The sequence below is a fragment of the Pseudomonas sp. 8(2025) genome (genome assembly GCF_052665325.1).
Map to the genome: position 1 here is coordinate 1 of NZ_JBQOIE010000014.1, position 55,929 is coordinate 55,929.

Genomic DNA, 55,929 nt, shown 5'->3' on the forward strand with positions numbered 1-55,929 from the left:
TTGGGGGAGGGGGGGCGGGGGTTTTCACGACGCGCGTTGCTCCCGGGAGTGAAGGGGGTGATGGCGCTGTAATGGCACTTGCTGCGGGGGGTTCAGGGCATTGCCGATTCCCTCGCAAATTCCTTTTTCGGCAATTGTGCAACAGGCGCCAAGTCGCTAATCTGCGGCCTTTCCAACGCCCTTTGTTGCCGGGCACTCTTTCTGAATATTTGCAGCCGCGCCGAGGATCTGGCGCCAGGGTTTTCCCATGCATGGCAGGACGCATTACATGCGCGCTCTATCCTCCCTTCTGCTGACCTTGCTGCTGGCCGGGCCGGCATTCGCCGAGCCTTCTGCCGAGCTGCAGGAACCCCTGGCCGGCTGGCGTTATTCCGGCCTGCTGGACCGCACCGAGCAGGATCGCGTGGCCTATCCGACGCCGCCCATCGACCGCGGCATCCAGCGCAACCGCACCCTGATCGAAGGCCAGCTCAAGGCCATTGGCCATTTGCGCCAGCCCCACAGCCTGTCGGTCAACGGCAACCCGTTGAATCTCTATACCGACGAGCAGGGCCGTTTTTCCCGGCCCTATGCGTTCGGTGCCGGCTCCAACAGCGTCGAAGTGCGCAGCTCCGAGGGCAAGTCCCTCAAGCGCGTGCAGTTCTATGAAGCCAACCTGAACAAGACTCCACCGCGCATTCGCGTAGTGCTGGGCTGGGACGATCCCAAGGCCGAGCTGGACATGCACATCATTACCCCGGACGGTCAGCACGCCTTCTTCGGCCACCCCGGCCTGACCAATGGCGGCGGCCTGGACCCGGACGGCGTCGATGGCCCGGGCCCGGAAATGTTCACCATGACCGCACCGCTGCGGGGCACCTACCTGATCTACGTGAACTACTGGGGCAACTTCGGCAGCGGCGGATACAACTTCGACGAAGGCAGCAATCAGAACGAGGTGATCACCTCGCAGATCAACCTGATCCTTAACGAAAACACCGTCGATGAGAAACGCGAGACCTTTATCGTGCCCATGCGGGCCATCGGCGACCTGTTGCTGGTCAAGTCTTTCAACTATTGAACATCCCGCACCACGGATGAATTGGGCTTTGTGAATCATGAGCGAAAACACAGCATCCCCGGCAGCCGGCGTGCCCGGTACTGAACAACCCGCCAGCAAGCGGCGCTGGCCGGTCCTGGTCATGGGCCTGTGCCTGGTGGCGGCTGCAGTCACCGGCGTGGGCTGCAAGCCCAAGACTCCGGTGGCGGAGCTGGCCGGCGACAAGCTGGGCCTGAGCCGCCCCGATGGGCTGCTGGAAACCCATTCCCTGGCGCAGTTGCCCAAGGACCTGCTGGCGGTGCCTTTCCTCAAGGAAACCCTGACCGAGGATTTCGTCTTCTATTACCAGACCCACGCCGACCGCCTGGGCCTGATCGGTAGCCTGCGGCGGATCATCTACGAGCATGACCTGAAGCTGCAGGACAACCTGATCGAGCAGTTGTTCGACCAGCCGGCCGACGTGGCGCTGTGGCGCGGCGCCGACGGGCGTCTCAAGGACTTCCTGCTGGTGATGGACCGCGGCGGCCTGGCCAAGCTGCTGGAGCCCCTGGCCAAGGTGGCCCTGGATGACACCCAGTTGAGCAAGCTGGCGGACCTGAAGGTCGGTGGCGATGCGGTGACCCTGTACCAGTTGAATTACAACGCCAGCCGGTCCCTGGCATTCGCCTCCCACGGCGACAAGCTGGTGGTGCTGTCCAACCCCGCCAAGCTGTACGACCCCGCCACCGGCGCCGACGACGAGCATGGTGCGGTGTCCACCACCGCCCTGGAGGCCCTGCTCAACGGCGACAAACTGTTCCCCGAGGCCTTTGGCCTGGAAGCGCGCAAGCCTGAAGTGCAGCAGCGGCTGGCAGTCAATTCCAGCGTTTTGGCCATGGGTTACCAGCGCTTTATCCCCAACTTCGCCGGCCTGCGCTTCGACATGGACGACAAGGGCTGGCACAGCTACCTGGCCATGCAAGAGCAGGACAACCAGCCGGCGTTCGACTTCAAGCCGATCTGGCAGGCCATGCCCATGGGCGCCAGCGCCTGCGTAGCCTTGCCCCTGGCGGCGGAGCAGCAGAAGCCGTTGCTGGTCAAACTGGGCGCCGAAGAAGCGGTGGCCACCACCCTGACCGAGCACATGGCCGGGACCGCCGGCCTGTGCTGGTACGCCGACTCGCGGCTGTACACACCGCTGCTGGTGGCCAGCCTCAAGGACAAGGACAATGCCAAGCTCGATGCGGACCTGGGCAAGCTGTTCGGCTCCATGGTCGGCACCCGGGAAAGCAAGGTGGCGGAGCGCATCTTCCCGGTGGTCGAGCAGCAGAACGGCGACGTGCACCAGTGGCAGCGCCAGGTCAGTTCCAACTTCGGCCAGTACCCGGCCAAGGAAGCCAAGGACCCGCAAACCATCACCGGTCGCGCCTTCATGCAGGTCAGCCTGGCCCGCCATGGCTCGACCCTGGTCTTCTCCCTGGATGACAAGCTTGTGAGCAAGGCCCTGGGCACCCTGGACAAGCGCTTCCCGCCCCTGGCGGACGTGGTGCCCAAGGATGCACTGATGCCGGTGTACCTGGGCCCGCAGTCCCTGGCCCAGCTGATTCAGCAGGAAACCTTCGACAGCCTGCCCCAGGACATGGAGCCGGTGTTCAACAACGCCGCGCAAACCTACCTGGTGCCCAAGCTGCGTACCCTCGGCGGTTATGGCAAGTACGCCTTGACCCTGCCCGAAGGCAGCGAGCCCGACGGTCACTGGCAATGGCTGCCCCTGCAATGGCGTGCCCTGTGAGTGCACTGCGCAAAGGTCTGAGCAGCCTTGGCCTGTTGGCCTTGTTGCTGAGCAGCGCCGTGGGCGCGACCCAGGCTCCGCCCCTGGACGTGCAGCAGTCCCAGGTGTTCCGTGCCTGGTTCGTGCGCATCGCCCAGGAGCAGTTGAGCCAGGGCCCGAGCCCGCGCTGGTACCAGCAGGATTGCGCGGGCCTGGTGCGCTTTGCCGCCAACGAAGCGCTCAAGGTCCACGACAACAAATGGCTGCGGGCCAACGGCATGTCCAATCGCTACCTGCCGCCGGAGCTGCAACTGAGCGAAGGCCAGCGCGGCCTGGCCCAGCAGTGGCAGCAGGGCGGCGGCCAGACCGGGCCCTACGTCAATGCCATCAAGCTGATCCAGTTCAACAGCCATCTGGTGAGCCGTGACCTGGGGCAGGCGCGCCCCGGTGACCTGTTGTTCTTCGACCAGGGCGACGACCAGCACCTGATGATCTGGATGGGCCGCAACATCGCCTATCACACCGGCACCACCACTCCCACCGACAACGGCATGCGCTCGGCTAGCGTGCAGCAACTGATGACATGGAAGGACACTCGATGGATACCCGACTCAGCCAACCCCAACTTCATCGGCATCTATCGACTGAACTTCCTCACCCAATGAGCGAATCCCGTATGTCCCGTTTTCTGTTTCGCCTGACCCTGGCCTTGACCCTGCTCACCCCCGTGGCCCTGGTCAACGCCGAAGACTCGGTGCCGCCCAGCGACTATGCGGCGGTCTCCGGCGAGAGTTTCTTCCTCCTGGCCGACAGCAGTTTCGCCAGCGACGAACAGGCCATGGTGCGCCTCGAAGCCCCGGGCCGTGACTACCGGCGCTTTCGCATGGAGCCCTATGGCGGCGCGGACATCCGGGTGTACCGGATCGACCAGCCGCTGGACTTTCTCAAGCGCCAGAAGAACCTGCACCGGGTGGTCAGCGACGGCCAGTTCAAGGGCGAGGGCCTGTCCAACACCCTGGCCTACCTGTGGGACAACTGGTACCGCAAATCCCGCCGGGTGATGCAGCGCGCCTTCTCCTACGAGTCACGCAAGCAGGTCACCGAAGAGGTGCCGGAACTGAAGGTGGGCAACTCCATGCTGGCGCCGACGCCGTATGACGCCCAGCCGCAATTCGCCCTGATCCCGGGGCTGCCCCTGGTGACCCAGTTCCGTTATCCGCTGTGGCAGGCCAAGCCGATCCAGCCGCCGGCCGGGGTAAACCTGTCCGGTTCCTCCAGCCAGTTCATCAACGTCGCCCCGGGCAACGTCTACATCCCGCTGGGGCAGCTCAAGCCCGGCCTGTACCTGGTGGAGGCCCTGGTGGGCAAGTACCGCGCCACCACCATGGTCTTTGTTTCCAACACCGTGGCGGTGAGCAAGATCGCCGGCGACGAACTGCTGGTCTGGGCCGCGGGCAAGCATGAAGGCAACTCGGTGCCCAAGGTCAATGTGCTGTGGACCGACGGCCTCGGCGTGATGAACAGCGGCGCCACCGACGAACAGGGCCTGGTGCGCCTCAAGCACGTCAGCCCCGAGCGCTCCTACGTGATCGGCGAAGACCAGGAAGGCGGGGTGTTCGTCTCCGAGAACTTCTATTACGACAGCGAAATCTACGACACCAAACTGTATGCCTTCACCGACCGGCCGCTGTATCGCCCCGGGGACTGGGTATCGCTGAAGATCGTCGGTCGCGAGTTCAAGAACGCCCGGGACTCGGTACAGCCGGGTGCCGGCACGGTGAACGTCAGCGTGCTGGATGCCGCCGGCACCGCCCTGCAGAACATGACCCTGAACCTGGATTCCAAGTCCGGCGCCCAGGGCCGCTTCCAACTGCCGGAAAATGCCGTGGCCGGTGGTTATGAGCTGCGTTTTGGCTACAAGGGCCAGGTCTACAGCAGCGCCTTCCGCGTGGCCGAGTACATCAAGCCGCACTTTGAGGTTTCCCTGGCCCTGGCCAAGCCGGACTTCAAGACCGGCGAGCCGGTGAAGGGCAACCTGGTGCTGCTCTACCCCGACGGCAAACCGGTGGCCAACGCTCGCCTGCAACTGAGCCTGCGGGCCCAGCAGCTGTCCATGGTGGACAACGAACTGCAGTACATGGGCCAGTTCCCGGTGGAGTTGACCAGCGCCGAACTGACCACCGATTCCAAGGGCAGTGCGACCCTCGACCTGCCGGCGGCGGACAAGCCCAGCCGCTACATGCTCACCGTATTCGCCAGTGATGGCGCTGCGTATCGGGTCAAGACCACCAAGGAAATCCTCATCGAGCGTGGCGCGGCGAGCTTCAGCCTCAGCGCGCCGCAGCGTTTCAGCGCGGCCGGCGACAAGGTGCAGTTCAGCTACGCCAACCAGAACACCAGCGAGCAGAGCAAGAACGTCAAGCCGAGCCGCTACGGCTGGGTGCGCATGGAGGACCAGTCCACCGGCGAGGGCAAGCTGGCTGCCGCCGACAGCGGTTTCGCCCTGGCCTTCGAGCGCCCCGGTACCTACAACCTGACCCTGCGCGACGAGCACGATCGTGTACTGGGCGGCACCAGCCACTCGGTCACTGGCGAGGGCGTGAAAGCGGTGCCGGGCACCGTGGAAATCGTCCTCGACAAGCCCGAGTACAAGGCTGGTGACGAAGCCCTGGCGCTGATCACCTTCCCGGAGCCGATCAACGACGCCCTGCTGTCCCTGGAGCGGGACAAGGTCGAGGCCACGGCGCTGCTGTCCAAGGGCGGCGATTGGCTCAAGGTGGAAAAACTCAGCCCCACCCAATACCGCGCCCGGGTGCCGGTGAAGGACGGCTTTGCGCCGAACCTGACCTTTTCCGTGCTCTACACCAAGGGCGGCGAGTACAGCTTCCAGAACGCCGGGATCAAGGTGCTGACGCCGCAGATCGATGTGGCCATCCATACCGACAAGGACAAATACCAGCCGGGTGACATGGTCACCGTCGACCTGTCTACCCAGTTCGCCGGCAAGCCGGTGCCCGCACACCTGACGGTCAGCGTGGTGGACGAAATGGTCTACGCCCTGCAACCGGAAGTGGCGCCGAGCATCGACCAGTTCTTCTACCACCCGCGGCGCAACAATGTGCGCACCAGCGCCAGCCTGTCGTTCATCAGCTACGACGTGGCCCTGCCGGGCAGCCCCACCGCCCCGGGCAAGGCCAACCGCAGCGAACGCGGGGTCAAGGTACTGGAGCGTCCGCGGCGCGAAGACGTCGACACCGCTGCCTGGCAGCCTGAGCTGGTCACCGACGGTAGCGGCAAGGCGCGTTTCACCTTCCGCATGCCGGATTCCCTGACCCGCTGGCGCATCACTGCCCGGGCCATCGCCGATGATGGCCAAGTGGGGCAGAAAAAGCAGTTCGTGCGTTCCGACAAGGCCCTGTACCTGAAGTGGAGCGGTCCGACCCGCTTCCGCACGGGTGACAAGCCGGACCTGGGGGTATTCGCCTTCAGCCAGTCCGAACAACCCACCAAGGCCGAACTGGTGATCCATTACGCCGGTGAGTCCCAGCGCCTGCCGCTGACCCTCAACAGCGGGATCAACTATGTGGCGCTGCCGGCCATTGCCCCGGGCAATGGCGAGTGGAGCGCCGAGCTGGTGCAGGGCGGCAAGACCGTGGATGCCCTGGCGGTGCGCCTGGTGAGCAGTGCGGCCGGCTGGCAGAGCGTGCAGACCCAGAGCCTGGACGTGGTCACCATCAGCACGCCGCTGGGCCTGCCGGCCGATGCTGCGGACATTCGCCTGCGCCTGGACGACAGCCCGCAAGCGCTGTTCCGTTCGGCCCTGGATGACCTGCTGGAATACCCGTATGGCGGCGTCGAACAGACCGCCAGCCAGTTGCTGCCGCTGAGCGTTGCCTACCCGGCGCTGGCCAGCAATCCGCAGATCCGCGACCGGCTGCGGCTGATGATGCAGAACAGCCGTCTGCGCCTGGTGCACATGGCCGGGCCGGAAGCGGCATTCACCTGGTGGGGCGAAGATGCCGAGCCGGATGCCTTCCTCACCGCCTACGCCTATTACGCCGACTGGAATGCGAGCAAGGTGCTGGACCTGAACCTGCCGCCGGAGCACTGGCAGCGGGTGCTGGAGGTCTACGCCAAGCAGGCTGGCAATACGCCGTTGCTGCAACGGGCGCTAATCCTGTCGTTCGCCCGTGAAATGAAACTGCCGATCAACACCCTGGTCAGCGGCCTGATGGACGACCTGGCCAAGGCCGGTAGCGGCCCGGCAGCCAGCATGCAGGACAACGGCAGCGACAGCCTGGTGATGGACGATCCGGATTCGGCCCTCGGCCTGGCCAGCGCCCGGGTGCTGGCCGCGGCCCTGGCGCGGGATGCCAAGGTCACGCCACCCGCGGCGTTCGTCGCCCAACTGGAAGCGGCGCAGCAGCAATTGGATATCAGCTCCCAGCCGTTCACCCAGGCCCTGAGCCTGTCGCTCAAACCGTTCGACCAAGGCGCGGCGCGTGCCTTGCTGCAACGCCTGCTGCCGTCGCAATCGACCCTGGAACGGGCCCTGGCCCTGACCTGGTTGCAGCGCAGCATCGCCCAGTCGACCCCGGCGGTGGCCTTGAACCCGGGGCAGGGCTGGCAACAGCGCCAGGGCGCCAGCGGTGAAAGCTACTGGCAGTGGCAAGGGGCGCAGGTGCCGACGGTACTGGCCCTGGGCTCTGTGCCGGAACGTCCGCTGCGGGCGTCGGTGAGCTACCTGAGCAAGCTGGACATGGGCACGCCGTCGCCGGTGAACATCACCCGCCGCCTGTTGCGCCTGGTGCCGGGGGACGAAGCCTTCACCTTCAAGCTGGAACCGGTGGGCAACAAGCCGATCGCCAGTGACGGCCTGTACCTGGACGAAGTGATCATCGCCAACGAAGGCAACCGGCCGCTGCTGTACGGCATGCTGGAAGTGCCGCTGCCGCCGGGCGCCGATGTCGAGCGCACCACCTGGGGCATCAAGCTGGCCGGCCCGGCCGGTACGGAGGCGGCGTCCCTGGAGAAGGCTCGCTCCGAACCGGGGCAGATGAGCTACGCGGTGCCGCTGGATGCGTTGAACGACGGCAGCGAAGTGCGCCTGCGCCATCTGGTTCGCTTCTCCCAGAAAGGCCAGTTCAATCTGCCGCCGGCACGTTTCTACCAGGTGTACGCACCGGAGCATCAGGCTCAGGAACGCACCCCGGCCCTGGGTCAGGTCACGGTCAAATAACATGGTGCGGTGCTGGGCCTGGCTATGTCTGTGTTTGCTTCCTGGGTGGGTGACGGCCCAGGACGAGCCCCTGCGCCTGGCCTGGAAAAACGCCCCGGACAGTGAGTTGGTGAGCCTGAGCAAGACCCAGGTTCTGTCTCGCGAGCCGTTGCCCAAGGATCTGCAAGCGCCCCTGGGCAGTGTCTGGAAACTCTTTGTCTACGCCTGGCTGGTGGACACCGGCGCCCAGGAGCCGGCCTATGCCTGCCAGGGCAAGTCCAAGGAAGAGGTCTACTGCTGTGCGGTGGGTGCCAGCATCGCCCGTGATCAGGCGCTGGTACGTTCCTGCGGTTTGTATTTCGAGCCCCAGCGCTTGCAACTGTCCGCCGCTGACTGGCGCCATTACTGGCGGGCCCGCAACGCTCCCGACTGGTTGCAGGACCTCAACCAGCTGCAGCCCCAGACCCGGGTCCCGGTGGCGGAGCTGCTGCAGGTGCTGGCGCTGTTGCCGGCCCGGGACACGGCCCGGCGCGTGCTGCTGGATGTGGTGCTCAATGCCGCCGACGGCGCAGTAGTGGGCGCCTTGGGCGGGCGCTTGCGGGTCAAGACCTGGAGCTGGCTGGCGGATCAGGACCCGCAGTCGCGCCAGGGTGGTTTTGCCGGCTGGCTGGTGGATGGCACACCGCTGTGGGTGGGCGGGCGTGGCACCAGCCAACGGGTGTTGAAGGACTACGCCCAGGCCCTGAACCAGGAACTGCCGGACAACCCGCCTGTGGATAAAGGCCGCTGTGTGGAGGTCAGCCTGTTTTCCCGCTACCCGCTCAAAAGCGTCAGCCAGGGCGGCCAGCCGGCTAAACCGGGTGCCTTGCAAGGGGATTACCGGGTGGAGTTTGCCAACGGTAACCAGCTGGATATCCACAGCGCCGGCGAGCTGTTCCTGCAGCAAGACCCTGCGGCCCAGCGACTGGTGGCGCGCCTGGACCGTGAGGAATATGTCGCTCGGGTACTGCAGCGCGAAGCCACCAGTGAGCCAGTGGAGGCCGCCAAGGCGCTGGCCGTGGCCATCCGTACCTACCTGTTGCAGAACGCCGGGCGCAGCGGCGAATGCCTGAGCATCGACGACAGCAGCAACCGCCAGCGGGTCGCGCCGCGCCCGGCCACTGCCCAGGCCCGGGCCATTGCCGCCTGGACCAGCGACCTGGTGCTGGCCGGCACTCAAGTCACCTATCACTCGGACCTGAAGGCGCCGGACAAACTGTCCTGGCAACAGGCCGTGGAGCAGGCCCGGTCCGGGCAACGCTACGACGCCATCCTGCTGCACGCCTATCCCCGGGCCAGCCTCAGCCGCTGGGACAACCCCGTGGCCTCCTGCGAACCCTTGCCGGCGGCCCAGGAGTGGCTGCTGCAGCAGCGCCGGCGCTGGCGCCAACCGCTGGAGCAAGAGATCGGCTACAACGAAATCAGCCAGTTCGCCGTGTGCCGCCTGAGTTTCGGCCGGCCCTACGTCGACCGTGAACGGCAACGCATCTATGTGCGGGGCGTGCTCTCGCTGCAAGACCGCCTCGACCTGACTCACGAATACCTGCACCTGGCCTTTGAAGCTCATCCCAACGGCCAGGATGAAACCTACATCGAAGGGCTCGCCCGTCATCTTTTATTGGAATAGGCCATGAAACTTCCTGCTCCCCCGGTCCTCCTGTTCCTTTGTGGAATGTTCAGCCTGCCCATGGCCCTGGCCGACAGCGGCATCCAGCTCGACACCCCCAAGGGCGGCTGGCGCACTCGAGCCATGGATGGTGAACAGTACATTCAGGAGGTCAACTACCCGGCCTCCTCGGTGAATACCCCCCAGGGCCAGGCCGATACCGCGCGTATTCGCGGGCAGATCAAGGGTGCGCCCAAGGCGAACAAAGAGCCCGGCAAGCTGATCGTCAATGGCGTCAGCATGCCGCTCAAGTTCGATGAGCAAGGCAGCTTCGACCGGCCGTACGCCTTCCCCAACGGCAGCAACAGCGTCGAAGTGCGCAGCCCGGATGGCCAGCAGCGCCAGCGCGTGCAGTTTCTCAACACCGGCGGTGGGGTGACCCCGCCCAAGTTGCGCGTGCTGCTGTCCTGGGACAGCGACAACACCGACCTCGACCTGCACCTGGTAACCCCGGACGGCGCGCACATCTGGTACGGCGACCGCGTGGCTCCCAACGGCGCGACCCTGGATGTGGACGTGACCACGGGCTACGGCCCGGAGATCTTCTCCATGCCGGCGCCGCTCAAGGGCCAGTACCTGGTCTATGTGAACTACTACGGTGGCGGTTATCGCAGTGACGACGATGAAGACGGCGGCCAGGAAAATGCCGTGCAGCCCCTGACCACCGCCCAGGTCACAGTGATTACCGAGGAAGGCACGCCGGATGAAAAGAGCGAGACCTTTGTGGTGCCGATGCGCGCTCCCGGGGAACTGACCCTGGTGCGCAGTTTCAGTTATCCATGACCGGGCTCAACGGATGCGCTTTCCCGGCCATCCGTTCATTGCCCTGAGACAATACGGGCCCCCGGTGTTTGCCTTGCAATGAATCACCATTCATTGGCAGGGAAATGCAGAACATGGGTGCTTTTCAATCGTGGTTGAAGTGCTGTGTAGTGGCCGGAAGCTGTGCCTCCAGCCTGGTGTTGGCCGCGGGCGCCGACGGTTTGCAGCGGGTCAAGGTGGACCTGGTGGCGCCGCCCCAGGTGCATGCTCATGAGCAGGCTGTCAGCGGGCCGCCGAAGGTCGTGCAGTTCCGCATGAACGTGGAAGAGAAAAAGATGGTGGTGGACGATCAGGGCACCACCCTGCAGGCCATGACCTTCAACGGCTCCATGCCGGGGCCGACCCTGGTGGTGCACGAGGGTGACTACGTCGAGCTGACCCTGAGCAATCCGGCCAGCAACAGCATGCCCCACAACATCGACTTCCATGCGGCCACCGGTGCCCTGGGCGGTGCGGCCCTGACCCAGGTGCTGCCGGGGCAGGAAGTAGTGCTGCGTTTCAAGGCTGACCGCAGCGGGACCTTCGTCTATCACTGCGCGCCGCCGGGCATGGTGCCCTGGCACGTGGTTTCGGGCATGAGCGGGACCTTGATGGTGCTGCCGCGCGAAGGCTTGCAGGACCCTGCCGGCAAGCCCTTGCACTATGACCGGGCCTACACCATCGGCGAGTTCGACCTGTACATCCCCAAGGACAAGGACGGGCATTACAAGAGCTACCCGGACCTGGCCTCCAGCTACCAGGACACCCGTGAAGTGATGCGTACCCTGACCCCGAGCCACGTGGTGTTCAACGGCCGTGTCGGCGCCTTGACCGGAGCCAACGGCCTGACCGCCAAGGTCGGCGAAAGCGTGCTGTTCATCCACTCCCAGGCCAACCGCGACAGCCGTCCGCACCTGATCGGCGGCCATGGCGACTGGGTCTGGACCACCGGCAAGTTCGCCAACGCCCCGCAACGCAACCTGGAGACCTGGTTCATCCCCGGCGGTTCCGCCCTGGCGGCGCTCTACACCTTCAAGCAGCCGGGCACCTACGTGTACCTCAACCACAACCTGATCGAGGCCATGGAGTTGGGGGCCCTGGCTCAGGTCAAGGTCGAGGGGCAGTGGGACGATGACCTGATGACCCAGGTAAAGGCCCCCGGGCCCATGACTCCGGCCAAGTGATAGCAGCCGGGGCTCAAGCCCCGGCACCTGGCATCAGAGGTTCAGGGCGAACTTCAGGTAGCCCGGATACACCTGGCGCCAGTCGTCCTGGAAGGTATGGCCTTGCTCATGCTCATGGCTCTGGACCTGGTTTCCGGGTTCCAGGGCCTGTTGCGTGGCGGCGGTGAGCTTCTGGTTGCTCTCGTGCTCCTTGGCGCCATGGACGATGACGATGCGCTTGTCCCGGGCCTTGGTTTCGCCGAAGGGAATCCGGTAGCCGCCGGGTGACAGCAGCAGCGCGCCGCTGTAATGCTGCGGGTACTCGGCGATCAGGTGCGAGGCGTGCTCGGCACCTTGGGAGAAACCCATCAGGACGATGCGCGAGCGATCGATACGGGTCTGCTTTTCCAGTTTCTTCAGCGTTGCGCTGACCGCTTCTTCGGTCGGTGCTACCGAATGCTGCTGCCACATGAATTGGTGCTCGTCGCGCTTGAGAGTGCCGTTGATGCCCACCAGCACGGCTTTTTCCCCCACAAGGTCCGTGCGCATGTCGATGCCGTCGCTGCCTTCGGTACCGAACCCCGACAGCCAGACCACTACCGGCCAGCCCTCGCTCGGGGCCTTGCCCTGGGGAATGCTGAAGGCCGCAAGGCCCGCATCCCTGGCCTTGGCCGGGTAGTTCTTCTCGGCGGCCTGCAGCAGCTTCTTGTAGGCCGGGTCCTGCTGCAACGACTCCAGTTCGTCGTCTTCCTTGAGCAGCACCAGCTGCCAGAAGCCACGCTCGCGGGCCTGGTCGAGGTATTCGGCGGCGCGCTTGTTCTTGTCCATGGCCGCCAGGCTGCCGGCGGCCTGGTAGGAGGCGTAGGCATTCTTCGGATCGAGGCGGGCAGCGGTCAGGTAATAGGCGAGGGCGCCGGCGTAGTTGTCGTGCTGGCTCTTCTCATTGTCCCCGGCCTCGATGAAATCCGCTGGCGTGGCTTCGTCCAGGTACAGGTTGGCCATGCCGGCCAGGCCTTGCCAGCGCCCCTTGGCGACGTCCTGTTGCGCATCGGCATGGGCCCAGGAACTGCTGAGGCTGAGAACGCTGAACAGCGAGAGAAATGACAGGGGCAGGCGTACTGCGGCCGGCAACGACATGACTGAGAGTCCTTTTTCAGTGAAGGAGGTCCCGGGCCGTTGCCCGAAACGGCGCGCAGCTTAGCATGGCGGATCGCCCGGATGGACGACCCGCGCTGTGGCCGGAGTCAGCGCCGAAGCGGTAGGTCAATCGCTCTGGTCGGCGGTGGAAATCACTTCATCGATCTTCCAGCAGCCCTTGTCCTTGATCATCCGCACATCGACGATCTGGGTGGTGTCCGGGGTGTAGCCCAACGTCACTTGCTCCTTGGCGCTGGAGCCCTGGACTTGTGGTTCGCTGACCTTGATCTGGGTCAGCCACTCATCCATGTAGTCCTGGGCCTTGAGGAAGTAGTCCTCTTCCAGGCCGTCGGGGCTGGCCATCTGTTTCTTGATCTTGGTGATCAGCGAGTCGGAGACGTACTTCTTCATTTCCGCCACGTTGTCGGTCAACGGATCCTTGTCTTCGCTGAAGGTTTGCAGGTACCAGCTATAAAACGCCTGGGTTGCGGGCTTTGGCGAACTGGCGCAGTCGGCCAGGGCGACCGACTGATGCATCGCGACCGCTGCCAGAAGCGAGCAGAACAGCATTCTCATGGAGGACCCCTTACGGATGGCGATAGATTTTGTAGGCAGGTTTCTGCACCCGGTAGGAATGCCCCGGGTAGAAACCGTGCAGTTGCTTGAAGTCTGACACCCAGAGTGTGCCGTTGAACATCGCCATGTGACCGTGGGGGTGCCCGGGAATGGGCTGGATGATCACCACATCGCCCGCTGCGGGCGTCTGGCCGGCCGGTTGTTCGATGAAACCGGCAGAAGTCAATGATGAGCCGAAGTCCTTGGCCGAGTGCTTCCTGTGCAGAATCACCCCACCGCCACCGGCTTCGATCGCCTGGCGAGTATAGGCCGCACAGCGCCCCGTACTACCGGCGTGAGCGTGAGCGTTCAAGTGACTGATAGCGGCTTCTTTATTCCACATTCCTTGTCATCCGAGAGTCCTGGAGAGCGGCGAGTTTATTCTTGCCCAAGGGCTCCGGAAATACTGGCTAAGTGCCTTATTTGCCGCCTTTGGGGGGCGTATCACAGTTATCCCGCTGATTGGCAAAACCACGCAGGAGCCAGGCGGCCTGGCCGTTCAGTCCGGCTGCAACTCCAGGGCGCTGCGCGATACCCTGTGCACTCGGTTGCGCCCCTGGTGCTTGGCGTCATACAGGGCTTCGTCGGCCAGGGACAACAGGCGCGGCAGGTCGTAGCCCCGGGTTTCACTGCTGACCACACCGATGCTGACGCTGAGCAGCCCGGGTTCCAGCAGAGGCAAGCGGGCAAAAGCCTGGCGAACCCGCTCGGCTACCGTTACTGCGGCCTGCTCATCGGTCGCGGCCAGGAGGCAGGCGAACTCTTCACCGCCAATGCGGGCAAATACGTCTTTTGTACCCAGGGTTTCTGCAAGCACCTGGCTGAATGCGACCAGCACCACGCCCACCGCCGCCAGCAGCATCATGCCGCCCAGATAAGCCAGTGGCCGCTCACGGGTTTCCCGTAGCCAGGCGTGGAAGGTCAGCAGGCTCATCAGAAAGAAAATGAACACCGAGACTACGAGCAGGGTGGGGATGCGCAGGGCCATGTCCGGAATTCTCGTTAACGTCGCGCTCAAGGGGCAGGAGTCGAAGCCGGCCGTTGCAGAGCGGGCGAATTGCCATCAATGGGCGGGATTGTAGCGAGAACGTGAGGGTCTTGGTGTGGGGGCCAAGGAGGGAAGGGCCTAGCGGAACCTCCCGCAAAGCGCGTTGCCCTGGTAACCGTGCGCGATTGGCCCGAGGAACATGAATGGGCCACAGGCGTAGAAGTCCGAACTGACTTTCTGGTTCACATACAGCAACGCAGCTTCGGCGCCGTTTATATCGTTGCCGTACGAGGTGGCGCTGTAGGACTCGCAAACCGGCAGTTTCAGCGGGATTGGCAGGATCACGAGCAAAACGGTGGTGCCGCACCACTGGCGTTCGGCGGGGCTCTTCTGCGTGCGGGTGATGACCGGGGTCATGGAGTGGCCCACCAGCGTTTGGTGAGCGTCGGTCTTGGTGACTTGCCTTTCGGGCATATCCATCCAGGCACCCACGCACCCGCAAAGGCCAAGGGCTGTCAGCGCCGCCAGCAATGCACCGTTGATGGCTCGCCGCAGGGGCTGAAAATTCACCGCAGGGGATCTTGTGGGAGCTGCAAAGCTGCGTAGGTCGTGCATCCTGCACCTGCTGTAGGAGTGGCCGGTCCTTCCCGTGCCCGGGTTCCAGGCATTAAAAAGCCGGCTTGTGGCCGGCTTCTCGGGGACTGGCTTGGTTCATTTTTGGTAAACCGCACCAGCCTTCAAAACGTACACCCAGCTCTTGCGGCTGGCTGTGGGACTGGGCGAGAAAGTCATCCGCTTCGTCAGGCGCTCTGACCGCTTGAAGGGTCGATGCGCAAATGTGGGGCGCAGCATACGCATATTCGCCGGGAATTCCCAGTGCGAAGCGCGTTCCAGAGGCCTTGAAGCAGTAAAAAGTGCGAAGAATATGTTGCTGGATGCGTGGTCGGCCGAGAAAGCGGTTCACCGGCAAGCCGGCGCCAGCAGGCAACCGGTGCTGCGTGCAGGCATAAAAAAGCCCCGGATGACCGGGGCTCTTTCTTGAAGCTTGTTGCTCCAAGCGCGCAGTTGCTTCTTAGCCTTTGTAGGCCGCAACCGACTTCAGGATCTCGGCGCGGGCTGCATCGGCATTGCCCCAACCGTCGATCTTCACCCACTTGCCTTTTTCGAGATCTTTGTAGTTCTCGAAGAAGTGCTTGATCTGTTCCAGCAGCAGGGCTGGCAGGTCGGTGTATTCCTTCACGTCGACATACAGCTGGGACAGCTTGTCGTGTGGTACCGCGATCACTTTGGCATCGCCGCCGCCGTCGTCGGTCATGTTCAGGATGCCCACTGGACGGGCACGGATCACCGAGCCTGGCGCTACTGGGTAAGGGGTCACGACCAGTACGTCGAGGGGGTCGCCGTCGTCAGCCAGGGTGTTGGGGATGAAGCCGTAGTTGGCCGGGTAGAACATCGGGGTGGCCATGAAGCGGTCAACGAACAGGCAGTCGCTGTCTTTGTCGATTTCGTACTTGATCGGCGCGTGGTTGGCCGGGATTTCGATAGCGACGTAGATGTCGTTCGGCAGGTCTTTGCCCGCCGGAATCTTGCTGTAGCTCATTGGGCGTTGCCCCCGTTAGTTGACCAAATGACTTGGCCGGATTGACCAAAAAGTGGCGGCGATTATAGACACACTCCGCTACCGATGCCACGTGCCAAGGGTCGTAGAACCTTGGTTGTACTGTGTCGCGGGCGTGTTCGGGTTTGCCGAGCGACCGGCGGCCTGGTTGTCAGGTAACCGGTCTTCAGATGAACAGCTTAAATAGCGCGACAGGACATTAGTGGTGCGTTTGATAGACCGGATCTTCTGCTTGAAGTTGCTGTAACCGGGCCAGTGGATTCTGCCGATAAAACAGCTGTAGTTGTGCATAGACTTTCGGATAAGCCGCCACTAGCAAGTCCGGGGCGCTGAAGAAGTATTCGCTGGTGACGGCGAAGAATTCCGCCGGGTTTTCCGCGGCGTAGGGGTCGATGGCGGTTTCTGCGTCCGGATTGCGGTCCAACTGGTGGTTGAGGTCGTCGTAGGCGCTTTGCATCACTTGCGCCCACTCGCTGACCCGCATGTCGCTGTGCAGCGGCGGCAGGCCGTTGGCGTCGCCGTTGAGCATGTCCAGCTTGTGGGCCAGTTCGTGGATCACCAGGTTGTAGGCTTCCCAGCCACCGCTGGCCAGGACTCCGGGCCAGGCGAGGATGACCGGCCCCTGCTGCCAGGCTTCGCCACTGTGCTCGCCATCCCATTCGTGCTCGATACCGCTGGCGTCGCGATGGCGTTGCGGGCTGAGGAAGTCGTCGGGGTAAAGGATGATTTCGTGGAAGCCCTGATACCAGTTCAGGTCCCCCAGGTGCAGCAGCGGCAGCTGTGCCTGGGCCGCCAGTAGCAGGCGCTGTTCCTGGTGCAGCTCGACCCCGGGCAGGGCGGTGAGGTGCTTGTCGTCGAGAAACAGCACGCTGGCCTCGCGCAGCCACTGGTCCTCGGCGGCACTGATGCCGTCGAGGAAGGGCAGGTGCTGGCGTACCCGCTGCCAGGTTTCATCGCTGACCGGGTGCCTGGCCAGCCGGCGCTTGCGGCGCCAGGCGCTGAGAGACCACATGGTGCTTAGCGGGTTTCGGCTTTTTCGGTACTGCGGCCAAAACGGCTGCGCAGTACGCCAATGATCATCGGCACCAGGGACAGGAGGATGATGGCCACCACCAGCAGCGAGAGGTTTTTCTTGATGAAGGGCACGTTGCCGAAGAAGTAGCCCAGGGTCACCAGGCCGCCGACCCAGAGGATGGTGCCGGCCACGCTGAAAGCGAAGAACCGTGGGTAAGGCATGCGCGCCACGCCGGCGACGAAGGGCGCGAAGGTGCGGATGATCGGCAGGAAGCGCGCCAGGGTCACGGTCTTGCCGCCGTGCTTTTCATAGAAATCGTGGGTTTTCTGCAGGTAGTCGCGGCGGAAGATCTTCGAGTTGGGGTTGCTGAACAGCCTTTCCCCTGCCGTTCGTCCAATCACATAGTTGGTGCTGTCGCCAAGGATCGCCGCCAGCATCAGCAGGCCGCCCAGCAGCACCGGGTCCATGCCGCCGCCTGCGGCCACCGCGCCGGCGATGAACAGCAAGGAGTCGCCGGGCAGGAAGGGGGTTACCACCAGGCCCGTCTCACAGAAAATCACCAGGAACAGGATGGCGTAGATCCAGGGCCCGTAGTTGGTCACCAGCATGTCGAGATAAACGTCGAGATGAAGGATTAGGTCGATCGGGTTGAAATCCATTGGGGCACCTGTGATGACAGCCTGGCTCGGCAGGCCTGTGCGATGACTCGGAGAAAGGGACTACAGGGGTGTGTAGCTTTTCTTACGATCCGAAAAGGTCGGCATTATAAGGGCTGACAAGTGAAATGCGTGTTCAGATTGTAGCGGGGCGTTTCGGCTTGGCCGGTGCTTGGTAGGTTGCCGGGAGGGCGCGGGTCAGGGGCGGAAATACCAAAGCGGCCCTGGGGCCGCTGTCTGCAGAGTCAGTCGTCGCTGAGGGGCAGGACGTAGTTCTTGAACTCGGTATCTTCGCGAAAACCTATGGACTCGTAGGTTTTGCGTGCCACTTCGTTGTTGCTGCTGGTGGACACCCGCAGGCGCACGGCGTTGGTTTCCTTGGCCATCTTCTTCGCGGTGCGCATCAGGTTGTCCGCCACCAGCTGGCGCCGGGCGTCTTCGGCAACGTAGATATCGTTGAGAATCCACACACGCTTGAGGGAGAGGGAGGAAAAGCTCGGGTACAGCTGGCAGAAGCCCAGCAATTTGTTGCTGTCGTCGTCGGCCAGGGCCAGGTAGATCACCGATTCCTTGCGCCGCAGGCGTTTTTCCAGGAAGGCCCTGGACGAATCCGGGTAGGGCAGTGCGCCATAGAATTCGCGGTATTTGACGAATAAGGGGGTCAACAGATCCAGGTGCTCGAGGGTTGCTTGAGTAATCCGCATGGTGGCTCTCAACTTCAAGTGGATGTGACGGCACAGGTTGGATGACTCGGGCAGCCGTGTTGCGATGCTGCCCAAAGCGGCGAAAAAGCGCAATCGTCTTGCAAAATCACGCTTGGGGCGGGCCCAGGAGGAAGTTGCCCTTCATATCTGCCGGCTCGTCGCTGTCCAGGGTCTGCACTTGCGCCTCGTCTTTGAGGTTCACCCCCGACAGTTGGCGGCGGCAGGCTTCACGCATCAGGTAGAGCAGGCGGTGAGCGGCCATGCCGTAGCTCAGGCCCTCCAGGCGCACATTGGAGATGCAGTTGCGATAGGCGTCGGTGAGGCCGATTTTCGGCTGGTAGGTGAAATACAGCCCCAGGCTGTCGGGGGAACTGAGCCCCGGGCGTTCGCCGATCAGGATCACCGTCATCTTCGCCCCCAGCAGTTGCCCGACCTCGTCGGCCACCGCCACCCGGCCCTGTTCCACCAGCACCACGGGCGACAGCGACCAGCCTTCGGCGGCGGTCTGTTCCTCCATGCGTGCCAGAAATGGCAGGGTATGGCGATGCACCGCCAGGGCCGACAGGCCATCGGCTACCACCACTGCCAGATCGAACCCGCCGGGATGGGCGCTGGCATAGTCGCGCAGGGCCTGGGCCGAGTCTTCACTGAGCCGGCGTCCCAGGTCGGGGCGTTGCAGGTAGCTGTGGCGGTCGGTGGCGGCGCTGTGCAGCAGCAGGCTGTCACGGCCGCGCTCGGCCAATTGGGCACTCAGGCCGGCGTGGTCGAAGGGCAGGTGCACGGCGTCCCGGGCCTGGGCGTGGGCGTATTGGAAGTCCAGTTGAGCATCGGTGGGCAGGCTGGTGCCGGTACGGCCCAGGGCAATGCGTGCCGGAGTCAGGCGGCGCAGTTCCAGCCAGGGGTTCTGCGAATCGGTCGGGTGTTTTTGCATGAGCCTGTTCCTTATCCCAACTGGGCCAGCGCCTGGCGGAAAGCCGGCGGCAGGTTGTTGCCGAAATGCACCTTGCCGTCGGCCTGGGTGAAGATGCCGGTCCTGGCCAGCCATTGCTCGAATTCGGGAGCGGGTTTCAGGCCAAGGGTCTGCCGGGCATAGAGCGCGTCGTGGAAGGACGTGGTCTGGTAGTTGAGCATGATGTCGTCGGACCCGGGGATGCCCATGATGAAGTTGATTCCTGCCACGCCCAGCAGGGTCAGCAGGTTGTCCATGTCGTCCTGATCGGCTTCGGCGTGGTTGGTGTAGCAGATGTCACAGCCCATGGGCACGCCCAGCAGCTTGCCGCAGAAGTGGTCTTCCAGGCCGGCACGGATGATCTGCTTGCCGTTGTACAGGTACTCGGGGCCGATGAAGCCGACCACGGTATTGACCAGGAACGGCTTGAAGTGCCGGGCCACGGCGTAGGCGCGGGTTTCGCAGGTCTGCTGGTCGATGCCGAAGTGGGCGTTGGCCGACAGGGCGCTGCCCTGGCCGGTCTCGAAGTACATCAGGTTCTGCCCCAGGGTGCCGCGGTTCAGGCTCAGGCCCGCCTCGTAGCCTTCCTGGAGCACGTTGAGGTTGATGCCGAAGCTGGCATTGGCCGCTTCGGTGCCGGCAATCGATTGAAAGACCAGGTCCAGGGGCACGCCGCGATTGATCGCCTCGATGGAGGTGGTGACGTGGGTCAGCACACAGGCCTGGGTGGGGATCTCGTAGCGCTGGATGATGGCGTCGAGCATTTCCAGCATGGCGCAGATCGAGGCGATGCTGTCGGTGGCCGGGTTGATGCCGATCATTGCGTCGCCGTTGCCGTACAGCAGGCCGTCGAGAATGCTTGCGGCGATGCCCGCCGGCTCGTCGGTGGGGTGGTTGGGCTGCAGGCGGGTGGACAGGCGTCCACGCAGCCCCAGGGTACCGCGAAACTTGGTCACCACGCGGATCTTCTGCGCCACCAGGATCAGGTCCTGCACGCGCATGATCTTCGACACCGCGGCGGCCATTTCCGGGGTCAGGCCCGGCGCCAGGGCCCGCAGGCTCTGTTCGTCGGCGGCGTCGCTGAGCAGCCAGTCGCGAAAGCTGCCCACGGTCAGGTGGCTGACCGTGGCGAAGGCCTCGCGGTCATGGGTGTCGATGATCAGCCGGGTGACTTCGTCGGACTCATAGGGAATCAGCACCTCTTCGAGAAAGTGCTTGAGGGGGATATCCGCCAGGGTCATCTGGGCGGCAACCCGCTCGCCGTCGTTGAGGGCGGCAACCCCGGCCAGAAAGTCGCCGGAACGGGCCGGGCTGGCCTTGGCCATGACGTCCTTGAGGCTGTCGAAGCGATAGGTCTGAGAACCTACGCTGTGGGAAAATTGGGCCATCTCAGTCTCCGTTTCAACGATGTAGGGGCGTTGCCGAGTGCTGGCGGATCATCAGGATGCCACCTTCTTCAGCAGGTTTTCCAGACGGTTGCCGGCAGCCCGGTGATGGAGGATGGCAAAGGCCTTTTCCGCCACCAGGCTGCCGCCTTCCAGCGGCGGCAGGCCACCGCTGTAGATGTTCGAGATCACGGTGTATTCATAGCGAATGTCGGCATTGCCGCTGAACTGGGCGGCGGCGCGGCGCGCCTGCTCGTCCGGCAGGCGGTAGCCCAGGTAGGCGGACATGCTCCGTGAGGCCAGGGCATCGCCGCCGGGCCGCTCGCCGATCAGCACGATGATCAGCTGGGGTTGCAGGGCCTCGCCCACCGACTCCGCCAGCTTGACCCGGCCATAGGGCGCGAGGATCGGCTGGCCGATGCGCAGCTCGCGGCTGTGCAAGCCGTCCAGCAGCACCGGCAGCAGCTCGGGAATGTTGTGGTGGATGGCCTCGGCACTGAGGCCGTCGGAAATCACGATCTGCACGTCGTTGTATTCCGGTTTAAGGCGCCGCAGCACTTCCTCGGTCAGCCGCGCGCCCAGCTCCGGGTCTTGCAGATGGGCCAGCTTGTCCGGGGCAGCGGTGCGCAACTCACGCAGGGGAATGGCGCCGATTTCGGTGGGGCGCAAGTCGACGTAGATTGCCTCGCGGGCCACTGCCAGGTTGGCGCGCACAGTACGCGACACGCTGTTGGCCGGGCGCGGCCCGGCGTTGTCGAAGCCGTAGGTGGCCGGGGTGGATTCCAGCAGGCGCTGGAAGTCGATGTCCGACTGGCAGAAAATCCTCGGGTTGCCCCAGTTCGGCCCGCGTTCCACGTTGCCGTGGGCGTCTTCCTGGAAAATCCCCTTGCCCAGGGCCCAGCGCAGGTATTCCGGGGCTGGTGCCAGGTCGTGCACCTCGCGCAGGGTCTGGTTGTCGTGGGCGCTGGTGTCGAAGTAGGCGAGCATGCGGTCGGTGCTCAGGTACACGTCCATGAAGAAGTTGGCCCCGGCCGCGGTCAGCAACTCGGTGGCCATCTGCTGGCCTTCCAGGGTCACTTGCGAGTGCAGGGTGTAGCAGGGGGCCATGCCCATGGGCAGGCCCAGCAACTTGCCCATGAACTGGTCCTGCAGGCAGGAGTAGGTCATCTCGAAGTTGTCGAGGTGGGTTTCCGGGCCGATGAAGCCGGTGACGTTGTTCACCATGTACGGCCGGTAGCGCCGGGCAAGCCCGTAGCACAGGGCTTCGCAGGTGGTCATGTCGATGCCTTCGTGCTTGCCGTAGGTCAGCTCGCTGCCCTGGCCAGTCTCGAAGTACATGAAGTTTTCCGCCACGTCCCGCAGCGGGCCGCGCTCGGCCATGGTCTGCCAGGCCTGGTCCAGCAGTTGCACGGTAACGTCGAACTCGTCGGTCAGGGTACGTTCGGTGCCCGCCAGGCTCTGGAACATGATCTCTACTGGAGCGCCCTGGTCGAGGCAGGCCAGTTGGGTCTTGATATGGGACAGCACGCAGATTTGGGTGGGTGCTCCGGTTTCCCGGCGCAGCTTGTCCAGGTGGTGGAGCGTGGCGCTGATGTTGTCCACGGTGTCGATGGCCGGGTTGAGGCCGATCAGTGCATCCCCCGAGCCCATGCTCAGGCCGGTGTAGACCAGCAGGGTGATGCCGCTGAGGTTGTCGGTGGGATGGTTGGGCTGCAGGCGCGACGACAGGGTCCCGGGCAGGCCCACCAGGGTTCGGGCCTTGGCGGCCGCGCCACTCTTGAGCTTTTTCGACAGCAGGATCAGTTCATGCACATCCAGCAGCTTGGCCAGGGCGGCCACCATTACCCCGGTCAGGGCGCGGCCGATGCGGCGTATTTCGGTGCCGTGGCTGCGCAGCAGGCGATCTTTCAGGGCGCCCAGGGTAAGAGGGGCGATTTCCCCGAACACTTCGTGGTCGATGTCGTAGTTGACCTGCATGACACTGTCGATATGGCCGTGGCGGTCGGTCAGCGGGTGCTGGAAATAGTGATCCAGGGTCAGTTCCGAGAGCACCTTGCGCGCTGCTTCGCGAGTGATTTCATCCACGGCGGCCAGCCCCGCCACACGGTCCCCGGCCTTGCTGATGTCGGCGGCGCCGAGCACCGCCTTGAGGCTTTCGAAGGCGATCTGGCGATCCAGCACCCGGGTGCTGTAGCCACGTTCGGCCGGGACGACGGGAAGGCGGATGTGCTGCAGTTCGGTGAGTGACATGGCAAGACTCTCCTTGGCCGGCATCGGCATCAGTGCACACCGTAAAAGGCGACGGGCACTATGTGCTGATGGGGTGTTCCCAGATTGATGAAGTGCGCCGAGCGTTCACGTACTTCGTCGATGACGATCAGGTTGCAAGAACTGCGCCCCCAATCCGTGGCGTAGTTGCCCAGGACCTTGCCGACGTTGCTCTCCAACAGCAGCACCAGCGGCCATTGGGGCGCCGGGCGGGCAGTGCCCAGGGCCCGGCATAGCAGGGCGCCGAGGTGGCGTATTTCTTCCAGGCCCGGCGCCTGGCCGCCATCGAGCAATTGCAGGCAGGCACCGTCGCGGCTGCTCAGGGCCAGTTCCAGGGCCGCCTCCAGTTGCTGCCGGGAGGCGCGCACCGATAGACGGGCAACGATGGGCAGGTCCTTGAGCGGCAGTGCTTCGGGCCGGGGCAGGAACAAGGTGCTGCCGGAGATTTCGGTGTTGTGCAGGGTCAGCCCGTAGACCGTGGCCCGGCCACGGTTTTCCGGGACCAGGTGGCGGGCGTCACGCACCAGCCGCGGCTGGCGGGCAATGGCCAGGGCCAGGTCGATGCCCAGGTCGCCGTAGTGGGTGGTGCCGGGCAGGGTTTCACCCTGCAAGTGCCGATACAGCAACTCGCCGACGCCACCGGAAAAGGTCAGCGCCACATCAGGTTCGTGAGCCGGCAGGTTCAGCGGCAGTTGCTCCGTCAACCGGCCCAGCGGGCTGGCGAAGAACGCTCGGTCCCCCGCCACGAGCGCCAGCAGGGCGTCGATGTACCAATCCAGCACGGCCTGCAGTTGTGAGCTGTCGAGGAGTTGCCCGGATGTTTTGCCAATCGCCAGGTGATCGAGCAGGGCCCGGCCGAACTCCGACATTCCGCTGAGCCGATAGCTGCCCGGCTCGAATTGCAGGTGCCGGGCACCGATGAAATGGCAACCGCTGGCCAGCACATTGCCCTCCAGGCCCCAGGCGGCATTGGTGGTGCCACCGCCGATATCCAGGTTGAGCATGGGCTGCTGCGCGTGAAAGCGGCTCAGGGCCGAGCAACTGCCCATGAACGCCAGCCAGGACTCCAGGCCGCCATCGTCGGCACGGGTGATCAGTGCGTTACCGATCAGTTGCCCCACCAGTTGCGCCAGGGCCTGGGCGTTGTGCCGCCGGGCCGCCAGCCCGGTGATGATCACCCCGCCGGAAAACAACTGCTGCGGGCGCACGTCCGCCTGTTCAAGCCAGGTTTCGATCAGGCCGCGGATCGCGGCTTCATCGATGACCTCATCCTTGAAGGGCGTGAACACCGGGTCGCCGCGAAATAGCACCCGGGGTTCGTTGAGGGCCATGCGCCCGGTGATGCAGTGGCTGCTGAGGCTGGCCTGGGCAATCAGCACGCTGCTGGTGGTGGACCCGAAGTCCAGCCCCAGCAGCAAGACCTGGGCGCCGCCGGTGAAGGCTTGCATGCAGGCGTTCCTCGCCGCGCCGGAGTCAGGCCGTGGCCTTCTGGCCTGCCGGTTCCGGGGTTTCCAGGGCCGTGCCGCCCAGGTACTCGCCTTCGCCGATGATTCCGGCAGCCCGGTCCTGGGCTTCCAGTTGCAGGGCCTTGGGCACCGACAGCCAATAGGCCAGTCCCACCGCGACGAAGCCGGCGCTGATCTTGCCGATCAATACCGGGAGGATGATGGTCGGCTGGAAGTTGGCGGTGAAGGACAGGTGGTCCCCCAGCAGGAAGGCGGCGCAGACACCGAAGGCGATGTTCACCACCTTGTCCTTGGGCGGCATGAAGCGCACCAGGCGGAACATGGCCAGGATGTTGGCGATGGTGGCCAGCATACCGGCACTGCCTACCGCGCTGAGGCCGATCTTGCCGCCGAGGTTTTCCAGGGGCTTGCCCAGGTACTTGCGCAGCAGGTAGACCATGGGGAAGGCGCCGGCCAGCATGATGCCGATGTAGCCGGCGGTTTCCAGGGCGCGGGTCTGGTCCTCGGCGTCGGCGATGATCGGGTGGAAGCCCCAGCCGCCGAACACCGCGGAGAAGGCCCCGGTGAAATACTCGACGATGGAGAACACCAGTACCAGCTTGATCGCCGCGTCCATGGCCCGGCCGAAGATGATGAAACCCTTGATCATCATGTCCGGCAAAAAGCGCAGGCCCAGGGCCAGGGCCACGACGAAGATCAGGATCGGCAGCAGGTTGGCGAAGATGCTGCCCAGGCCCAGGGCCAGTTGGTAGCTGGCTTCGCCGCTGGTGCTGACCAGTTCGCGTACCTGCGGGTTGCTGAAGGCCAGGATCAGGCTGGCGATCATTACGCCCACGGGAATGGTGAGGATCCCGGACATGATCCCCAGGGCCATGTACTTGTGGTCGCGCTTGTCGAGCATCGCCAGGCCCATGGGGATCGAGAAGACGATGGTGGCGCCACCCATGAAGCCGGTGATCAGCGCCATTACCAGCGCTTCCTTGCTGGCGGCCAGGGCCGAGGCCAGCTGATAGCCGCCCATGTCCGAGGCGATGATCATGGTCGCCGCCAGGGCCGGATCGGCTCCCAGGGAATTGAAGAACGGTCCGAAGACGGTTTCGATGACCACGGTGAGATAGGGGATGGAGGCCATGATGCCCGCGGCCGGCACGAAGATGTAGCCGGTGGCGTGAATGCCTTCCATGAATTCCTTGCCCAGGCCTCGCTCGCTGTCATAGATGGCGGCGAAGGCGCCAAGTACGGCGCAGAGCATGATGAGGTAGAGCACGTAGTTGCCGATCTGATCCATTGCGTTTGTCCCTTGTTATTGTTTTTCAAGCAGGGTCTGTGCACGACTGGTTTGGCGCAGAACTTCCGACAGCAGTGTCCCGTCCGGCAAGCCGTCGGCACCGGATCAGAGCAGGTGAACCTGTGCGGCAAGGCCGCGAAAAGGCCTCCCGGCGGCCTGGGCCGCCGGGAGGATCGATCAGAAGAAGCCCAGCGGGTTGATGTCGTAGCTCACCAGCAGGTTCTTGGTCTGCTGGTAGTGGTCGAGCATCATCTTGTGGGTTTCACGGCCGACACCGGATTTCTTGTAGCCACCGAACGCGGCGTGGGCCGGGTACAGGTGGTAGCAGTTGGTCCAGACGCGGCCGGCCTTGATCCCGCGGCCCATGCGGTAGGCGCGGTTGATGTCGCGGGTCCAGACCCCGGCACCCAGGCCGAACTCGGTGTCGTTGGCGATCGCCAGGGCTTCGGCTTCGTCCTTGAAGGTGGTGACGCTGACCACCGGGCCGAAGATTTCCTCCTGGAACACGCGCATCTTGTTGGTGCCCTTGAGCAGGGTCGGCTGGATGTAGTAGCCGCTGGACAGGTCGCCCTCGAGTTTTTCCACCTTGCCGCCGGTGAGCAGCTGCGCACCTTCATTCTTGGCGATGTCGAGGTAGGAGAGGATCTTGTCGAACTGCTGCTCGGAAGCCTGGGCGCCGACCATGGTGTCGGTGTCCAGTGGGTCACCACGCTTGATCTGCTCGATCTTCTTCATCACCACTTGCATGAATTCGTCGTAGATCGATTCCTGCACCAGGGCGCGGGATGGGCAGGTGCAGACTTCACCCTGGTTGAAGAATGCCAGCACCAGGCCTTCGGCGGCCTTTTCGATGAACTTGGGCTCGGCCTGCATGATGTCTTCGAAGAAGATGTTCGGCGACTTGCCGCCCAGTTCCACGGTGGACGGAATGATGTTCTCGGCGGCGCACTTCATGATGTGCGAGCCCACCGGAGTCGAGCCGGTGAAGGCGATCTTGGCGATGCGCTTGCTGGTGGCCAGGGCTTCGCCGGCTTCGCGGCCAAAACCTTGCACCACGTTGAGTACGCCGGGTGGCAGCAGGTCGCCGATCACTTCCATGAGCACGGTGATGCCCAGCGGGGTCTGCTCGGCGGGCTTGAGTACCACGCAGTTGCCCGCTGCCAGGGCCGGGGCGAGTTTCCAGGCGGCCATCAGGATCGGGAAGTTCCACGGAATGATCTGCCCGACCACGCCCAGGGGTTCATGGATGTGATAGGCCACGGTGTTGCCGTCGATTTCCGCAGCGCTGCCTTCCTGGGCCCGCAGGCAACCGGCGAAGTAGCGGAAGTGGTCGGCGGCCAGGGGAATGTCGGCGTTCAGGGTTTCGCGCACGGCCTTGCCGTTGTCCCAGGTTTCGGTGATGGCCAGCAGTTCGAGGTTCTGTTCGATGCGGTCGGCAATCTTCAGCAGGATTAGCGAGCGCGCCTGCACCGAGGTCGCGCCCCAGGCGTCAGCGGCGGCATGGGCGGCGTCCAGGGCCTTGTCGATGTCTTCGGCAGTGGAGCGGGGGAATTCGGCAATCGGCTGGCCGTTGACCGGCGAGGTGTTGGTGAAGTACTGGCCTTTGACAGGCGCGACGAACTCGCCGCCGATGTAGTTACCGTATTTGCTCTTGAACGAAACGATAGCGCCTTCAGTACCGGGGTGTGCGTAACGCATGGTGGGTATCTCCTGGCTTTTATGCTTATGGGGGAGGACGCGCCGTAGCGCATATCAAGCGTAGAGCAAAGGTCGGGCCAGCGTGCTACAGGCCATATGCATCAAGGGTTTGCGGATGTTTCGAGGGGACCGCTACGGGGCGCTGTGACGGATCCGGTACAGGCTTGAGTGACAGTTTGTAACCTAAGTGGCACAACCTGTGACTCGGGAGTCAAGCCGGCATTGCAATGCAGCAGCGCCTGGAGGATGCTGGTTCGCGTGTCGAATCTTGTCGGACAAGTCTGATGAGCATTCCTCCTTCGTAGTCGATTGCAGCCCGGCAGTGGCGACAGTATTTCGTCTGAGCGTGACAGCGCAGCAGGAGAATAATAAGAAATGCACACTAGCAATTACTTGAGCCGGCATGCCCAGCAGGTGCTTACCGTGGCCCAGGGCAAGGCTCATTTGCAGGGCCCGGGCAGCGATCCTTCCATTGCCCGCTCCTGGCTGCGCTGCCTCGAGGACTATCATCTCGACCCGGCCCAGGTCATGGCCCCTACGGTGCTTGAACATGGCCGCCTGTTGGAAAGCCGCGAGCGCCTGCAAGATGTCTTGCAGATTGCCGGCACCGAGATGGCCAACCTGCACCAACAACTGTCCGGCGCCGGGCATGCGGTGCTGCTGACCGATGCCCGGGGCGTGATCCTCAACTGCATTACCGCCCCCAGCGAACGCAAGATCTTCGAGCATGCCGGACTGTGGCTGGGCGCCGATTGGAGCGAGGCCCGGGAGGGCACCAACGGCATCGGCACTTGCCTGGTGGAGCGCCAGCCGCTGACCATTCACCAGGGCGAGCATTTCCGCGGCCGGCACACCGGCCTGACCTGCTCTGCGAGCCCGGTGTTCGACCCCCATGGCGAGTTGCTGGCGGTGCTGGATGTGTCGTCGGCGCGCCAGGACGTGTCCCGGCAGAGCCAGTTCCACACCATGGCCCTGGTCAATCTGTCGGCGAAGATGATCGAGAGCTGCTATTTCCTGCGTTATTTCGAGAACCAGTGGCTGCTGCGCTTTCATCTGCAGGCGGAGTCGGTGGGGCTGTTCAGCGAGGGCCTGCTGGCGTTCGATGGCGATGGCCGGATCTGTGCGGTGAACCAGAGCGCCCTGAACCTGCTGGGGCATATTCGCGGCGGGTTGCTGGGCAAGCCGGTGGAAAGCTTTTTCGACTGCTCCCTGGATGAACTGCTCGGCCGCGCCAGTATCAATGCCAGCGCCAGTTGGCCATTGCGCACCCGGGACGGGCGACGCCTGTTCGCCTTGTTGCGCGGCCAGCCACAGCCGGCCGCACAACCAGCGGTGCTGCGGGCACCGCAGGCCATTGCGCCGGCGCGGCCCTCGGGGATCTGCCTGGGGGATGACGGCCTGCAGAACGATTTTCGCCGCGCCTCGCGAGTGTTCGAGCGCGATGTGCCGTTGCTGATCAATGGCGAGACCGGCTCCGGCAAGGAGGCCTTCGCCAAGGCGGTGCACCAGGGCAGCGCGCGGGCGGGCAAGGCCTTTGTCGCGCTCAACTGCGCGGCTATCCCGGAAAGCCTGATCGAGAGCGAGCTGTTCGGTTATCGCGGCGGCAGCTTTACCGGGGCGCGCAAGGAGGGCATGCGCGGCAAGTTGCAGCAGGCTGATGGCGGTACCTTGTTCCTCGATGAAATCGGCGATATGCCCCTGGCCCTGCAGACCCGTTTGCTGCGGGTACTGGAGGATCGGCTGGTGGTGCCGATCGGCGGCGAGCCGCAACCGGTCAACGTGCGCATCATCAGCGCGACCCACCGTGACCTGCTGGAGCGGGTGCGCGACGGTAGCTTCCGTGAGGACCTGTATTACCGGCTCAATGGCCTGGAGATCGCCTTGCCGGCCTTGCGCGATCGCAGCGACAAATCCCAGTTGCTGGATTTCCTCCTGGCCGAAGAGGCGGGCGGCCAGCCGGTGATGCTGGAGGAAGCGGTGCGCCAGAGCCTGTTGAGTTATTCCTGGCCGGGTAACGTGCGGCAATTGCGCAACGTGCTGCGTACCCTGGCGGCCTTGTGTGAAAACGGCCGCATTGGCCTGGATGATCTGCCGCCGCTGATCCGCCACAGCCGCCCGGCGCCGCTGGGCGAAGCGGTAGCAGAGGTGCCGGAGCGGCCACTGGAGGACGCCGAGCGGGTGGCGTTGCTGGCGGCCCTGGAGCAGCAGCGCTGGCACATGACCCATACCGCCGAGCAGTTGGGCGTGAGCCGCAACACCCTCTATAGAAAGCTGCGCAAGCACGGCATCGCGCGCTAGTCCGAGCTGCCGGCCGCTGCTGGCCCGTCGGGCTTGCGCCAGCGCAGGCCAGCAGCAACCTCCCGGTCAGCTAATGGGTGCGATTTGCAGCCCTCTACGCTAACCTGCGCCGATGTTTTTCGAGGTCGACTATGCACATCCATATTCTCGGTATCTGCGGCACTTTCATGGGGTCGATGGCGGTTCTGGCCAAAGAGCTGGGCCATCACGTCACCGGTTCCGACGCTAACGTGTATCCACCGATGAGCACCCAGTTGCAGGCCCAGGGCATCGAGCTGACCCAGGGCTACGATCCTGCCCAGCTGGACCCGGCGCCGGACCTGGTGGTGATCGGCAATGCCATGTCCCGCGGCAACCCGGCGGTGGAGTACGTGCTGAACAAGGGCCTGCCCTATGTGTCCGGCCCGCAATGGCTGGCCGACCATGTGCTGCAGGGGCGTTGGGTACTGGCGGTGGCCGGGACCCACGGCAAGACCACCACCAGCAGCATGCTGGCCTGGGTCCTGGAGCATGCGGGCATGAGCCCGGGCTTCCTGATCGGCGGCGTGCCACAGAACTTCGCCGTCTCCGCGCGCTTGGGCGGTACGCCGTTCTTCGTGATCGAGGCTGATGAGTACGACAGCGCCTTCTTCGACAAGCGCTCGAAGTTCGTCCACTACCGCCCACGGACCGCGATCCTCAATAACCTGGAATTCGATCATGCGGACATCTTCCCTGATCTTCCGGCTATCGAGCGGCAGTTCCACCATCTGGTGCGGACCATTCCCAGCGAAGGCCTGGTGATCCATCCCACCACCGAGCCTGCCTTGCAGCGGGTGATCGAGATGGGCTGCTGGACCCCGGTGCAGACTACCGGCGCCGGTGGCCAGTGGCAGGTCAAGTTGCTGAGCGCCGACGGTTCGGCCTTCGAGGTGATGTTCGAAGGCGTGAGCCAGGGCGTGGTGGAGTGGGAGCTGACCGGCCAGCACAATGTTGCCAATGCCCTGGCCACCCTGGCTGCGGCACGCCATGTGGGCGTGGTGCCGTCGATGGGCATTGCCGGCCTGAGCGCGTTCAAGAGCGTGAAGCGGCGCATGGAGAAAGTCGCCGAAGTGCATGGCGTGACCATCTACGATGACTTCGCCCATCACCCGACGGCCATCGCCACTACGCTGGATGGCTTGCGCAAGCGGGTTGGCGATGCCCCGGTGATCGCCATCATCGAGCCGCGCTCCAACTCCATGAAGCTTGGCGCGCACCGCGATGGCCTGCCGGAAAGCGTCAACCAGGCCGACCAGGTGATCTGGTATGCCCCGGCCAACCTGGGCTGGGACCTGGCCGCCACGGCGGCCTTGTGCACGGTGCCGTCGATTGTCAGCGACTCTCTGGAAGGCATCATCGAGCGGGTGAAGAGCCAGGCCAAGCCGGGCACCCAGGTGGTGATCATGAGCAACGGCGGCTTTGGCGGCCTGCACGGCAAACTGGCCGAGGCGCTGCGATGAACAACGGCCCGGAACGCATCACCCTGGCCATGACCGGTGCCTCGGGCGCCCAGTACGGCCTGCGCCTGCTGGACTGCCTGGTGCGTGAGGACCGGGAGGTGCATTTTCTGATCTCCAAGGCTGCGCAATTGGTCATGGCCACGGAAACCGATGTGACCCTGCCGCCCAAGCCGCAGACCATGCAGGCCTTCCTCACCGAATACACCGGTGCGTCGGCGGGGCAGATCCGCGTTTATGGCAAGGAGGACTGGATGTCGCCGGTGGCCTCGGGCTCCGGCTCGCCGGCGGCGATGGTAGTGGTGCCGTGCTCCACCGGCACCTTGTCGGCGATTGCCACCGGTGCCTGCAACAACCTGATCGAGCGCGCCGCGGACGTGACCCTCAAGGAGCGCCGGCAGTTGATTCTGGTGCCTCGCGAGGCGCCGTACTCCAGCATCCACCTGGAGCACATGCTCAAGTTGTCGAACATGGGCGTGACCATTCTGCCGGCCTCGCCGGGCTTCTATCACCAGCCGCAGACCATCGATGACCTGGTGGATTTTGTCGTCGCGCGGATTCTCAATCTGTTGAACATCCCGCAGGACATGTTGCCGCGCTGGGGCGAGCATCATCTGAGCAGCGATGAGTAAGTCCCTGCTGGTGCTGTTGGCCGCCCTGCAACTGGGCGGCTGTGCCACGGCCCGGACCTTGAATGCCGCCCAGCCCGGGGCGCCGGTGGTGTATTCGGGGACGCGCCTGGACTTGTATGCGATGCAGGGTGGGTGCTGCGCCATGGACCGCTTTGGCGCCGAGGCACCGAGCTATCCTGGCGTGGATCTGCCAGCCAGTGCCCTGCTCGATACCCTGTTGCTGCCGCTGTCGGTGCTGACGGTATTGGGGGTGGGGTTTCAGGCAACGGGCGGGTTGTAGTGCTTCGCCGGCAAGCCGGCTCCTACAGGTGCGTGCAGGAGCGGCTTGCGGGGCGAGCGATTCATTTGCCCAGCTTGCGTAGTTCGTCGGACTCGACGATCCGCGTGCCGCTCTGCTCTTCAAGCGCCAGGCGCCACATGGCCCGGGCCAGTTGGCAGGCTTCGATCCCGCGGTACTTGCCCGGGATCAGCCGCGACAGTGGTCCGGCCAGCTGTTCGCCCAGGCGCGGTTCGATGCGATCCCCCAGCAGCAGTGATGGCCGGCAGATGGTCAGTTGTGGCCAGCCCTGCAGTTTCAGCGCTTCTTCCATCTCACCTTTGACTCGGTTGTAGAAGATCGACGACTTGGGGTCGGCGCCCAGGGCGCTGATCACGATCAGGTGCCGTGCGCCCAGCTCCCGCGCGCGCTTGCCGAAGGCCACCACCATGTCCAGGTCCACCGCGCGAAAAGCGGCCTCGGAGCCGGCCTGCTTGAGGGTGGTGCCCAGGCAGCAGAAGGCGATTTCCACTTTGCCGCTGAGTTGCGGCAGGAATACGGCGGGGTCGCCGACCGGGTTTTCCAGGCGTGGGTGTTCGCTCAGTGGGCGTCTGCTGGGTGCGAGGACGCGGGTGATGGTGGGCTCGTTGAGCAGACGATCGAGCAGTTGTTCCCCGGTCAGGCCGGAGGCGCCGGCGAGCAGGATATGCTGAGGCGTCAAGTACATGGTCATTCCCCCTTGATACTGTTTCAGCTTAGTTGCTCTGCGCTTCCTTGCTGCTTATAGAGACACTCTGCAGGGCCTTTCGTGCCTGCTGTTTGCGCAATTGTTGCCAATGGGCGATGACGCCTCTGGGCGCCCAGATCTGCGGTTCCGACGCTTCGAAGTTGTCTGCCTGCTCACGCTCGGCAACGATGCCCCGGGCCAGCTTGAATGCATGCTCCAGGTCGTCGGTCTGGTTCAGCGCCTGGGCGAACAGGGCATCGCCAAAGTAGGTGAAGTCGGCCTCTTCCGAGCAGCCGAAGGACACTCGGTCTGCCTGGGATGCGGTCATGATCAGGGTTCGCTCATCCTTGAGGGCCGGGATGAAGCCGCCGGAGTAGCAGGAAGAGATGACGATGATCTTGTCGCGGTTCTTCAGCGGGGCCAGGGCGGTGGCCAGTTCATCGGCGGGCAGGTCTGCCAGCTCCAGGCGCGGCTGGTCCAGCACCAGTTCGTGGGCGCTGGTGCCGTGGCTGGTGAGGTAGATGAACACCAGGTCTTCCGGGCCGCTGCGTTCGGCCAGGGTCTGGGCGGCGCGGCGCAGGTTTTCCCGGGTGGCCATGGGCCGGTTCATCAGGTGGTCGCGGTGATTGACCAGGCGGATCTGGCCGTAGGCGCCGAAGCGACTGGCGAGCATGTTGCTGACATAGTCGGCCTCGCGCAGGAACACGCTCTGCTTGCCGTCGCCGGCCAGGGTCAGGCTGTAGAGTTCGATGGCCGGGGTGGAGGCGGGCACCGTATCGAGGGCTTCCTTGAGCAAGCGGCCCTGGACCAGCAGCGCAGTTTCCAGCGGGTCTGGCAGTAGCTTGCCATCGGCGTCGCGAACCCGCAGGCCGTTGTTCCACACACCGCTTTGCACGCTGCCATCGCGCAGTACCAGTACGCCGTGGCCTTGGTAGTTGTCACTGTCGAAGCCGCCAACGTAGAAGCTGCCATCGCTGAGATTTAGCCGCCCCTCACCGCTGAAGCGCCAGTCGCTGAAGGTGCCGACATAGTGGCTGCCGTCGGCGCCGGTCAGTTCGCCCTTGCCACTCAGGGCGCCTTCCTTGAACTGGCCGATCCAGACGTCGCCGTCGGAGTTTTCGTAGCGGCCCTTGCCGTTGAGCTGGTTGTGCTTGAAGCCGCCGACGTAGATGTCGCCTTCGGCACTGTTGAAGGTGCCGTTGCCTTCCAGCTGGCCGTTGACGAAGTTGCCGGTGAACTGGTTGCCGCTGGCGTCGCTGCGCTGGCCTTCGCCATTGGGCTTGCCCTTGGCGAACTGGCCCTGGTACTGGCTGCCGTCGTCCAGTTCCAGGCGCCCGAGGCCCGAATACAGGTCGGCCTTGAATTCGCCGCGGTAGGTCATGCCGTCTTCTTTGAGGGTGCCTTCGCCATCCCGGCGGCCGAGCTTGAAGCCGCCGCTGTAGCTGCTGTCCTTGGTGGTCAGGGTGCCCTGACCATGGAACAGCCCTTGCTGGAACTGGCCGCGATAGACCTCGCCGTTGCTGCCGTGCCATTCCCCCTGGCCATGCCACTGGCCCTTGTCGAACTGGCCGGCGTACCAACTGCCGTTGGGATAGTCGATGCGCCCTTGTCCCTGGAGCAGGCCATTGACCAGGTCGCCTCGATAGCGCCCGCCATCCGGCAGGCGGGCATCGGGCGGCAACAGCGATTCGCCGTCGCCACAGGCACTGAGCAATAGGGTCAAAACCAGGGGTGCAAGTGGGCGCATAACGGGTTCCGGATAATTAGGGGACCGAGTATGCCGCAGCGGTGTGTCTTATATATAGAGAGGTTGAGCGAAACAGCGTGAGCTGTTTCGCATCGGAGGGATTTCAGACGAAACAGAGCGACAGCGGCTCGGCGATATAGGCCGGTTTTTCCTGGCCGTCGATTTCCAGGGTGGCGGTCGCCTTGAGCAGCCACTGACCGGGTTTCTTTTCGGTGACGTCAGTCAGGTCGACCTTGAGCCGCACCTTGGAATTGACTGGCACCGGCTGGATGAAACGCACGCTGTCCAGGCCGTAGTTGACCACCATCTTCAGGCCCTGGGGCAGCACGAGGATGTCTTCCATCAGTTTGGGGATCAGCGACAGAGTCAGGAAACCGTGGGCAATGGTGCTGCCGAACGGGGTCTGTGCGGCCTTGACCGGATCCACGTGGATGAACTGGAAGTCACCGGTCGCCTCGGCGAAGAGGTTGATGCGCTCCTGGTCGATGGTGAGCCATGGGGAACGTCCGAGTTCCTTCCCGACATAATCTTTGAGCTCTGCAACAGGAACATGGGGCATTGAGACTCTCCTTGGATCAACGATTTATTAGTATTCGACGTTGTGTGGTGCGCTCTGAAACTTCCACTTTAGATCATCATGGCGATCCTTCCCGGTAAACATCCATGCTTTTGGCGAATGCCGGTTCATAGCACCTGCGTGCTTATAATGCGCGACGGGATCTGGCTGGAGAGGCGGTATGTTGTTACGCGGTTTGACATGGCTGGTGCTGTTCCAATTGCTCGGAACGGCGCTCAATCACCTGCTGTTGCCCGTGCTTCCCGGGCCCATCATCGGCCTGTTGCTGCTGCTGGTTTTCCTGGTGGTGCGCGGTGAAGTGGGCGAGCCGCTGAATCTCGCGGCTGGCAGCCTGCTGCGTTACCTGCCGCTGCTGCTGGTGCCGCCTGCGGTGGGGGTCATGGTCTATGCCCGGGACATCGCCGCGGACTTCTGGGCCATTACCGGCGCGCTGGTGTTGTCCCTGGTGATCTCGATGGCCTTTGTCGGCGTGCTGATGCAGCGCCTGGTCAAGCGCCAGGGCCGGCAGGAGGACAGTCAATGATCTTCGATTGGCAGGGGGCCTGGGCCGCGGTGATCCATCACCCGCTGTTTGGCATCGGCATCACGCTGGGTGCCTATCAACTGGTGCTGGCGGCGTTCGAGAAGACCCGCTGGATGTTCCTGCAGCCGGTGCTGGTGTCCATGCTACTGGTGATCGGCGTGCTGCTCGGCTGCGGCCTGAGCTATGCCGAGTACCGCAAGAGCACCGAAATCCTGAGCATTCTGCTGGGCCCGGCGACGGTAGCCCTGGCGGTGCCGCTGTACCTCAACCTGCGACGGATCCGCCAATTGTTCTGGCCGATATTGGCTACGCTGGTGGTGGGTGGCGTCGTGGCTACCAGCCTGGGCGTACTGCTGGGATGGTGGTTTGGTGCCGAGCACATGATCCTAATGACCATGGCGCCCAAATCGGTGACCTCGCCCATTGCCATGCTGGTGGCCGAGCAGATTGGTGGCGTGGCGGCGTTGGCGGCGGTCTTCGTGCTGATTACCGGAGTGATCGGAGCGATATTTGGCCCGGGCCTGCTCAACCGTTTGGGGGTGCATGGCCCGGAAGCGCGAGGCATGGCCCTGGGCATGACCGCCCACGCAGTGGGCACCTCGGTGGCCTTGCAGGAAAGTGAGGAGTGCGGCGCCTTTGCGGCGCTGGCGATGAGTCTGATGGGCGTGGCCACGGCAGTGTTGCTGCCGTTGGCGGTGTCGTTGCTGGTTTAAGGAAGGAAGTATGAACCTGGCGCTTTTTCCTCTGAATACCGTGCTGTTTCCCGATTGCATTCTCGATCTGCAGATTTTCGAGGCGCGTTATCTCGACATGATCGGGCGCTGCATGAAGCAGGGCAGCGGGTTTGGGGTGGTGTGCATCCTTGAAGGGGAGGAGGTCGGGACGGCCGCCCAGGGCTATGCGCAAATTGGCTGTGAAGCCTTGATCACCGACTTCCACCAGCAGGACAACGGGCTGCTGGGAATCAGGGTCAGGGGCGGTCGGCGTTTTCGCATTCTGCAAAGCGAAGTGCAGAAAGACCAACTGACGGTGGCCCGGGTGCAATGGCTGGAAGAGGCCCCCGAGCAGCCGTTGCAGGATGAGGATGCGGACCTGATTGCGCTGCTCAAGGCCTTGGCCGAACATCCGATGGTCGAGGCCCTGGATATGGGGGTCGAGGCTACGGGGCAGCTGTCACTGGCCAATCAGTTGGCCTACCTGCTGCCTTTTTCCGAACAGGACAAGATCGACCTGCTGCAACTGGATGATCCACAGCAGCGTCTGGATGCCATCCAGCAGTTGCTGGACGAGCTGCAAGGCGAACTCTTCGCCTGAGCCGCAGCCTGTAGTGGCGGCCGCAGCTTGCCTCTGGCGCTTTTAATAGGCGTACCGCAGCAGGGCGTGAGGCAAGTGCCGTGTCGCCATGTATCCGCACATCAACAGCATGACCGGCAGTAGCAGCCACCAGGCCCTGGCCGGCATCGGCTTGAGCGGGCCTTGCCATTGGCTCAGGGTCAGGCTGGCGGCGCAGACACAGGCCGCGAGCATGGCGCCGGCGAGAATGTCGGTTGGCCAATGGGCCCCCAGATAGACCCGCGACAAGGCAATGGCGGCCGCCGGCAGGCAGCCCAGCAACAGCCAGGTCAGGCGCATGCGGGGTGGCTGGCCACGGCCGGCCAGAACTGCCAGGGTCAAGAACAGGGCGAAGGAGCCGGAAGAGTGACCGCTGGGCATGCTGAAACTGGTGAGAGGCTCGCTCAGCACTTCAGGGCGTACCCGTGCGAAGAACCATTTGCTGCCGGTGTTGGCCAGGGCAGTACACAGCAGGGTCGCTCCGGCGAACGCGGCCTGGCGCCATTGGCGCAGGGCCAGGAGCAGCAGGGTCAGCACTGCGCTGAGGATGAACATGGCGCGGAACTCGCCGATCTGGGTGACCATGACCATGATCTTGTCCAGAGTCGGGTCCCGGTGCTCCTGTACCAGGGCGATCAGGCCCTGGTCGAACTGCGTCAGGTACGGATAGCCGATGAACAGCCCTGCCAGAATCAGCAGGCTCAGGCCGGACATCAACAGGGTTGCCCGGCGATGGCGCCGCAGGCTGCTGTTGACGCTCAGGCCGACAAGCACCACCAGGCTGCCAATGACGATGCCCGCCTGGGGCCAGAAGCCTTCGGGCAGGGGCAGGCGAATCGCCGCGCCCGTGGCCCAGCCCGGCAGCAGATAGGCCAGCGACCAGCCCGCCGCCGCCAGCAGGCTGACGGCGAGGAAACGTGGGAACGGCATGTCGAACATTCCGGCCACCATCGGCAGCATTGGTCGTAGCGGGCCGATGAAGCGGCCCACCAGCAGGCTGGCGATGCCATAGCGCTGGAAGTAGGTTTCCGCACCGCTGATCCATTCAGGGTGATGACGAAGGCCGGGCAAGCGGCGAATGCCTTGGTGGAAATGCCGTCCCAGCACATAGGACATCACGTCCCCCAGCAATCCGCCGGCAGCACCCAGGAGCAGGGTTTCCCCCAGTGACAGGGCGCCATTGCCGGCCAGTACCGCAATCGCGAACAGCAGGACCGTGCCCGGCACGATCAGGCCCACGATTGCCAGGCATTCCATGCAGGCCACGATGAACACTGCGGCTGCCAGCCATTGGGGGTTGCTGGTTAGCCAGGCGGTCACGCTGTCGAGCCATGGGCCCATAAATTCAACTCCGTTGTTGTTTTTTGCTGAGGTGGGACGGTGGCGTCAGCCGAGCACCAGGTAGTCGCGCCCTTCGACCTGGCCGCGACGCATAGGGTTGCGCGTGCAGTAGGGGGCGTAGGCGGCATCGACAAAGCGATACATCAGGTGTTCGTCACGCCCATGGGGGATGCCCAGGCGGGTGGTCTGGAGGATGTGTGGCACGGCGGCACCCACATCTTCGACGAAGAGAATCTCGTGATCGAAGCGTTTCGCATCCCAGACCGGAACCTTCAGGCCCAGGGCCTTGCACAGCAGGGTCTGGCCGGCGCAGAGCTTTTGCGCGGAGCGGGGCCGGCCACTGGCGTCCGGATTGTTCAGCAGCATCTGCGCCAGGCTGGCAGGGCCGGAGACTTCATCGACCCAGGGATAGGCGGACTTGATCAGTACGGCATTGCCAGGGCCCCGGGCGCTGAAGTTCAGGGAGTCGCCGCCGCGGGCGTAGTACATATAGATGTGGCCGCCGTCCAGAAACAAAGCCTTACGCTTTTCTGTGTAGCCGAGGGAGGCGTGGCTGCCTTTTTCCTCGCAGTAATAGGCTTCGGTTTCGATAATGCGCGCGGACAGCCACAGATCGCCGACTTTATGGCGGATGACTTTGCCCAACAGTTCGCGGGCCAAAAGCTCGGCATCACGGTCGAAAAAGCCGTCCGGCAGGGCTTTTGGCAGTTTTGCAGAGGTCAGAATGGACATGGTGGCGAAGGGTTATGGCGGAAAAGGTGACGCAATGGTAACAACTCCAGGCTTAATTCAGGCTGAACGCCGGGTATTTGCACTCCATTTCGACCATCCGCCCGTGACCGCTGTCCGTGGGCCGGCGCGACAGCTATAATCAGCCGCTTTCCTCTTTGCCAAGACCACACCAGACCATGACTGAGTCCGTTCTTGACTACATGACCCGCCTGGGTCGCGCTGCCCGCCAGGCTTCCCGGGTGATCGCCCGTGCCACCACCGCGCAAAAGAATCGTGCGCTGCTGGCGGCTGCCGATGCGTTGGACGCGGCACGACCGGAACTGACTGCGGCCAACGAGCAGGACCTGGCCAACGGCCGGGCCAATGGTCTGGAACCGGCCCTGCTGGATCGCCTGGCGCTGACCCCGGCGCGTATCGACGAAATGATCGAAGGCCTGCGTCAGGTGGCCAAGCTGCCTGACCCCATCGGTGAAATCCGCGACATGCGCTACCTGCCGTCGGGCATCCAGGTGGGCAAGATGCGCGTGCCCCTGGGGGTGATCGGCATCATCTACGAGTCGCGCCCGAACGTGACCATCGATGCGGCCAGCCTGTGCCTGAAGTCGGGCAACGCCACCATCCTGCGCGGCGGTTCCGAGGCGATCCATTCCAACCGCGCCATCGCCACCTGCATTCAGCAGGGCCTGGCGGCGGCCGACCTGCCGCCTCACGTGGTGCAGGTAGTGGAAACCACCGACCGCGCTGCGGTTGGAGCGCTGATCACCATGCCCGAGTTCGTCGACGTGATCGTGCCCCGTGGCGGCAAGAGCCTGATCGAGCGGGTCAGCCGTGACGCCAAGGTGCCGGTGATCAAGCACCTGGACGGCGTCTGCCACGTGTATATCGATGTCGCGGCGGACCTGGACAAGGCCATTCGCATTGCCGACAACGCCAAGACCCAGCGCTATGCACCGTGCAACACCATGGAAACCCTGCTGGTTCATTCCGCCATTGCCGAGCGCGTATTGCCGCCATTGGCCGCGATCTACCGCGACAAGGGCGTCGAGCTGCGTGGCTGTGCGCAAACCCGCGCACTCCTCGGTGCCGGTGTGTTGGAAGCAACCGAAGAAGACTGGCGCACCGAGTACACCGCGCCGATCCTCTCGATCCGCGTGCTGGACAACCTGGAGCAGGCCATCGAGCACATCAATACCTATGGCTCGCACCACACCGACTCGATCGTCACCGAAAACTTCAGTGACGCCCGGCGCTTCCTTAACGAAGTGGACTCCAGTTCGGTCATGGTCAATGCCTCGACGCGCTTTGCCGACGGCTTCGAGTACGGCCTGGGCGCGGAGATCGGCATTTCCACCGACAAGCTGCACGCCCGTGGCCCGGTTGGGCTGGAAGGGCTGACCAGCGAGAAGTACGTAGTCTTTGGCGACGGTCACGTGCGTACTTGATGGGCAAACGTATCGGTCTGCTGGGCGGCACCTTCGATCCAGTGCATATCGGCCACTTGCGTGGTGCGCTGGAGGTGGCGGAATCCATGCAACTCGATGAGCTGCGCCTGGTACCCAGTGCCAGGCCGCCCCATCGGGATACACCGCAGGTGTCGGCCCTCGATCGTCTGGCGATGGTCGAGTGGGCGGTGGCGGGCGTTTCACCCCTGGTGGTGGACGACCGTGAGCTGAAACGGGACAAGCCGTCCTACACCATCGACACCCTGGAACAGATGCGGGCCGAGCTGGCCGCAGATGACCAGTTGTTTCTGTTACTGGGCTGGGACGCGTTTTGCGGCCTGCCCACCTGGCATCGCTGGGAAGAGTTACTCCAGCATTGCCACATCCTGGTGCTGCAACGCCCGGATGCCGACAGCGAACCGCCGGATGCCTTGCGCAACCTGCTGGCAGCGCGTTCGGTGAGCGACCCTTTGGCCCTGCAAGGGCCTGGGGGACACATTGCATTCGTCTGGCAGACGCCGCTCGCGGTGTCCGCCACCCAGATCCGTCAACTGCTGGCCAGCGGTAAGTCGGTACGTTTCCTGGTGCCTGACGCGGTCCTGGCCTATATCGATGCACACGGGCTTTACCGTGCGCCGAACTGAAGGAGCGCTGCCGGCCTGTGCTGAGCGGCGTTCCAAACATACGAGCTAAACGAGTTTTATATGACTAACCAAGTAATGAAAGGCGAAGATCTGGTCAAGGTGGCTGTCGCCGCGCTGGAAGACGTCAAGGCCCAGGACGTCCTGGTGATCGATGTTCGCGACAAGCAGAGCATCACTGACTACATGATCATCGCTACCGGTACCTCCAACCGCCAGATCGGCGCGATGCTGGAAAAGGTCCGTGAAATGGTCAAGGCCCAGGGCGTGCGCCCATTGGGTGAAGAAGGCAAGGGCGACAGTGACTGGGTGCTGCTGGACCTGGACGACGTGATCGTGCACATGATGACCGCCTCGGCCCGCCAGTTCTACGACCTGGAGCGTCTGTGGCAGGGCGCCGAGCAGAGCCGCGCGGCCGATGGCAAGCACCACAGCCCGGAGCATGGCCACGAGCACTTCACCAAGCTCAACAAAGACCAGCAATAAGGGACGGCTGTGCGCCTGCGTCTGATCGCTGTCGGTTCACGCATGCCCAAGTGGGTGGAAGAAGGTTGGCACGAGTATGCCAAGCGTCTGCCATCCGAGCTGGCGTTGGAACTGGTGGAAATTCCGCTCAATACCCGGGGCAAGAACGCCGACGTGGCTCGCTTCATCCGTCAGGAGGGCGAGGCCATGCTGGCCAAGGTCGGGCATAACGAGCGCATCGTCACCCTCGAGGTGCATGGCAAACCCTGGAGCACCGAGCAACTGGCGGTGGAACTGGATCGCTGGCGTCTCGATTCGCGCACCGTGAATTTCATGGTCGGCGGCCCGGAAGGGCTGGCGCCGGAGGTCTGTGCGCGGGCGGATCAGCGCTGGTCGCTGTCGCCGCTGACCTTGCCGCACCCGCTGGTGCGGATTCTCATCGGTGAACAGCTGTATCGCGCCTGGACCGTGCTGTCCGGGCACCCTTACCACAAGTAGCCCGCGCCCCTCATGTCCCAGCCGATCCGCATCAAGGACCACGAAAAAGACGCCCGTCTGGTGCGTGGCCGTGTCGTGTTCGGCGCCATCATGGTGGTTTGCCTGATCGGTGTGCTGATTGCCCGGCTGTATTACCTGCAGGTGATCCAGTACGACTATCACTCCACCCTTTCGGAGAACAACCGGGTCCACGTGCAGCCGATTCCACCGACTCGCGGGTTGATTTTCGACCGCAATGGCGTGGTGGTGGCGGACAACCGGCCCAGCTTCAGCCTGAGCATGACCCGCGAGCGTTCCGGCGACTGGCAGCAGGTGCTCGACGTGATCGTCGAGGTGCTGGAGCTGACTCCGGAAGACCGGGTGCTGTTTGAAAAGCGCATGAAGCAGGGGCGTCGGCCTTTCGAGCCGGTGCCGATCCTGTTCGAGCTGACGGAAGAGCAGATCGCCCGGATCGCGGTGAACCAGTTCCGCCTGCCCGGTGTGGAAGTGGTGGCCCAGCTGGTCCGGCATTACCCCCAGGGCGCGCATTTTGCGCACTCCGTGGGCTATATGGGGCGGATCAACGAGAAAGAGCTCAAGTCCCTCGATCCGGTGAACTACAGTGGCACCCACCATATCGGCAAGACCGGCATCGAGCGCTTCTACGAGCCTGAGCTGCACGGCCAGGTGGGTTACGAAGAGGTCGAGACCAATGCCCGTGGCCGGGTGCTGCGGGTGCTCAAGCGCACCGACCCGATTCCCGGCAAGGACATTGTCCTGAGCCTGGACATCAAGTTGCAGGAAGCCGCGGAACTGGCCCTGGGCGGGCGCCGTGGCGCGGTGGTAGCCCTGGATCCGAGTACCGGTGAAGTGCTGGCGATGGTCAGCCAGCCGAGCTTCGACCCCAACCTGTTCGTCACCGGCATCAGCTTCAAGGCCTATGCCGAGCTGCGCGATTCCATCGACCGGCCGCTGTTCAACCGGGTGCTGCGGGGCCTCTATCCGCCGGGTTCGACCATCAAGCCGGCGGTGGCCATTGCCGGGCTGGATGCCGGCGTGGTCACGGCTTCGACCCGGGTCTACGACCCGGGCTACTACCAGTTGCCCAACTACGACCACAAGTACCGCAACTGGAACCGTACCGGTGACGGTTATGTCGACCTGGATACCGCGATCATGCGGTCCAACGACACCTATTTCTACGACCTGGCCCACAAGCTGGGGATCGACCGGCTGTCCGCCTACATGAGCAAGTTCGGTATCGGCCAGAAGGTCTCTTTGGACATGTTCGAGGAGTCGCCGGGCTTGATGCCGACCCGCGAATGGAAGCGCGCCACCCGGCGCCAGGCCTGGTTCCCGGGGGAGACCCTGATTCTCGGGATCGGCCAGGGCTATATGCAGTCCACGCCGTTGCAACTGGCCCAGGCCACCGCCCTGGTCGCCAGCAAGGGCAAGTGGAACCGGCCGCACCTGGCCAAAAGCATCGAGGGCGAGAAGCCGGTGGATCACAACCCGATGCCGGACATTGTCCTGCGTGACCCCTCGGACTGGACGAAGGTCAACCATGGCATGCAGCAGGTGATGCACGGTGCCCGGGGCACCGCGCGCAAGGCTGCGGCCGGTTCGCCGTACCGGATTGCCGGCAAGAGTGGTACCGCCCAGGTGGTGGCGATCAAGCAGGGCGAGAAGTACGACCGCTCCAAGGTCCAGGAACGGCATCGTGACCACGCCTTGTTCGTCGGCTTCGCTCCGGCGGAAAACCCCAAGATCGTGGTCTCGGTCATGGTCGAGAACGGTGAGTCGGGCTCCGGCGTCGCGGCACCGGTAGTGCGTCAGGTGATGGATGCCTGGCTTCTCGGCCAGGACGGCCAGCTCAAGCCCGAGTTCGCCAGCCCTATCAGCGCGGAGGCTACGGCCCGTGAAGAGTAATTTTGACCGTATCCTCTCCAGTGAGGATGTGATGCGTCGTCGCGCGACGCTGTTGCAGCGCCTGCATATCGATGGCCCGCTGCTGGTGCTGCTGCTGACCCTGGCTGCCGGTAGCCTGTTCGTGCTGTATTCCGCCAGCGGCAAGAGTTGGGACCTGCTGGCCAAACAGGCCACTTCATTCGGTATCGGCCTGGTGTCGATGATCGTCATCGCCCAGTTCGAGCCGCGCTTCATGGCCCGCTGGGTGCCGCTGGGCTACGTGTTCGGCGTGGTGCTGCTGGTGGTGGTAGATGTCATGGGCCACAACGCCATGGGGGCGACCCGCTGGATCAACATCCCCGGGGTGATCCGCTTCCAGCCGTCGGAGTTCATGAAGATCATCATGCCGGCGACCATCGCCTGGTACCTGTCCAAGCGCACCCTGCCACCCCATCTCAAACATGTGGGGATCAGCCTGGTGCTGATTGGCATTCCGTTCATCCTGATCGTGCGTCAGCCTGACCTGGGTACGGCCTTGCTGATCCTGGCCGGCGGCACCTTCGTGCTGTTCATGGGCGGCCTGCGCTGGCGCTGGATCCTCAGCGTGCTGGCGGCTGCGGTTCCCGTGGCCATCGCCATGTGGTTCTTCATCATGCACGACTACCAGAAGCAGCGGATCCTGACTTTCCTCGACCCGGAGAGCGATCCGCTGGGCACCGGCTGGAACATCATCCAGTCCAAGGCCGCCATCGGCTCCGGTGGGGTGTTCGGCAAGGGCTGGCTGCTGGGCACCCAGTCGCACCTGGACTTTTTGCCGGAGAGCCACACCGACTTCATTATCGCTGTCATGGGCGAGGAGTTCGGCCTGGTGGGCATCTGTGCGCTGCTGCTGATCTACCTGCTGCTGATCGGGCGCGGGCTGGTGATCACCGCCCAGGCCCAGACACTGTTTGGCAAATTGCTCGCGGGCAGTCTGACCATGACGTTTTTTGTTTACGTTTTCGTCAACATCGGTATGGTCAGTGGCTTGTTGCCGGTCGTAGGGGTGCCGTTGCCGTTCATTAGCTACGGAGGAACTTCGCTGGTGACGCTACTGTCAGCGTTTGGGGTTTTGATGTCGATCCATACCCATCGCAAGTGGATCGCGCAGGTTTGATTAAGGTGAAGAATTCAATGCAAGCAATGCGTGGCTGGGCCGCTCGGCAGGCGCCGTGGGTCGGTCTGGTAAGCATCCTTGGTGCAGCGCAGCCCGCGTTCGCCGGTGATTACGAAGGTTCGCCCCAGGTGGCCGAATTCGTGGGCGAAATGACTCGGGACTATGGTTTTGCCGGGGAACAGCTGATGGCTGTGTTCCGCGAGGCCGAGCGCAAGCAGTCGATTCTTGACGCCATTTCGCGGCCCGCCGAGCGGGTCAAGCAGTGGAAGGAATACCGGCCGATGTTCATCACCGACGCGCGCATTGCCCGCGGTGTGGATTTCTGGCGCCAGCATGAAGCGGTGCTGGCCCGCGCCGAGCAGGAATATGGCGTACCGGCCCAGGTAATTGTCTCGATCATCGGCGTTGAAACCTTTTTCGGTCGAAATACCGGGAATTACCGGGTGATCGACGCATTGTCCACCCTGGGGTTCGATTATCCACCCCGTGCCGAGTTCTTCCGCAAGGAACTGCGCGAGTTTCTGCTGCTGGCGCGTGAGGAGCAGGTCGATCCATTGAGCCTCAAGGGTTCCTACGCCGGAGCCATGGGCCTACCACAGTTCATGCCCAGCAGTTTTCGGGCTTATGCGGTGGACTTCGACGGTGACGGCCACATCAATATCTGGACCAACCCCGATGATGCCATCGGCAGTGTGGCCAGCTATTTCAAACGCCACGGCTGGGTGGCCGGCGAACCGGTGGTCAGTCGCGCCGATGTGCGTGGCGATCGGGTAGATGAAGGCTTGACCACCGGGATCGAACCGACGAAAACCGTCGGGGAGTTGCGGGCCCTGGGCTGGTCGAGTCATGATGCGCTGCGCGATGATATGCCGGTCACCGCTTTCCGTCTGGAAGGTGACAATGGCCCGGAATACTGGATGGGCCTGAAGAATTTTTACGCGATCACTCGCTATAACCGCAGCGTGATGTACGCCATGGCCGTACATCAGTTGTCTGAACAGCTGGTCCAAGCACGGGGCGTCAAGTAATGCTGGCAATGCCAATTCGCAAACCCCTGAAGCTGGTGGCTTTTGCCGCGTTGTCCTTGCTGGTGGTCAGTTGCTCGACGAGTCGCTCGCCGCAGCAGAAATCTTCCACCGCTGTGCGTTCCATGCCGGGCCTGGACGTCAACCGCGCCCACAAGGATGGCGCGCCGTGGTGGGATGTCGACGTTTCGCGCATCCCCGATGCGACCCCGACCCTGCATACCGGCCCCTACAAGGCCAACCCCTACACGGTATTGGGCAAGACCTATTTCCCCATCCAGGAATCGAAGAACTACGTGGCCTCCGGCACGGCGTCCTGGTATGGCACCAAGTTCCACGGCCAGAACACCGCCAATGGCGAGGTCTATGACCTGTACGGCATGAGTGCCGCGCACAAGACCCTGCCGTTGCCCAGTTACGTGAAGGTCACCAACCTGGACAACAATCGCAGCGTGATCCTGCGGGTCAACGACCGTGGGCCGTTCTATTCCGACCGGATCATCGACCTTTCCTACGCCGCGGCCAAGAAGCTCGGCTATGCCGAGACCGGCACCGCCCGGGTCAAGGTCGAGGGCATCGATCCGCAGCAATGGTGGGCTCAGCGTGGCCGTCCGGCGCCGCTGATGCTCAACGAGCCGCAAGTGGCGCAGAATAGCGCGCCGGTGGTCACGGCCTCGGCCGGCACTGTCGAACAATGGACCCCGCCGCCCCAGCAGCACGCGGCGGCTGTGGTTCCCGTACAAGTGAAAAACACGGCAGCAGCTTCTGGCCAGTATCTGCAGGTGGGCGCCTTCGCCAACCCTGACGCTGCCGAGCTGTTGAGGTCGAAATTGAGTGGCATGGTGAGCGCCCCGGTGTTCATCAGCTCGATCGTCCGCAATCAACAGACGCTGCATCGGGTCCGCCTGGGGCCATTCGGCACGCCGGGTGAGGCCCAGCAAGCGCAGAACAGCGTACGCCTGGCGAACCTTGGGCAGGCCAGCGTGGTCTCTGCCGAGTAAGAATACTGAAGATTGAAGATCCGCTTGCGGTATTGGGGGGTGGGTCCTGGTTGTTGGCTCGTCGAACAACAAAAGCCCGGCAAGGGTCAGTGAGTGAACAACTGCACACGCGACAGCCCTTTAGAAGGCTGTCTGAAATAGTTTTGCCCGCAAGGGCAAGTTTCCATTAGCAACTTCGAGAGACGGATGAACATCACCACCTTTGCCAAACGCCTGTGCCTGCTTGTCCCGCTGATCATCACGCCCGCCGCCTGGGCGGTCGAAGCGATGCCGTCGCCACCGCAACTGGCCGCCAAATCCTATGTGCTCATGGACGCCAGCAGCGGTAACGTGCTGGTGGAGAACAATGGTGACCAGCGCCTGCCGCCGGCCAGCCTGACCAAGCTGATGACCGCCTACATCGCGACCCTGGAAATCCGTCGCGGCCAGATCGGCGAGAACGATCCGGTGACCGTCAGCGAGAACGCCTGGCGTACCGGCGGCTCGCGGATGTTCATCAAGGTGGGTTCGCAAGTCACCGTCAGCGACCTGCTGCACGGCATCATCATCCAGTCGGGCAACGACGCCAGCGTCGCGGTTTCCGAGCATATCGCCGGTAGCGAAGACGCGTTCGCCGACATGATGAACAAGACGGCTACCGACCTGGGCATGAGCAACAGCCACTTCATGAACCCTACCGGCCTGCCGAACCCAGAGCATTACTCGTCGGCCCACGACATGGCGGTGCTGGCTCGCGCGATTATCCACGAAGACCCTGCGCACTACGCGATCTACTCGCAGAAGGAGTTCTTCTGGAACGGCATCAAGCAACCCAACCGCAACCTGCTGCTGTGGCGCGACAAGACCGTTGATGGCCTGAAGACCGGCCATACCGACGAAGCCGGCTACTGCATGGTGTCCTCGGCGGTGCGTGATGGCATGCGCCTGATCGCCGTGGTGTTCGGAACCAACAGCGAACAGGCTCGTGCTGCTGAAACCCAGAAGCTGCTGACTTACGGTTTCCGTTTCTTCGAAACCCAGACCTTCTACCAGAAGGGCACCGAGCTGGCCCAGGCCCAGGTCTGGAAGGGCACCACTCATCAGGTCAAAGCCGGTCTGGCCGAAGACCTGACCATGACTATGCCTAAAGGCCAATTGAAAAAGCTCGCCGCCAGCATGACCATGAACCCGCAACTGATCGCGCCGATCGCCAAGGGCGACGTGATTGGTAAAGTCGAAGTGAAACTGGACGACAAGGTGGTGCACAGCGCTGACCTGATCGCCCTGGAAGCGGTCGACGAAGGTGGTATCTTCCGTCGCATGTGGGATAGCATCCGTCTATTCTTCTACGGCTTGTTCAACTGATATTGTCGACCTGCGTGGCCCTCGTTCCCCAGTGGAGCGGGGGCCATGTCCGTCGTCCGGCTATACGAGGCCGTTACTGCCATGACAGACACTGACGTTAAGTCGCACAAGATTGAGTTTCCCGTCGATGACTATCCGATCAAGGTGATCGGTGACACGGTTGTCGGCTTCAAGGACACCGTGATCGAGATCCTTGCCAAGTACGCCAAGCTGGACATCAAGTCCCTGGCTGAGCGTCAAAGCAGCAACGGCAAGTACACCACCGTACAACTGCACATCACCGCCACCGGTGAAGACCAATTGCGTGATATCAATAGTGCCCTGCGTGCTACCGGTGTCGTCCACATGGTGCTGTGATGCCACAGACGCTGGGCTTTCGTGAGCTTGGCCAGATGGCTTACGAGCCGGTCTGGCAAGCGATGCAGCGCTTTACCAATGAACGCGGTAGCGATGCACCGGATGAAGTCTGGCTGGTGCAGCATCCACCGGTATTCACCCAGGGCCAGGCCGGCAAGGCCGAGCACCTGCTGCTCCCGGGGGATATCCCCGTGGTGCAGGTGGACCGCGGCGGCCAGGTGACCTATCACGGCCCTGGCCAGCTGGTGGCCTACCTGCTGCTGGATGTGCGCCGATTAGGTTTCGGTGTGCGTGACCTGGTCAACCGCATGGAGCACTGCCTGATCGAGCTGCTGGCCAGCTACGGCGTGCCGGCGGCGGCCAAGCCCGATGCACCGGGCGTCTACGTCAATGGGGCGAAAATCGCCTCCCTGGGCCTGCGTATCCGTCACGGATGCTCTTTTCACGGTCTGGCCTTGAACGTGGACATGGATTTGCAGCCGTTTCGACGGATTAACCCCTGTGGTTATGCCGGGTTGGCGATGACCCAGCTGAGCGACCATGCAGGGCCGATTGAATTTGCCGAGGTAAGTGCCCGGCTGCGTGCGCAGCTCGTCAAACACCTCGACTATGCTGAGCAGACGACCCTAACGGGCGGAATCGACTGATATGACTACTGCGCAAGACGCTGTTCAAACCCTGATCCCGACGCTGGATATCTCCGAGCGAGCGGCCCGTCCGAAAGTTGAAACCGGCGTCAAATTGCGCGGTGCGGAAAAGGTCGCGCGCATTCCGGTGAAGATCATTCCGACTACCGAACTGCCGAAGAAACCGGACTGGATTCGCGTACGCATCCCCGTCTCCCCGGAAGTCGATCGGATCAAGCAGCTGCTGCGCAAGCACAAGCTGCACAGCGTCTGCGAAGAGGCGTCCTGCCCGAACCTGGGCGAGTGCTTCTCCGGCGGCACCGCGACCTTCATGATCATGGGCGACATCTGCACCCGTCGCTGCCCCTTCTGTGACGTTGGTCATGGCCGTCCGAAGCCTCTGGATGTCGACGAGCCGATGAACCTGGCGGTGGCCATCGCCGATCTGCGCCTGAAATACGTGGTGATCACCTCGGTGGACCGCGATGACCTGCGTGACGGCGGTGCCCAGCACTTTGCCGACTGCATCCGTGAAATCCGCAAGTTGTCGCCGAACGTGCAGTTGGAAACCCTGGTTCCCGACTACCGTGGCCGCATGGATGTTGCCCTGGAAATCACCGCCGCCACGCCGCCGGACGTGTTCAACCACAACCTGGAAACCGTGCCGCGCCTGTACAAGGCCGCCCGTCCTGGCTCGGACTACCAGTGGTCGTTGACCCTGCTGCAGAAATTCAAGCAACTGGTGCCGCATGTGCCCACCAAGTCCGGGCTGATGCTGGGCCTGGGTGAAACCGATGACGAAGTCATCGAGGTCATGAAGCGCATGCGCGAGCACGACATCGACATGCTGACCCTTGGCCAGTACCTGCAACCGTCGCGCAACCACCTGCCGGTCCAGCGCTTCGTGCACCCTGACACCTTCGCCTGGTTCGCCGAGGAAGGTTATCGGATGGGGTTCAAGAACGTTGCTTCCGGCCCGCTGGTACGTTCTTCGTACCATGCCGACGAACAAGCGAAACTGGCCAAGGCAGGCCTGGTTTCCTGATTTGCCTGCCCGCAAGGCGCACGTCTTGCGGGCAGTTCCCCGGCTCTTTCGAGCACTTTCGCAGCGCCCGCCGCTTTTTAAATCCCGCCTCTTCTGTTTGACACCATTCATGGCTACTGTGCTTGGGTGAATTCACACAGGGAGAATCTGCATGCCTATCCAACCGACTGCTGCGCTGAACGCCCACCTGCCGGTGCCGGCGCTGGCCGCAGAAGGCGTTATCGGCCTTATTGCACCTGCCGGTCCCGCAGCGCTGGATACTGAAAAAGCCCACCAATGGATGCGCTCCAGGGGATACAGCCTACGGATTTTCCCGGGTGTCGGGTTGCAGGAGGGGTACCTGGCCGGTAGCGACGAAGCGCGCCTCAAGGATCTGCATGAGGCTTTCGCCGACACGGACATAGACGCCATTCTGTGCCTGCGTGGCGGCTACGGCAGCCCCCGCCTGCTGGACAAGATCGATTTCGATCTGTTGCGGCGCAATCCCAAGCCCTTTGTCGGCTACAGCGATATCACCGCCCTGCACCTGGCGATCAACCGTTATGCCGGCTTTGTGAGCTTTCACGGGCCGATGCTCAACGCCGACCTGCTGGGCGACAAGCAGGCGCCCACCGAGGCCTCCTTTTTCAATCTGCTTCGAGGCCAGGCCCGGGCTGGCAGCCTGCTGCCCCATCCCGTGGCCTTCCCCTTGACCACCATCGAGCCGGGCATTGCGCTGGGCTCCCTACTGGGCGGGAACCTGTCGCTGATCGCCAGTACCCTGGGTACCCCGTATGAGATCAATACCGACGGCATCATCCTGTTTATCGAGGATGTCAATGAGCCGCTGTACCGCATAGATCGCCTGCTCAATCACCTGCGCCTGGCCGGCAAGCTGGAAAATCTGCGTGGGGTATTGGTGGGGGATGTGGCCGGTGTGGATTTTGCGGCGTTGTGCGCTTTGCTCAAGCAGACCTTCGAACCGCTGCGGATTCCGGTGCTGGCGGGATGGCGCAGTGGTCACTGCGACCCCAACCTGACCTTGCCCATGGGCGCGCTGGTCAGGCTGGATGCGGGAGCCAGGGAACTGACCCTGGCGCAGGATGTGGTCTTCAAGTAATCGCAGGGCCGGCGAGGGGAGTGTTTCCCCTGCGCCGGACCGGCTCCTAACGATTGCGCAGGCTTTCCAGCAGCTTGTGGGTCGGATAGCCATCCGCGGGCCAGCCCAGTGCCTGTTGGGCATTACGAATGGCCTTGCGGGTGTTGGCGCCGATGATGCCATCGGGATTGCCGGCGTCATAGCTGTTGGCACTGAGCAGTGTCTGTAGCTCGATGCGCTCGGAGCGGCTCAGGGGCAGGTCGTCCTTGGGCCAGCTGCCGCTGATCTGGCCGGCTCCGCCGAAGCGTTCGGAGAGCAGGTTCACCGCCAGGGCATAGGACGAGGAGTTGTTGTATTTGAGCACTGCCCGGAAGTTGTCCAGGATCAGGAACGCCGGGCCGCGGTAACCCGCTGGCAAGAGCAGTGAGGCCGACAGGTGTTCCGAGCCGTAAGGCAGGGCCTTGCCATTGGCAGGAGTCATGCCCAGGCGCATCCATTCGCCTACAGTCTTGCGGGTGGAGGCGTCGGCCAGGGCGTAGTCGAAACCACTGTTGAGCTGTACTTCAAGACCCCAGGGCTGTCCCTGCTGCCAGCCGGAACTCTGCAGATAGTGCGCGGTGGAGGCCAGTGCATCGGCCGGGCTGTTCCAGATATCCCGGCGGCCATCGCCGTCGAAGTCCACGGCGTGGGTGTTGTAGGTGGTGGGAATGAACTGGGTCTGGCCCATGGCTCCGGCCCAGGAGCCGAGCATTTTCTCGGGCTGTATATCGCCATGCTGGATGATCTGCAGCGCAGCGATCAATTGGCTGTTGGCAAAGGCCGGGCGCCGACCTTCATAGGCCAGGGTGGCCAGGGAGCGAATGACCGATTTGTTGCCCTGGAAGTCGCCGAAATTGCTTTCCATGCCCCACACCGCCACCAATGCCTGGCGGTCGACGCCGTAGCGCTGTTCGATCCGTTGCAGGATGTCGCTGTACTGCACCAGCAGTGCCTGGCCCTTGCGTACTCGGACCGGGGACAGCGCCCCCTCCAGGTATTCCCATACTGGGCGGCTGAACTCGGGCTGGCTGCGGTCGGCCTTGATCACGCTCATGTCCGGGGTCACGCCGGCAAAGGCGCGATCAAATACTTCGGCACGGATACCGGCGCCCAAGGCTTCGGCGCGGAAGGCGTTCAACCATTGGTCAAAGGTCTGGGTGGGCTGGATATCCAGGTTGTCGACGGTCAGGGGCGCGACAGTGGCAGGTGCGGCAAGAGGGGCTGCCTGGAGGCTGGGCAGTGGCTGGGCGTCGGCGGCGGTGGGTTTTTCCGCGCAGGCGACTAGCAGAATAAGGCTGGAGGCAGCGATCAGTTGGCGCATGTGCCAACGACGGGAAAGACAAAAGGGCATGCACGGGTCCAGAGAGAATAACAATCAGGTGCAGACCTTATCATGCCGGCGGGGTTCTGGGCTTCAGGCAGCCAGAAAGTAAGAAGCCTCCCAGCTTTTAGACTGGAAGGCTTCGCGGCGGTAGCTGCCTTTGCCCTTGGCCGGGCGTTCCTGACGGCTGCGGAACAGTGGCTGGGCGACGATGGATTTGGCCTTGTTGGGGCCATGCTTGGATGGCTTGCTCATGCTCAATACTCACTTTGGGAGGGAGGTGTTGCGGCGCAGATCATCGGCCAGAGTCGGGCCGCTGTCCAGCATCATGGATGCAGAAAATTGTAAGCGTGACGGGGTGGCAGCTTTACTCGGCCGCAAGCGTCAGGCGCTGGCCGGCCATCAGCAGCGATAAGCGGCTCAGGCTGCTCCAGGGCGAGCCACTGGCCTGTCCCTTGATCTGCGCATCAATGCGCTGGGCATCGAGCAGCAGTTGGCCCCAGCGTTGTGCGGAGTAGCGCTGCAGGGCTTTGCTCATCAGGGGTTTGCGTTTGTCCCAGACGGGCGGGCGAGCCTGGCTGAAGACCTTGTCCAATGGCACGCCCTGGCTGAACTGCAGGGCCAGGTTGGCCAGCAGGCGCAGTTCCCGGGACAGTGCCCAGAGAATCACCGGTGGTTCCACGCCTTCGCCGCGCAAGCCTTCCAGCATGCGCAGGGCATGGGCCGCTTCACCATTGAGGATGGCGTCCACCAGGCCGAATACGTCGAAGCGGGCACTGTCGGCCACCGCCGCCTGGACCGTTTCGACGGTGATCTGGCCGCCCTCGGCCATCAGCTTGAGCTTCTCGATTTCCTGGGCGGCAGCCAGCAGGTTGCCTTCGACCCGGGCGGCGATCAATTCGACGGCATCCTGGCTGGCGGACAAGCCGGCCTGGGACAGGCGCTGGCGAATCCACTGCGGCAGCTGGTTGGCATCCACCGGCCAGATCTGTACGAACTGAGTCTGGGTACCCTCGACCAGCGCCTTGCCCCATTTGGTTTTCTGCGCGCTGCCATCGAGTTTGGGCAGGCTGATCAACAGCACCGTGTCTTCGGCAGGCCGCGAACAGTATTCGATCAGCGCTGCTGCGCCCTTGTCACCGGGCTTGCCCGAGGGCAGGCGCAATTCCAGCAGGCGTTTTTCGGCGAACAGCGACATGCTGGCGCCTGCTTGCAGCAGGGTGCCCCAGTCGAAACTGGCGTCGGCGCTGAATACCTGGCGCTCATCGAAGCCCTGCTGGCGTACGGCAGAGCGAATGGCGTCGGCGGCTTCCTGACAAAGTAGTGGATCATCACCGCTGATCACGTAGATCGGTGCGAGAGTGCCTTGCAGGTGTTTGCCGAGTTGGGCGGGGGCTAGTTTCATAGGCGGGTGCCAGGGGGGGCGCCGGAGCGCCCCGCATGGCTTACTGGTTCGGCAGTTCCATAGGGGACTGTCGCGGGGTTTCCGCCTCAGCCTTGCGTGCGGCTTCCAGGGCGTCGGCTTCTGCCTTGGCCTTGGCTTCGGCGGTCGCCTGCAACTGGGCAAGCTGTTCCGGGGTCAGCAATTGCAGACGGATCAGCATGCGCTGGATCAGGTCACGACGCATTTCCTTGCGGGTCTCGGAAGACTCCTGGTCGGAACCGGTGATGTTGTTGCCGTCGTGCAGGAAGACTTTCTGCACTTCCAGTTTGTCATCCAGCAGGTGCAGGTTGTCGTGAGTCAGGATCTCATATCTGAGCGTGGTGCCGATCTCGTACTCGGCCGAGCTGCCACCGCCGGTGTAGCTGAGGGTACGCTGGGAGTTCTCCTCGCTCAGCAGCACCAGCTTGTAAGGTGCGCCGGCATGGACTCGCACACCGCTGCTTTCCAGCTGCTGCTTGAGCATCTTGATGGTGGTGCCGTAGGCGTCCCGGGCGCTCAGGTCCAGTTCCTTGATGGACAGCTCCTGGGTTCCAGTACCGCGCAGCTGGAAGCCGCAGGCGCTCAGCAGCACGGCCAGGCCCATCACCAGCAGATTACGTTTGATCATGTATTGCTCCCCTTGAAACCAGATGGGCCAACCTTGTGGCCCTGGAGGTTTTATTCGGCGCCCGATCCCGGACCGGGCGCCTGATCCAATTAGCTGGCGACGATGTTGACCAGTTTGCCCGGCACCACGATGACCTTGCGAATCGTAAGGCCTTCGGTGAAGCGCAGTACGTTCTCGTTGCTGCGAGCGGCCGCTTCGACTTCTTCACGGCTGGCGCTGGCTGGCATCTCGATCTGGCCACGCAGTTTGCCGTTGACCTGGATCACCAGTTGCAGGCTGTCCTGCACCAGCGCGCTTTCGTCCAAGGCTGGCCAGCCGGCATCGATGATCGCGCCGCCTTGACCCAGCTGGCCCCACAGCTCATGGCTGATGTGTGGAGTGATCGGGGCGAGCAACAGGGCTACGGTCTGCAAGCCTTCCTGCAGCAGTGCACGGTCCTGTTCGCTGCCTTGCGGCGCTTTTTCCAGGACGTTCATCAGAGTCATCACCTGGGCGATGGCGGTGTTGAATTTGTGATGCTGGCCTACGTCCTGGCTGGCCTGCTTGATGGCCAGGTGGATTGCACGGCGAATGGCTTTCTGCTCGTCGCTCAGGGTCGCTACATCCAGAGCCCCCGGCAGCCCCTGGCTGACGTGGGCCTGGGCCAGGCGCCAGACGCGCTTGAGGAAGCGGTGCGCACCTTCAACGCCAGAGTCGGACCATTCCAGGCTCATGTCGGGCGGCGAGGCGAACATCATGAACAGGCGGCAGGTATCGGCGCCGTATTGTTCGATCATCGATTGCGGGTCGACGCCATTGTTCTTCGACTTGGCCATCTTCTCGGTGCCGCCGATCTCCACCGGCAGGC

General features: G+C 63.4%; 53 protein-coding genes (1 of these 53 only partly in view). 27 read left to right on the forward strand and 26 right to left on the reverse strand.

The features are described 5' to 3' along the window. Window positions 1-268 precede the first annotated feature (268 nt). The 7 genes from ACUXVH_RS23795 (at window position 269) to nirK (ending at window position 11,697) form a co-directional block, all read left to right on the forward strand. Window positions 269-1,060, forward strand: a complete 792-nt coding sequence (locus tag ACUXVH_RS23795) for a YfaP family protein (RefSeq protein WP_065363610.1) — start codon at window positions 269-271, stop codon at window positions 1,058-1,060. Window positions 1,061-1,097: 37 nt separating this feature from the next. Beyond that, complete coding sequence (locus ACUXVH_RS23800; protein ID WP_015637192.1) at window positions 1,098-2,810, forward strand: DUF2138 domain-containing protein; 1,713 nt, start codon at window positions 1,098-1,100, stop codon at window positions 2,808-2,810. After that, window positions 2,795-3,454 (forward strand): DUF1175 domain-containing protein, encoded by a 660-nt coding sequence (locus ACUXVH_RS23805; protein WP_015637191.1) that lies wholly within the window; start codon window positions 2,795-2,797, stop codon window positions 3,452-3,454. Before ACUXVH_RS23800 ends, ACUXVH_RS23805 begins: the two co-directional genes overlap by 16 nt. Continuing rightward, a complete protein-coding gene (locus ACUXVH_RS23810; RefSeq protein ID WP_019092775.1) occupies window positions 3,451-8,028 on the forward strand; it encodes an alpha-2-macroglobulin family protein in 4,578 nt (1,525 codons plus the stop codon). Before ACUXVH_RS23805 ends, ACUXVH_RS23810 begins: the two co-directional genes overlap by 4 nt. 1 nt (window position 8,029) lies before the next feature. Continuing rightward, a complete protein-coding gene (locus ACUXVH_RS23815) occupies window positions 8,030-9,673 on the forward strand; it encodes a DUF2300 domain-containing protein (protein ID WP_065363611.1) in 1,644 nt (547 codons plus the stop codon). A gap of 3 nt (window positions 9,674-9,676) precedes the next feature. After that, a complete protein-coding gene (locus tag ACUXVH_RS23820) occupies window positions 9,677-10,495 on the forward strand; it encodes a YfaP family protein (protein WP_011063718.1) in 819 nt (272 codons plus the stop codon). A 113-nt stretch (window positions 10,496-10,608) separates the two neighbouring features. After that, the gene (gene nirK, locus ACUXVH_RS23825) at window positions 10,609-11,697 is read left to right on the forward strand and encodes a copper-containing nitrite reductase (RefSeq protein ID WP_065364702.1); all 1,089 of its coding nucleotides are present in this window, start codon (window positions 10,609-10,611) and stop codon (window positions 11,695-11,697) included. 33 nt (window positions 11,698-11,730) lie between these two features. Here the strand turns inward: nirK and ACUXVH_RS23830 are convergent, their stop codons facing one another. The 16 genes from ACUXVH_RS23830 to exaC all read right to left on the reverse strand — a co-directional run bounded on the left by ACUXVH_RS23830 (window position 11,731) and on the right by exaC (window position 27,463). Next, complete coding sequence (locus tag ACUXVH_RS23830; protein WP_065363612.1) at window positions 11,731-12,813, reverse strand: dienelactone hydrolase family protein; 1,083 nt, start codon at window positions 12,811-12,813, stop codon at window positions 11,731-11,733. 126 nt (window positions 12,814-12,939) lie between these two features. Beyond that, the gene (locus ACUXVH_RS23835) at window positions 12,940-13,389 is read right to left on the reverse strand and encodes a DUF3828 domain-containing protein (RefSeq protein ID WP_445496074.1); all 450 of its coding nucleotides are present in this window, start codon (window positions 13,387-13,389) and stop codon (window positions 12,940-12,942) included. Between the two features lie 10 nt (window positions 13,390-13,399). After that, entirely contained in the window at window positions 13,400-13,771 is a 372-nt protein-coding gene (locus tag ACUXVH_RS23840; protein WP_011063715.1) for a hypothetical protein, read from the reverse strand. Between the two features lie 156 nt (window positions 13,772-13,927). After that, the gene (locus ACUXVH_RS23845) at window positions 13,928-14,416 is read right to left on the reverse strand and encodes a GGDEF domain-containing protein (RefSeq protein WP_073698979.1); all 489 of its coding nucleotides are present in this window, start codon (window positions 14,414-14,416) and stop codon (window positions 13,928-13,930) included. A gap of 138 nt (window positions 14,417-14,554) precedes the next feature. Then, complete coding sequence (locus tag ACUXVH_RS23850; RefSeq protein WP_015637184.1) at window positions 14,555-15,031, reverse strand: hypothetical protein; 477 nt, start codon at window positions 15,029-15,031, stop codon at window positions 14,555-14,557. Window positions 15,032-15,083: 52 nt separating this feature from the next. Continuing rightward, window positions 15,084-15,473: a hypothetical protein gene (locus tag ACUXVH_RS23855; RefSeq protein ID WP_077934844.1), complete on the reverse strand. Its 390-nt coding sequence runs from the start codon at window positions 15,471-15,473 to the stop codon at window positions 15,084-15,086. A 15-nt stretch (window positions 15,474-15,488) separates the two neighbouring features. Further along, window positions 15,489-16,016, reverse strand: a complete 528-nt coding sequence (ppa, locus tag ACUXVH_RS23860; RefSeq protein ID WP_011063696.1) for an inorganic diphosphatase — start codon at window positions 16,014-16,016, stop codon at window positions 15,489-15,491. Window positions 16,017-16,233: 217 nt separating this feature from the next. Next, window positions 16,234-17,046 (reverse strand): M90 family metallopeptidase, encoded by an 813-nt coding sequence (locus ACUXVH_RS23865; protein ID WP_015637182.1) that lies wholly within the window; start codon window positions 17,044-17,046, stop codon window positions 16,234-16,236. Window positions 17,047-17,051: 5 nt separating this feature from the next. Then, complete coding sequence (locus ACUXVH_RS23870) at window positions 17,052-17,708, reverse strand: DedA family protein (RefSeq protein WP_011063694.1); 657 nt, start codon at window positions 17,706-17,708, stop codon at window positions 17,052-17,054. A 242-nt stretch (window positions 17,709-17,950) separates the two neighbouring features. Beyond that, on the reverse strand, window positions 17,951-18,409 hold the full coding sequence (locus ACUXVH_RS23875; RefSeq protein ID WP_065363613.1) for a GNAT family N-acetyltransferase: 459 nt from the start codon (window positions 18,407-18,409) through the stop codon (window positions 17,951-17,953). 106 nt (window positions 18,410-18,515) lie between these two features. Then, complete coding sequence (gene eutC, locus ACUXVH_RS23880; protein ID WP_015637181.1) at window positions 18,516-19,340, reverse strand: ethanolamine ammonia-lyase subunit EutC; 825 nt, start codon at window positions 19,338-19,340, stop codon at window positions 18,516-18,518. An 11-nt stretch (window positions 19,341-19,351) separates the two neighbouring features. Next, a complete protein-coding gene (locus ACUXVH_RS23885; RefSeq protein WP_065363614.1) occupies window positions 19,352-20,746 on the reverse strand; it encodes an ethanolamine ammonia-lyase subunit EutB in 1,395 nt (464 codons plus the stop codon). Window positions 20,747-20,797: 51 nt separating this feature from the next. Beyond that, window positions 20,798-22,993 (reverse strand): ethanolamine ammonia-lyase, encoded by a 2,196-nt coding sequence (locus ACUXVH_RS23890; protein WP_065363615.1) that lies wholly within the window; start codon window positions 22,991-22,993, stop codon window positions 20,798-20,800. A 29-nt stretch (window positions 22,994-23,022) separates the two neighbouring features. Continuing rightward, window positions 23,023-24,459 (reverse strand): ethanolamine ammonia-lyase reactivating factor EutA, encoded by a 1,437-nt coding sequence (locus ACUXVH_RS23895; protein ID WP_065363616.1) that lies wholly within the window; start codon window positions 24,457-24,459, stop codon window positions 23,023-23,025. Between the two features lie 25 nt (window positions 24,460-24,484). After that, the gene (gene eutH, locus ACUXVH_RS23900; protein WP_011063688.1) at window positions 24,485-25,765 is read right to left on the reverse strand and encodes an ethanolamine utilization protein EutH; all 1,281 of its coding nucleotides are present in this window, start codon (window positions 25,763-25,765) and stop codon (window positions 24,485-24,487) included. A 177-nt stretch (window positions 25,766-25,942) separates the two neighbouring features. Next, on the reverse strand, window positions 25,943-27,463 hold the full coding sequence (exaC, locus tag ACUXVH_RS23905; RefSeq protein ID WP_011063687.1) for an acetaldehyde dehydrogenase ExaC: 1,521 nt from the start codon (window positions 27,461-27,463) through the stop codon (window positions 25,943-25,945). Window positions 27,464-27,838: 375 nt separating this feature from the next. Between exaC and ACUXVH_RS23910 the strand changes: the two genes are divergently transcribed. From ACUXVH_RS23910 to ACUXVH_RS23925, 4 genes are all read left to right on the forward strand, one after another. Further along, window positions 27,839-29,761, forward strand: a complete 1,923-nt coding sequence (locus ACUXVH_RS23910) for a sigma-54-dependent Fis family transcriptional regulator (protein WP_065363617.1) — start codon at window positions 27,839-27,841, stop codon at window positions 29,759-29,761. Between the two features lie 131 nt (window positions 29,762-29,892). Further along, on the forward strand, window positions 29,893-31,242 hold the full coding sequence (mpl, locus tag ACUXVH_RS23915) for a UDP-N-acetylmuramate:L-alanyl-gamma-D-glutamyl-meso-diaminopimelate ligase (protein ID WP_011063685.1): 1,350 nt from the start codon (window positions 29,893-29,895) through the stop codon (window positions 31,240-31,242). Further along, window positions 31,239-31,871 carry a flavin prenyltransferase UbiX gene (ubiX, locus tag ACUXVH_RS23920; protein WP_011063684.1) on the forward strand — a complete coding sequence of 211 codons (633 nt, stop codon included), beginning with the start codon at window positions 31,239-31,241 and terminating at the stop codon, window positions 31,869-31,871. The genes mpl and ubiX overlap by 4 nt, the downstream gene beginning before the upstream one ends. Then, window positions 31,864-32,151 carry a YceK/YidQ family lipoprotein gene (locus ACUXVH_RS23925; protein ID WP_011063683.1) on the forward strand — a complete coding sequence of 96 codons (288 nt, stop codon included), beginning with the start codon at window positions 31,864-31,866 and terminating at the stop codon, window positions 32,149-32,151. The genes ubiX and ACUXVH_RS23925 overlap by 8 nt, the downstream gene beginning before the upstream one ends. Window positions 32,152-32,212: 61 nt before the next feature. Here the strand turns inward: ACUXVH_RS23925 and ACUXVH_RS23930 are convergent, their stop codons facing one another. The 3 genes from ACUXVH_RS23930 to ACUXVH_RS23940 all read right to left on the reverse strand — a co-directional run bounded on the left by ACUXVH_RS23930 (window position 32,213) and on the right by ACUXVH_RS23940 (window position 35,160). Then, window positions 32,213-32,854, reverse strand: a complete 642-nt coding sequence (locus tag ACUXVH_RS23930) for an oxidoreductase (protein WP_065363618.1) — start codon at window positions 32,852-32,854, stop codon at window positions 32,213-32,215. 28 nt (window positions 32,855-32,882) lie between these two features. After that, a complete protein-coding gene (locus ACUXVH_RS23935) occupies window positions 32,883-34,601 on the reverse strand; it encodes a C13 family peptidase (RefSeq protein ID WP_047289473.1) in 1,719 nt (572 codons plus the stop codon). A gap of 103 nt (window positions 34,602-34,704) precedes the next feature. Beyond that, window positions 34,705-35,160 (reverse strand): MaoC family dehydratase, encoded by a 456-nt coding sequence (locus ACUXVH_RS23940; RefSeq protein WP_011063680.1) that lies wholly within the window; start codon window positions 35,158-35,160, stop codon window positions 34,705-34,707. Window positions 35,161-35,338: 178 nt separating this feature from the next. Here ACUXVH_RS23940 and ACUXVH_RS23945 point away from each other — a divergent pair, with 178 nt between their 5' ends. From ACUXVH_RS23945 to ACUXVH_RS23955, 3 genes are read left to right on the forward strand one after another with little or no spacing between them, the layout of a single operon-like run. Further along, window positions 35,339-35,701 (forward strand): CidA/LrgA family protein, encoded by a 363-nt coding sequence (locus tag ACUXVH_RS23945; RefSeq protein WP_011063679.1) that lies wholly within the window; start codon window positions 35,339-35,341, stop codon window positions 35,699-35,701. After that, entirely contained in the window at window positions 35,698-36,414 is a 717-nt protein-coding gene (locus tag ACUXVH_RS23950) for an LrgB family protein (RefSeq protein ID WP_011063678.1), read from the forward strand. Before ACUXVH_RS23945 ends, ACUXVH_RS23950 begins: the two co-directional genes overlap by 4 nt. Before the next feature lie 10 nt (window positions 36,415-36,424). Next, window positions 36,425-37,015, forward strand: a complete 591-nt coding sequence (locus ACUXVH_RS23955; RefSeq protein ID WP_015637174.1) for an LON peptidase substrate-binding domain-containing protein — start codon at window positions 36,425-36,427, stop codon at window positions 37,013-37,015. 42 nt (window positions 37,016-37,057) lie between these two features. Here ACUXVH_RS23955 and ACUXVH_RS23960 read toward each other — a convergent pair whose 3' ends face one another. Together ACUXVH_RS23960 and ACUXVH_RS23965 are read right to left on the reverse strand one after the other, a co-directional pair. Continuing rightward, window positions 37,058-38,374 carry a bifunctional DedA family/phosphatase PAP2 family protein gene (locus ACUXVH_RS23960; protein ID WP_065363619.1) on the reverse strand — a complete coding sequence of 439 codons (1,317 nt, stop codon included), beginning with the start codon at window positions 38,372-38,374 and terminating at the stop codon, window positions 37,058-37,060. A 45-nt stretch (window positions 38,375-38,419) separates the two neighbouring features. Further along, window positions 38,420-39,106, reverse strand: a complete 687-nt coding sequence (locus ACUXVH_RS23965; RefSeq protein ID WP_065363620.1) for a DNA-3-methyladenine glycosylase — start codon at window positions 39,104-39,106, stop codon at window positions 38,420-38,422. A gap of 176 nt (window positions 39,107-39,282) precedes the next feature. Between ACUXVH_RS23965 and ACUXVH_RS23970 the strand changes: the two genes are divergently transcribed. From ACUXVH_RS23970 to ACUXVH_RS24030, 13 genes are all read left to right on the forward strand, one after another. Then, window positions 39,283-40,548 carry a glutamate-5-semialdehyde dehydrogenase gene (locus ACUXVH_RS23970; protein WP_011063674.1) on the forward strand — a complete coding sequence of 422 codons (1,266 nt, stop codon included), beginning with the start codon at window positions 39,283-39,285 and terminating at the stop codon, window positions 40,546-40,548. Further along, entirely contained in the window at window positions 40,548-41,192 is a 645-nt protein-coding gene (gene nadD / locus ACUXVH_RS23975) for a nicotinate-nucleotide adenylyltransferase (protein WP_065363621.1), read from the forward strand. Before ACUXVH_RS23970 ends, nadD begins: the two co-directional genes overlap by 1 nt. A gap of 60 nt (window positions 41,193-41,252) precedes the next feature. Continuing rightward, window positions 41,253-41,675 carry a ribosome silencing factor gene (gene rsfS / locus ACUXVH_RS23980; protein WP_015637171.1) on the forward strand — a complete coding sequence of 141 codons (423 nt, stop codon included), beginning with the start codon at window positions 41,253-41,255 and terminating at the stop codon, window positions 41,673-41,675. A gap of 9 nt (window positions 41,676-41,684) precedes the next feature. After that, window positions 41,685-42,152 (forward strand): 23S rRNA (pseudouridine(1915)-N(3))-methyltransferase RlmH, encoded by a 468-nt coding sequence (gene rlmH / locus ACUXVH_RS23985; protein ID WP_011063671.1) that lies wholly within the window; start codon window positions 41,685-41,687, stop codon window positions 42,150-42,152. A gap of 12 nt (window positions 42,153-42,164) precedes the next feature. Further along, a complete protein-coding gene (gene mrdA, locus ACUXVH_RS23990) occupies window positions 42,165-44,060 on the forward strand; it encodes a penicillin-binding protein 2 (RefSeq protein WP_011063670.1) in 1,896 nt (631 codons plus the stop codon). 31 nt (window positions 44,061-44,091) lie between these two features. Then, window positions 44,092-45,195 carry a rod shape-determining protein RodA gene (rodA, locus tag ACUXVH_RS23995; protein WP_015637169.1) on the forward strand — a complete coding sequence of 368 codons (1,104 nt, stop codon included), beginning with the start codon at window positions 44,092-44,094 and terminating at the stop codon, window positions 45,193-45,195. Window positions 45,196-45,212: 17 nt separating this feature from the next. Beyond that, window positions 45,213-46,223, forward strand: coding sequence for a lytic murein transglycosylase B (gene mltB, locus ACUXVH_RS24000; RefSeq protein WP_011063668.1), 1,011 nt, complete (start codon window positions 45,213-45,215; stop codon window positions 46,221-46,223). Continuing rightward, entirely contained in the window at window positions 46,223-47,221 is a 999-nt protein-coding gene (locus ACUXVH_RS24005) for a septal ring lytic transglycosylase RlpA family protein (protein ID WP_011063667.1), read from the forward strand. Before mltB ends, ACUXVH_RS24005 begins: the two co-directional genes overlap by 1 nt. Window positions 47,222-47,407: 186 nt before the next feature. Continuing rightward, window positions 47,408-48,565 carry a D-alanyl-D-alanine carboxypeptidase family protein gene (locus ACUXVH_RS24010; RefSeq protein WP_011063666.1) on the forward strand — a complete coding sequence of 386 codons (1,158 nt, stop codon included), beginning with the start codon at window positions 47,408-47,410 and terminating at the stop codon, window positions 48,563-48,565. Between the two features lie 81 nt (window positions 48,566-48,646). Continuing rightward, window positions 48,647-48,922, forward strand: coding sequence for a DUF493 domain-containing protein (locus ACUXVH_RS24015; protein ID WP_011063665.1), 276 nt, complete (start codon window positions 48,647-48,649; stop codon window positions 48,920-48,922). Continuing rightward, window positions 48,922-49,569: a lipoyl(octanoyl) transferase LipB gene (lipB, locus tag ACUXVH_RS24020; protein WP_015637167.1), complete on the forward strand. Its 648-nt coding sequence runs from the start codon at window positions 48,922-48,924 to the stop codon at window positions 49,567-49,569. The genes ACUXVH_RS24015 and lipB overlap by 1 nt, the downstream gene beginning before the upstream one ends. A 1-nt stretch (window position 49,570) precedes the next feature. Beyond that, window positions 49,571-50,593: a lipoyl synthase gene (gene lipA, locus ACUXVH_RS24025; protein WP_011063663.1), complete on the forward strand. Its 1,023-nt coding sequence runs from the start codon at window positions 49,571-49,573 to the stop codon at window positions 50,591-50,593. A gap of 151 nt (window positions 50,594-50,744) precedes the next feature. Continuing rightward, on the forward strand, window positions 50,745-51,692 hold the full coding sequence (locus ACUXVH_RS24030; RefSeq protein WP_011063662.1) for a S66 peptidase family protein: 948 nt from the start codon (window positions 50,745-50,747) through the stop codon (window positions 51,690-51,692). Window positions 51,693-51,738: 46 nt separating this feature from the next. Here the strand turns inward: ACUXVH_RS24030 and ACUXVH_RS24035 are convergent, their stop codons facing one another. The 5 genes from ACUXVH_RS24035 to leuS form a co-directional block, all read right to left on the reverse strand. Continuing rightward, window positions 51,739-53,061: a lytic murein transglycosylase gene (locus ACUXVH_RS24035; protein ID WP_015637165.1), complete on the reverse strand. Its 1,323-nt coding sequence runs from the start codon at window positions 53,059-53,061 to the stop codon at window positions 51,739-51,741. 63 nt (window positions 53,062-53,124) lie between these two features. Next, window positions 53,125-53,286, reverse strand: coding sequence for an alternative ribosome rescue factor ArfA (gene arfA / locus ACUXVH_RS24040; RefSeq protein ID WP_015637164.1), 162 nt, complete (start codon window positions 53,284-53,286; stop codon window positions 53,125-53,127). Window positions 53,287-53,398: 112 nt separating this feature from the next. Further along, entirely contained in the window at window positions 53,399-54,436 is a 1,038-nt protein-coding gene (gene holA / locus ACUXVH_RS24045; RefSeq protein ID WP_065363623.1) for a DNA polymerase III subunit delta, read from the reverse strand. Window positions 54,437-54,476: 40 nt separating this feature from the next. After that, window positions 54,477-55,082: an LPS-assembly lipoprotein LptE gene (locus ACUXVH_RS24050; RefSeq protein WP_015637163.1), complete on the reverse strand. Its 606-nt coding sequence runs from the start codon at window positions 55,080-55,082 to the stop codon at window positions 54,477-54,479. 89 nt (window positions 55,083-55,171) lie between these two features. Then, on the reverse strand, window positions 55,172-55,929 hold the final stretch of the coding sequence (leuS, locus tag ACUXVH_RS24055; RefSeq protein WP_065363624.1) for a leucine--tRNA ligase. 1,849 nt of this gene lie beyond the right edge of the window; only the last 758 of its 2,607 coding nucleotides appear in the window; its start codon lies beyond the right edge, outside the window; the stop codon is at window positions 55,172-55,174.

Excerpts from the sequence above, each read along its gene's own strand:
- ACUXVH_RS23795 (WP_065363610.1), top strand. The coding sequence starts at position 269 with ATGCGCGCTCTATCCTCCCTTCTGCTGACCTTGCTGCTGGCCGGGCCG.
- ACUXVH_RS23800 (WP_015637192.1), top strand. The coding sequence starts at position 1,098 with ATGAGCGAAAACACAGCATCCCCGGCAGCCGGCGTGCCCGGTACTGAA.
- ACUXVH_RS23805 (WP_015637191.1), top strand. The coding sequence starts at position 2,795 with ATGGCGTGCCCTGTGAGTGCACTGCGCAAAGGTCTGAGCAGCCTTGGC.
- ACUXVH_RS23810 (WP_019092775.1), top strand. The coding sequence starts at position 3,451 with ATGAGCGAATCCCGTATGTCCCGTTTTCTGTTTCGCCTGACCCTGGCC.
- ACUXVH_RS23815 (WP_065363611.1), top strand. The coding sequence starts at position 8,030 with ATGGTGCGGTGCTGGGCCTGGCTATGTCTGTGTTTGCTTCCTGGGTGG.
- ACUXVH_RS23820 (WP_011063718.1), top strand. The coding sequence starts at position 9,677 with ATGAAACTTCCTGCTCCCCCGGTCCTCCTGTTCCTTTGTGGAATGTTC.
- nirK (WP_065364702.1), top strand. The coding sequence starts at position 10,609 with ATGGGTGCTTTTCAATCGTGGTTGAAGTGCTGTGTAGTGGCCGGAAGC.
- ACUXVH_RS23830 (WP_065363612.1), bottom strand. The coding sequence starts at position 12,813 with ATGTCGTTGCCGGCCGCAGTACGCCTGCCCCTGTCATTTCTCTCGCTG.
- ACUXVH_RS23835 (WP_445496074.1), bottom strand. The coding sequence starts at position 13,389 with ATGAGAATGCTGTTCTGCTCGCTTCTGGCAGCGGTCGCGATGCATCAG.
- ACUXVH_RS23840 (WP_011063715.1), bottom strand. The coding sequence starts at position 13,771 with ATGTGGAATAAAGAAGCCGCTATCAGTCACTTGAACGCTCACGCTCAC.
- ACUXVH_RS23845 (WP_073698979.1), bottom strand. The coding sequence starts at position 14,416 with ATGGCCCTGCGCATCCCCACCCTGCTCGTAGTCTCGGTGTTCATTTTC.
- ACUXVH_RS23850 (WP_015637184.1), bottom strand. The coding sequence starts at position 15,031 with ATGCACGACCTACGCAGCTTTGCAGCTCCCACAAGATCCCCTGCGGTG.
- ppa (WP_011063696.1), bottom strand. The coding sequence starts at position 16,016 with ATGAGCTACAGCAAGATTCCGGCGGGCAAAGACCTGCCGAACGACATC.
- ACUXVH_RS23865 (WP_015637182.1), bottom strand. The coding sequence starts at position 17,046 with ATGTGGTCTCTCAGCGCCTGGCGCCGCAAGCGCCGGCTGGCCAGGCAC.
- ACUXVH_RS23870 (WP_011063694.1), bottom strand. The coding sequence starts at position 17,708 with ATGGATTTCAACCCGATCGACCTAATCCTTCATCTCGACGTTTATCTC.
- ACUXVH_RS23875 (WP_065363613.1), bottom strand. The coding sequence starts at position 18,409 with ATGCGGATTACTCAAGCAACCCTCGAGCACCTGGATCTGTTGACCCCC.
- eutC (WP_015637181.1), bottom strand. The coding sequence starts at position 19,340 with ATGCAAAAACACCCGACCGATTCGCAGAACCCCTGGCTGGAACTGCGC.
- ACUXVH_RS23885 (WP_065363614.1), bottom strand. The coding sequence starts at position 20,746 with ATGGCCCAATTTTCCCACAGCGTAGGTTCTCAGACCTATCGCTTCGAC.
- ACUXVH_RS23890 (WP_065363615.1), bottom strand. The coding sequence starts at position 22,993 with ATGTCACTCACCGAACTGCAGCACATCCGCCTTCCCGTCGTCCCGGCC.
- ACUXVH_RS23895 (WP_065363616.1), bottom strand. The coding sequence starts at position 24,459 with ATGCAAGCCTTCACCGGCGGCGCCCAGGTCTTGCTGCTGGGGCTGGAC.
- eutH (WP_011063688.1), bottom strand. The coding sequence starts at position 25,765 with ATGGATCAGATCGGCAACTACGTGCTCTACCTCATCATGCTCTGCGCC.
- exaC (WP_011063687.1), bottom strand. The coding sequence starts at position 27,463 with ATGCGTTACGCACACCCCGGTACTGAAGGCGCTATCGTTTCGTTCAAG.
- ACUXVH_RS23910 (WP_065363617.1), top strand. The coding sequence starts at position 27,839 with ATGCACACTAGCAATTACTTGAGCCGGCATGCCCAGCAGGTGCTTACC.
- mpl (WP_011063685.1), top strand. The coding sequence starts at position 29,893 with ATGCACATCCATATTCTCGGTATCTGCGGCACTTTCATGGGGTCGATG.
- ubiX (WP_011063684.1), top strand. The coding sequence starts at position 31,239 with ATGAACAACGGCCCGGAACGCATCACCCTGGCCATGACCGGTGCCTCG.
- ACUXVH_RS23925 (WP_011063683.1), top strand. The coding sequence starts at position 31,864 with ATGAGTAAGTCCCTGCTGGTGCTGTTGGCCGCCCTGCAACTGGGCGGC.
- ACUXVH_RS23930 (WP_065363618.1), bottom strand. The coding sequence starts at position 32,854 with ATGTACTTGACGCCTCAGCATATCCTGCTCGCCGGCGCCTCCGGCCTG.
- ACUXVH_RS23935 (WP_047289473.1), bottom strand. The coding sequence starts at position 34,601 with ATGCGCCCACTTGCACCCCTGGTTTTGACCCTATTGCTCAGTGCCTGT.
- ACUXVH_RS23940 (WP_011063680.1), bottom strand. The coding sequence starts at position 35,160 with ATGCCCCATGTTCCTGTTGCAGAGCTCAAAGATTATGTCGGGAAGGAA.
- ACUXVH_RS23945 (WP_011063679.1), top strand. The coding sequence starts at position 35,339 with ATGTTGTTACGCGGTTTGACATGGCTGGTGCTGTTCCAATTGCTCGGA.
- ACUXVH_RS23950 (WP_011063678.1), top strand. The coding sequence starts at position 35,698 with ATGATCTTCGATTGGCAGGGGGCCTGGGCCGCGGTGATCCATCACCCG.
- ACUXVH_RS23955 (WP_015637174.1), top strand. The coding sequence starts at position 36,425 with ATGAACCTGGCGCTTTTTCCTCTGAATACCGTGCTGTTTCCCGATTGC.
- ACUXVH_RS23960 (WP_065363619.1), bottom strand. The coding sequence starts at position 38,374 with ATGGGCCCATGGCTCGACAGCGTGACCGCCTGGCTAACCAGCAACCCC.
- ACUXVH_RS23965 (WP_065363620.1), bottom strand. The coding sequence starts at position 39,106 with ATGTCCATTCTGACCTCTGCAAAACTGCCAAAAGCCCTGCCGGACGGC.
- ACUXVH_RS23970 (WP_011063674.1), top strand. The coding sequence starts at position 39,283 with ATGACTGAGTCCGTTCTTGACTACATGACCCGCCTGGGTCGCGCTGCC.
- nadD (WP_065363621.1), top strand. The coding sequence starts at position 40,548 with ATGGGCAAACGTATCGGTCTGCTGGGCGGCACCTTCGATCCAGTGCAT.
- rsfS (WP_015637171.1), top strand. The coding sequence starts at position 41,253 with ATGACTAACCAAGTAATGAAAGGCGAAGATCTGGTCAAGGTGGCTGTC.
- mrdA (WP_011063670.1), top strand. The coding sequence starts at position 42,165 with ATGTCCCAGCCGATCCGCATCAAGGACCACGAAAAAGACGCCCGTCTG.
- rodA (WP_015637169.1), top strand. The coding sequence starts at position 44,092 with ATGCGTCGTCGCGCGACGCTGTTGCAGCGCCTGCATATCGATGGCCCG.
- mltB (WP_011063668.1), top strand. The coding sequence starts at position 45,213 with ATGCAAGCAATGCGTGGCTGGGCCGCTCGGCAGGCGCCGTGGGTCGGT.
- ACUXVH_RS24005 (WP_011063667.1), top strand. The coding sequence starts at position 46,223 with ATGCTGGCAATGCCAATTCGCAAACCCCTGAAGCTGGTGGCTTTTGCC.
- ACUXVH_RS24010 (WP_011063666.1), top strand. The coding sequence starts at position 47,408 with ATGAACATCACCACCTTTGCCAAACGCCTGTGCCTGCTTGTCCCGCTG.
- ACUXVH_RS24015 (WP_011063665.1), top strand. The coding sequence starts at position 48,647 with ATGACAGACACTGACGTTAAGTCGCACAAGATTGAGTTTCCCGTCGAT.
- lipB (WP_015637167.1), top strand. The coding sequence starts at position 48,922 with ATGCCACAGACGCTGGGCTTTCGTGAGCTTGGCCAGATGGCTTACGAG.
- lipA (WP_011063663.1), top strand. The coding sequence starts at position 49,571 with ATGACTACTGCGCAAGACGCTGTTCAAACCCTGATCCCGACGCTGGAT.
- ACUXVH_RS24030 (WP_011063662.1), top strand. The coding sequence starts at position 50,745 with ATGCCTATCCAACCGACTGCTGCGCTGAACGCCCACCTGCCGGTGCCG.
- ACUXVH_RS24035 (WP_015637165.1), bottom strand. The coding sequence starts at position 53,061 with ATGCCCTTTTGTCTTTCCCGTCGTTGGCACATGCGCCAACTGATCGCT.
- arfA (WP_015637164.1), bottom strand. The coding sequence starts at position 53,286 with ATGAGCAAGCCATCCAAGCATGGCCCCAACAAGGCCAAATCCATCGTC.
- holA (WP_065363623.1), bottom strand. The coding sequence starts at position 54,436 with ATGAAACTAGCCCCCGCCCAACTCGGCAAACACCTGCAAGGCACTCTC.
- ACUXVH_RS24050 (WP_015637163.1), bottom strand. The coding sequence starts at position 55,082 with ATGATCAAACGTAATCTGCTGGTGATGGGCCTGGCCGTGCTGCTGAGC.